63 protein-coding genes, 1 tRNA gene and 1 pseudogene (2 of these 65 only partly in view) are annotated in these 54,816 nt (G+C 55.2%); 47 read left to right on the top strand and 18 right to left on the bottom strand.

The features are described 5' to 3' along the window. Positions 1-1,416, bottom strand: the 5' portion of a protein-coding gene (locus tag ABJL60_RS10535; RefSeq protein WP_348404223.1) for a phosphoenolpyruvate carboxykinase. The gene continues 183 nt to the left of window position 1, outside the view; 1,416 of the gene's 1,599 nt are visible here — the first part of the coding sequence; its start codon is at positions 1,414-1,416; the stop codon falls past the left edge of the window. 320 nt (positions 1,417-1,736) lie between these two features. Between ABJL60_RS10535 and ABJL60_RS10530 the strand changes: the two genes are divergently transcribed. The 7 genes from ABJL60_RS10530 to ABJL60_RS10500 are packed head-to-tail and all read left to right on the top strand — an operon-like array spanning position 1,737 to position 7,151. After that, positions 1,737-2,438: a response regulator transcription factor gene (locus ABJL60_RS10530; RefSeq protein WP_348404224.1), complete on the top strand. Its 702-nt coding sequence runs from the start codon at positions 1,737-1,739 to the stop codon at positions 2,436-2,438. 41 nt (positions 2,439-2,479) lie between these two features. Beyond that, entirely contained in the window at positions 2,480-4,168 is a 1,689-nt protein-coding gene (locus ABJL60_RS10525; protein WP_348502162.1) for a sensor histidine kinase, read from the top strand. 3 nt (positions 4,169-4,171) lie between these two features. Then, complete coding sequence (locus ABJL60_RS10520) at positions 4,172-4,615, top strand: aldolase (protein WP_348502161.1); 444 nt, start codon at positions 4,172-4,174, stop codon at positions 4,613-4,615. Beyond that, positions 4,615-5,502, top strand: coding sequence for an RNase adapter RapZ (gene rapZ / locus ABJL60_RS10515; RefSeq protein ID WP_348404227.1), 888 nt, complete (start codon positions 4,615-4,617; stop codon positions 5,500-5,502). The genes ABJL60_RS10520 and rapZ overlap by 1 nt, the downstream gene beginning before the upstream one ends. Positions 5,503-5,507: 5 nt before the next feature. After that, positions 5,508-5,921: a PTS fructose transporter subunit IIA gene (locus ABJL60_RS10510; RefSeq protein ID WP_348404261.1), complete on the top strand. Its 414-nt coding sequence runs from the start codon at positions 5,508-5,510 to the stop codon at positions 5,919-5,921. Further along, the gene (locus ABJL60_RS10505; protein ID WP_348404228.1) at positions 5,918-6,187 is read left to right on the top strand and encodes an HPr family phosphocarrier protein; all 270 of its coding nucleotides are present in this window, start codon (positions 5,918-5,920) and stop codon (positions 6,185-6,187) included. Before ABJL60_RS10510 ends, ABJL60_RS10505 begins: the two co-directional genes overlap by 4 nt. 43 nt (positions 6,188-6,230) lie before the next feature. Next, the gene (locus ABJL60_RS10500; protein WP_348404229.1) at positions 6,231-7,151 is read left to right on the top strand and encodes a lysophospholipid acyltransferase family protein; all 921 of its coding nucleotides are present in this window, start codon (positions 6,231-6,233) and stop codon (positions 7,149-7,151) included. 7 nt (positions 7,152-7,158) lie between these two features. Here ABJL60_RS10500 and ABJL60_RS10495 read toward each other — a convergent pair whose 3' ends face one another. Further along, positions 7,159-7,545 carry a carboxymuconolactone decarboxylase family protein gene (locus tag ABJL60_RS10495; RefSeq protein ID WP_348404230.1) on the bottom strand — a complete coding sequence of 129 codons (387 nt, stop codon included), beginning with the start codon at positions 7,543-7,545 and terminating at the stop codon, positions 7,159-7,161. After that, on the bottom strand, positions 7,542-8,525 hold the full coding sequence (locus ABJL60_RS10490) for an aldo/keto reductase (protein ID WP_348404231.1): 984 nt from the start codon (positions 8,523-8,525) through the stop codon (positions 7,542-7,544). The genes ABJL60_RS10495 and ABJL60_RS10490 overlap by 4 nt, the downstream gene beginning before the upstream one ends. Before the next feature lie 101 nt (positions 8,526-8,626). Here ABJL60_RS10490 and ABJL60_RS10485 point away from each other — a divergent pair, with 101 nt between their 5' ends. From ABJL60_RS10485 to ABJL60_RS10340, 30 genes are all read left to right on the top strand, one after another. Then, complete coding sequence (locus ABJL60_RS10485) at positions 8,627-9,517, top strand: LysR family transcriptional regulator (protein WP_348404232.1); 891 nt, start codon at positions 8,627-8,629, stop codon at positions 9,515-9,517. 104 nt (positions 9,518-9,621) lie between these two features. Beyond that, positions 9,622-10,242, top strand: coding sequence for a TIGR02466 family protein (locus ABJL60_RS10480; RefSeq protein WP_348404233.1), 621 nt, complete (start codon positions 9,622-9,624; stop codon positions 10,240-10,242). Positions 10,243-10,506: 264 nt separating this feature from the next. Then, positions 10,507-10,713, top strand: coding sequence for a 50S ribosomal protein L29 (rpmC, locus tag ABJL60_RS10475; RefSeq protein WP_348404234.1), 207 nt, complete (start codon positions 10,507-10,509; stop codon positions 10,711-10,713). An 11-nt stretch (positions 10,714-10,724) separates the two neighbouring features. Beyond that, positions 10,725-10,964 carry a 30S ribosomal protein S17 gene (gene rpsQ / locus ABJL60_RS10470; protein WP_013963208.1) on the top strand — a complete coding sequence of 80 codons (240 nt, stop codon included), beginning with the start codon at positions 10,725-10,727 and terminating at the stop codon, positions 10,962-10,964. 69 nt (positions 10,965-11,033) lie between these two features. Beyond that, positions 11,034-11,402: a 50S ribosomal protein L14 gene (gene rplN, locus ABJL60_RS10465; RefSeq protein ID WP_007118848.1), complete on the top strand. Its 369-nt coding sequence runs from the start codon at positions 11,034-11,036 to the stop codon at positions 11,400-11,402. Positions 11,403-11,404: 2 nt separating this feature from the next. Continuing rightward, positions 11,405-11,710 carry a 50S ribosomal protein L24 gene (gene rplX / locus ABJL60_RS10460; protein ID WP_348404235.1) on the top strand — a complete coding sequence of 102 codons (306 nt, stop codon included), beginning with the start codon at positions 11,405-11,407 and terminating at the stop codon, positions 11,708-11,710. Continuing rightward, positions 11,710-12,273: a 50S ribosomal protein L5 gene (gene rplE / locus ABJL60_RS10455; protein WP_348404236.1), complete on the top strand. Its 564-nt coding sequence runs from the start codon at positions 11,710-11,712 to the stop codon at positions 12,271-12,273. The genes rplX and rplE overlap by 1 nt, the downstream gene beginning before the upstream one ends. Before the next feature lie 16 nt (positions 12,274-12,289). Further along, positions 12,290-12,595, top strand: coding sequence for a 30S ribosomal protein S14 (rpsN, locus tag ABJL60_RS10450; protein ID WP_348404237.1), 306 nt, complete (start codon positions 12,290-12,292; stop codon positions 12,593-12,595). A gap of 11 nt (positions 12,596-12,606) precedes the next feature. Next, complete coding sequence (gene rpsH, locus ABJL60_RS10445; RefSeq protein WP_348404238.1) at positions 12,607-12,999, top strand: 30S ribosomal protein S8; 393 nt, start codon at positions 12,607-12,609, stop codon at positions 12,997-12,999. A gap of 10 nt (positions 13,000-13,009) precedes the next feature. Further along, a complete protein-coding gene (gene rplF / locus ABJL60_RS10440; RefSeq protein WP_348404239.1) occupies positions 13,010-13,543 on the top strand; it encodes a 50S ribosomal protein L6 in 534 nt (177 codons plus the stop codon). 11 nt (positions 13,544-13,554) lie between these two features. After that, a complete protein-coding gene (gene rplR, locus ABJL60_RS10435) occupies positions 13,555-13,914 on the top strand; it encodes a 50S ribosomal protein L18 (RefSeq protein ID WP_348404240.1) in 360 nt (119 codons plus the stop codon). A 99-nt stretch (positions 13,915-14,013) separates the two neighbouring features. Beyond that, a complete protein-coding gene (gene rpsE / locus ABJL60_RS10430; RefSeq protein WP_348404241.1) occupies positions 14,014-14,580 on the top strand; it encodes a 30S ribosomal protein S5 in 567 nt (188 codons plus the stop codon). Between the two features lie 2 nt (positions 14,581-14,582). Beyond that, a complete protein-coding gene (gene rpmD, locus ABJL60_RS10425; protein WP_348404242.1) occupies positions 14,583-14,771 on the top strand; it encodes a 50S ribosomal protein L30 in 189 nt (62 codons plus the stop codon). 587 nt (positions 14,772-15,358) lie between these two features. Beyond that, positions 15,359-15,841 (top strand): 50S ribosomal protein L15, encoded by a 483-nt coding sequence (gene rplO / locus ABJL60_RS10420; RefSeq protein ID WP_348404243.1) that lies wholly within the window; start codon positions 15,359-15,361, stop codon positions 15,839-15,841. A gap of 122 nt (positions 15,842-15,963) precedes the next feature. Beyond that, entirely contained in the window at positions 15,964-17,331 is a 1,368-nt protein-coding gene (gene secY / locus ABJL60_RS10415; protein ID WP_348404244.1) for a preprotein translocase subunit SecY, read from the top strand. Further along, complete coding sequence (locus tag ABJL60_RS10410; protein WP_348404245.1) at positions 17,328-17,972, top strand: adenylate kinase; 645 nt, start codon at positions 17,328-17,330, stop codon at positions 17,970-17,972. Before secY ends, ABJL60_RS10410 begins: the two co-directional genes overlap by 4 nt. Positions 17,973-18,245: 273 nt before the next feature. After that, the gene (gene rpsM / locus ABJL60_RS10405; RefSeq protein ID WP_348404246.1) at positions 18,246-18,614 is read left to right on the top strand and encodes a 30S ribosomal protein S13; all 369 of its coding nucleotides are present in this window, start codon (positions 18,246-18,248) and stop codon (positions 18,612-18,614) included. A gap of 15 nt (positions 18,615-18,629) precedes the next feature. Beyond that, the gene (rpsK, locus tag ABJL60_RS10400) at positions 18,630-19,019 is read left to right on the top strand and encodes a 30S ribosomal protein S11 (protein WP_159974560.1); all 390 of its coding nucleotides are present in this window, start codon (positions 18,630-18,632) and stop codon (positions 19,017-19,019) included. 113 nt (positions 19,020-19,132) lie between these two features. Continuing rightward, positions 19,133-20,149: a DNA-directed RNA polymerase subunit alpha gene (locus tag ABJL60_RS10395; protein ID WP_348502160.1), complete on the top strand. Its 1,017-nt coding sequence runs from the start codon at positions 19,133-19,135 to the stop codon at positions 20,147-20,149. Positions 20,150-20,351: 202 nt separating this feature from the next. Further along, positions 20,352-20,771 carry a 50S ribosomal protein L17 gene (gene rplQ / locus ABJL60_RS10390; protein ID WP_348288672.1) on the top strand — a complete coding sequence of 140 codons (420 nt, stop codon included), beginning with the start codon at positions 20,352-20,354 and terminating at the stop codon, positions 20,769-20,771. 126 nt (positions 20,772-20,897) lie between these two features. Beyond that, positions 20,898-22,277 (top strand): trypsin-like peptidase domain-containing protein, encoded by a 1,380-nt coding sequence (locus tag ABJL60_RS10385; protein WP_348376243.1) that lies wholly within the window; start codon positions 20,898-20,900, stop codon positions 22,275-22,277. Continuing rightward, a complete protein-coding gene (locus ABJL60_RS10380) occupies positions 22,277-23,584 on the top strand; it encodes a replication-associated recombination protein A (RefSeq protein WP_348288675.1) in 1,308 nt (435 codons plus the stop codon). The genes ABJL60_RS10385 and ABJL60_RS10380 overlap by 1 nt, the downstream gene beginning before the upstream one ends. 37 nt (positions 23,585-23,621) lie before the next feature. After that, entirely contained in the window at positions 23,622-23,978 is a 357-nt protein-coding gene (gene crcB, locus ABJL60_RS10375; RefSeq protein WP_348288677.1) for a fluoride efflux transporter CrcB, read from the top strand. After that, entirely contained in the window at positions 23,975-25,015 is a 1,041-nt protein-coding gene (locus ABJL60_RS10370; RefSeq protein ID WP_348288679.1) for an RluA family pseudouridine synthase, read from the top strand. The genes crcB and ABJL60_RS10370 overlap by 4 nt, the downstream gene beginning before the upstream one ends. Next, positions 25,015-25,698, top strand: coding sequence for an HAD-IA family hydrolase (locus ABJL60_RS10365; protein ID WP_348376242.1), 684 nt, complete (start codon positions 25,015-25,017; stop codon positions 25,696-25,698). Before ABJL60_RS10370 ends, ABJL60_RS10365 begins: the two co-directional genes overlap by 1 nt. Then, on the top strand, positions 25,695-26,408 hold the full coding sequence (locus ABJL60_RS10360; RefSeq protein WP_348376241.1) for an ATP12 family protein: 714 nt from the start codon (positions 25,695-25,697) through the stop codon (positions 26,406-26,408). The genes ABJL60_RS10365 and ABJL60_RS10360 overlap by 4 nt, the downstream gene beginning before the upstream one ends. A 195-nt stretch (positions 26,409-26,603) precedes the next feature. Then, positions 26,604-27,620, top strand: coding sequence for an amino acid ABC transporter substrate-binding protein (locus tag ABJL60_RS10355; protein WP_348288685.1), 1,017 nt, complete (start codon positions 26,604-26,606; stop codon positions 27,618-27,620). A 151-nt stretch (positions 27,621-27,771) separates the two neighbouring features. Continuing rightward, the gene (locus ABJL60_RS10350; RefSeq protein ID WP_348376240.1) at positions 27,772-28,998 is read left to right on the top strand and encodes an ABC transporter permease subunit; all 1,227 of its coding nucleotides are present in this window, start codon (positions 27,772-27,774) and stop codon (positions 28,996-28,998) included. A 1-nt stretch (position 28,999) separates the two neighbouring features. Further along, positions 29,000-30,298 (top strand): amino acid ABC transporter permease, encoded by a 1,299-nt coding sequence (locus tag ABJL60_RS10345; protein WP_348376239.1) that lies wholly within the window; start codon positions 29,000-29,002, stop codon positions 30,296-30,298. Between the two features lie 11 nt (positions 30,299-30,309). Continuing rightward, positions 30,310-31,080: an amino acid ABC transporter ATP-binding protein gene (locus tag ABJL60_RS10340; protein WP_348288690.1), complete on the top strand. Its 771-nt coding sequence runs from the start codon at positions 30,310-30,312 to the stop codon at positions 31,078-31,080. Between the two features lie 31 nt (positions 31,081-31,111). On the opposite strand, the gene ABJL60_RS10335 is transcribed toward ABJL60_RS10340, so the two are convergent. The 8 genes from ABJL60_RS10335 to ttcA all read right to left on the bottom strand — a co-directional run bounded on the left by ABJL60_RS10335 (position 31,112) and on the right by ttcA (position 39,402). Next, the gene (locus tag ABJL60_RS10335) at positions 31,112-31,690 is read right to left on the bottom strand and encodes a ferredoxin (RefSeq protein ID WP_348376238.1); all 579 of its coding nucleotides are present in this window, start codon (positions 31,688-31,690) and stop codon (positions 31,112-31,114) included. A gap of 47 nt (positions 31,691-31,737) precedes the next feature. After that, a complete protein-coding gene (locus ABJL60_RS10330; protein WP_348376237.1) occupies positions 31,738-32,532 on the bottom strand; it encodes a sterol desaturase family protein in 795 nt (264 codons plus the stop codon). A 57-nt stretch (positions 32,533-32,589) separates the two neighbouring features. Continuing rightward, on the bottom strand, positions 32,590-33,450 hold the full coding sequence (gene argB, locus ABJL60_RS10325) for an acetylglutamate kinase (RefSeq protein WP_348376236.1): 861 nt from the start codon (positions 33,448-33,450) through the stop codon (positions 32,590-32,592). Between the two features lie 101 nt (positions 33,451-33,551). Next, positions 33,552-34,202, bottom strand: a complete 651-nt coding sequence (yihA, locus tag ABJL60_RS10320; protein WP_348288697.1) for a ribosome biogenesis GTP-binding protein YihA/YsxC — start codon at positions 34,200-34,202, stop codon at positions 33,552-33,554. After that, entirely contained in the window at positions 34,202-34,942 is a 741-nt protein-coding gene (locus ABJL60_RS10315; RefSeq protein WP_348376235.1) for an MOSC N-terminal beta barrel domain-containing protein, read from the bottom strand. The genes yihA and ABJL60_RS10315 overlap by 1 nt, the downstream gene beginning before the upstream one ends. Next, positions 34,942-36,753 carry a membrane protein insertase YidC gene (gene yidC, locus ABJL60_RS10310; RefSeq protein ID WP_348376234.1) on the bottom strand — a complete coding sequence of 604 codons (1,812 nt, stop codon included), beginning with the start codon at positions 36,751-36,753 and terminating at the stop codon, positions 34,942-34,944. The genes ABJL60_RS10315 and yidC overlap by 1 nt, the downstream gene beginning before the upstream one ends. Before the next feature lie 137 nt (positions 36,754-36,890). Next, the gene (locus ABJL60_RS10305; RefSeq protein WP_348376267.1) at positions 36,891-38,435 is read right to left on the bottom strand and encodes a bifunctional diguanylate cyclase/phosphodiesterase; all 1,545 of its coding nucleotides are present in this window, start codon (positions 38,433-38,435) and stop codon (positions 36,891-36,893) included. 79 nt (positions 38,436-38,514) lie between these two features. Then, positions 38,515-39,402, bottom strand: coding sequence for a tRNA 2-thiocytidine(32) synthetase TtcA (gene ttcA, locus ABJL60_RS10300; protein WP_348288703.1), 888 nt, complete (start codon positions 39,400-39,402; stop codon positions 38,515-38,517). 96 nt (positions 39,403-39,498) lie between these two features. Here ttcA and ABJL60_RS10295 point away from each other — a divergent pair, with 96 nt between their 5' ends. Beyond that, a complete protein-coding gene (locus ABJL60_RS10295; protein ID WP_348376233.1) occupies positions 39,499-40,041 on the top strand; it encodes a DUF3833 domain-containing protein in 543 nt (180 codons plus the stop codon). Here the strand turns inward: ABJL60_RS10295 and yidD are convergent. The 3 genes from yidD to rpmH are packed head-to-tail and all read right to left on the bottom strand — an operon-like array spanning position 40,038 to position 40,840. Next, positions 40,038-40,286 carry a membrane protein insertion efficiency factor YidD gene (gene yidD, locus ABJL60_RS10290; protein ID WP_348376232.1) on the bottom strand — a complete coding sequence of 83 codons (249 nt, stop codon included), beginning with the start codon at positions 40,284-40,286 and terminating at the stop codon, positions 40,038-40,040. The genes ABJL60_RS10295 and yidD overlap by 4 nt on opposite strands. Next, positions 40,283-40,678 carry a ribonuclease P protein component gene (rnpA, locus tag ABJL60_RS10285; protein WP_348288706.1) on the bottom strand — a complete coding sequence of 132 codons (396 nt, stop codon included), beginning with the start codon at positions 40,676-40,678 and terminating at the stop codon, positions 40,283-40,285. Before rnpA ends, yidD begins: the two co-directional genes overlap by 4 nt. Positions 40,679-40,705: 27 nt before the next feature. After that, positions 40,706-40,840, bottom strand: a complete 135-nt coding sequence (gene rpmH / locus ABJL60_RS10280; protein WP_108829405.1) for a 50S ribosomal protein L34 — start codon at positions 40,838-40,840, stop codon at positions 40,706-40,708. Between the two features lie 294 nt (positions 40,841-41,134). Here rpmH and ABJL60_RS10275 point away from each other — a divergent pair, with 294 nt between their 5' ends. The 4 genes from ABJL60_RS10275 to ABJL60_RS10260 all read left to right on the top strand — a co-directional run bounded on the left by ABJL60_RS10275 (position 41,135) and on the right by ABJL60_RS10260 (position 44,848). Further along, positions 41,135-41,878: a TVP38/TMEM64 family protein gene (locus ABJL60_RS10275; protein ID WP_348288709.1), complete on the top strand. Its 744-nt coding sequence runs from the start codon at positions 41,135-41,137 to the stop codon at positions 41,876-41,878. 4 nt (positions 41,879-41,882) lie between these two features. Beyond that, on the top strand, positions 41,883-43,301 hold the full coding sequence (locus ABJL60_RS10270; RefSeq protein WP_348376231.1) for an FAD-dependent oxidoreductase: 1,419 nt from the start codon (positions 41,883-41,885) through the stop codon (positions 43,299-43,301). 13 nt (positions 43,302-43,314) lie between these two features. Next, positions 43,315-44,703 carry a HAMP domain-containing sensor histidine kinase gene (locus tag ABJL60_RS10265; RefSeq protein ID WP_348288713.1) on the top strand — a complete coding sequence of 463 codons (1,389 nt, stop codon included), beginning with the start codon at positions 43,315-43,317 and terminating at the stop codon, positions 44,701-44,703. Positions 44,704-44,771: 68 nt separating this feature from the next. After that, positions 44,772-44,848, top strand: a tRNA-Arg gene (locus ABJL60_RS10260). A gap of 103 nt (positions 44,849-44,951) precedes the next feature. Here ABJL60_RS10260 and ABJL60_RS10255 read toward each other — a convergent pair. The 4 genes and pseudogenes from ABJL60_RS10255 to ABJL60_RS10240 all read right to left on the bottom strand — a co-directional run. Further along, positions 44,952-45,977: a tyrosine-type recombinase/integrase gene (locus tag ABJL60_RS10255; protein ID WP_348376230.1), complete on the bottom strand. Its 1,026-nt coding sequence runs from the start codon at positions 45,975-45,977 to the stop codon at positions 44,952-44,954. A gap of 669 nt (positions 45,978-46,646) precedes the next feature. Next, positions 46,647-46,847 carry a helix-turn-helix domain-containing protein gene (locus tag ABJL60_RS10250; protein ID WP_348376229.1) on the bottom strand — a complete coding sequence of 67 codons (201 nt, stop codon included), beginning with the start codon at positions 46,845-46,847 and terminating at the stop codon, positions 46,647-46,649. A 13-nt stretch (positions 46,848-46,860) separates the two neighbouring features. Continuing rightward, the gene (locus ABJL60_RS10245; protein ID WP_348376228.1) at positions 46,861-48,825 is read right to left on the bottom strand and encodes a hypothetical protein; all 1,965 of its coding nucleotides are present in this window, start codon (positions 48,823-48,825) and stop codon (positions 46,861-46,863) included. 266 nt (positions 48,826-49,091) lie between these two features. Continuing rightward, positions 49,092-49,424, bottom strand: a pseudogene (locus ABJL60_RS10240) (IS3 family transposase); the annotation flags it as partial. A gap of 371 nt (positions 49,425-49,795) precedes the next feature. Between ABJL60_RS10240 and ABJL60_RS10235 the strand changes: the two are divergent. From ABJL60_RS10235 to phnD, 5 genes are all read left to right on the top strand, one after another. Next, positions 49,796-50,635, top strand: a complete 840-nt coding sequence (locus tag ABJL60_RS10235; RefSeq protein WP_348288720.1) for an ArsR family transcriptional regulator — start codon at positions 49,796-49,798, stop codon at positions 50,633-50,635. Between the two features lie 4 nt (positions 50,636-50,639). Further along, positions 50,640-51,638, top strand: coding sequence for an ArsJ-associated glyceraldehyde-3-phosphate dehydrogenase (locus ABJL60_RS10230; protein ID WP_348288722.1), 999 nt, complete (start codon positions 50,640-50,642; stop codon positions 51,636-51,638). Next, a complete protein-coding gene (arsJ, locus tag ABJL60_RS10225; RefSeq protein ID WP_348376227.1) occupies positions 51,635-52,900 on the top strand; it encodes an organoarsenical effux MFS transporter ArsJ in 1,266 nt (421 codons plus the stop codon). The genes ABJL60_RS10230 and arsJ overlap by 4 nt, the downstream gene beginning before the upstream one ends. A gap of 360 nt (positions 52,901-53,260) precedes the next feature. Then, entirely contained in the window at positions 53,261-54,076 is an 816-nt protein-coding gene (gene phnC, locus ABJL60_RS10220) for a phosphonate ABC transporter ATP-binding protein (protein WP_348288726.1), read from the top strand. A gap of 49 nt (positions 54,077-54,125) precedes the next feature. Beyond that, positions 54,126-54,816 carry the 5' portion of a phosphonate ABC transporter substrate-binding protein gene (gene phnD, locus ABJL60_RS10215; RefSeq protein ID WP_348288728.1) on the top strand. 221 nt of this gene lie beyond the right edge of the window, so only the first 691 of its 912 coding nucleotides appear in the window; its start codon is at positions 54,126-54,128; the stop codon falls past the right edge of the window.

Genomic DNA, 54,816 nt, shown 5'->3' with positions numbered 1-54,816 from the left:
AAAGTTGGGGTCTTTGCGAAAGAGGACGTCCGCGAGTGACCCGTCCAAAGCAGCCGTCAGCAACCCGCGTGTCGCCTTGATCGGCATTCTGCTGCCGGTGCCATAGGCGCCCCCCGTCCAGCCGGTGTTGACCAACCAACAGGTCGCGCCATGGGTGGCGATTTTGTCACGCAGCAGGTTGCCATAGACCTCGGGACGACGCGGCATGAAGGGCGCGCCAAAGCAGGTCGAAAACGTGGGCTCGGGTTCGGTCACGCCCCGTTCGGTGCCCGCCACTTTAGAGGTAAAGCCCGATAGGAAATGATACATTGCCTGCGCCGGGGTCAGGCGCGAAATGGGCGGCAAAACGCCAAAGGCATCGCAGGTCAACATGATGATGTTCTTGGGGTGCCCGCCCCGCGCGGCAGCTGACGCATTCGAGATATAGTGCAGCGGATAGGCACAGCGCATATTTGCCGTCAGACTGTCATCTTCAAAATCGAGATCTTTGGTGTCTTGGTCGTAGACCATGTTTTCGATCACGGTGCCGAATTTTTCCGTTGTCGCGTAGATCTCGGGTTCGGCGTCTGGGCTCAGGCTGATTGTTTTGGCGTAGCAGCCACCTTCGAAGTTGAACGTGCCGGTGTCGGACCAGCCGTGTTCGTCATCGCCGATCAGGGTGCGGGTTGGTTCCGCAGAAAGCGTCGTTTTGCCGGTGCCAGACAGCCCGAAGAACACGGCCGTGTCGACAGGGTTGCCTGTCGCGTGGTTGGCCGAGCAGTGCATGGGCATGACGCCCTTTTCCGGCAGCAGGTAGTTGAGCAACGTAAATACGGATTTTTTGTTTTCACCGGCGTATTCGGTGCCGCCGATCAGGATGAGCTTTTTGGTGAAATTCATCGCGATGACGGTTTCAGACCGGCAGTTGTGTTTGGCCGGGTCCGCTTGAAAGCTGGGGCAGTTGATGACAGTGAAATCGGCCAGAAAGTGATCGAGGTCTTCGCGATCGGGGCGGCGCAGCATGTGGCGAATGAACAGCCCGTGCCAGGCCAGTTCGGCGATCATGCGGACGTTGATGGCGTGTTTTGGGTCGGCGCCACCTGTTAGATCTTGTACAAAATAATCGCGCCCTTCCATGTGTTTAAGCATGTCAGCGTGCAGCGCATCAAACCCCTCTGGGGACATGGCGGCGTTGTTTTCCCACCAAATGGTGTCGGCCACGTCGGCGGTTTTGACGACATGTTTGTCTTTTGGGGACCGCCCGGTGAATTTCCCCGTGGTCACCAGAAAGGCGCCGCCCTTGCCCAGATTGCCTTCGCCGCGGGCCAGAGCATGTTCGATCAAATCGGGTTCGATCAGGTTATAATAGATGGTTCCCGCCCCTTTGATCCCTTGATCTTCGAGCGTGAAGTCGGGGTTTACCCGTCCATGTGTCATCTGTCGTTCTCCTGTTTTCGAACCTGAAATTCGGCGCCATTGGGTCTTAACATGGGGTTTTTATTGTTGAACAGACGGCGTCGGAGACGTTAGCGCCACCATTTGCAACTTTGTTTGATCTGGCGGTTTTGCCGCGGTTCAGAGGGGGCGACTGTGGCGATGATCGTCCAATATTATGCCGAAATTCAGTCATTCGTAATGAAATTGTGGCGGTATTCCTAAGTGCGCTGCACTGATTCGCAGTCACCACTGGTCTAGACCGCAGACTTTACGCGCCGGGTATAACGAACAAAGAAACGAGCGGGACAAGGAACGAGCTGATGTCTAAAATCGCTTTGGTGGATGATGACAGGAACATTTTAACATCGGTTTCAATGACCCTTGAGGCAGAGGGTTTTGAGGTTGAAACCTACAATGACGGGCAGGCCGCATTGGATGCCTTCAACAAGAAACTGCCTGACATGGCGGTGTTGGATATCAAGATGCCGCGCATGGATGGTATGGATCTGTTGCAACGGTTGCGTCAGAAAACGGCGATGCCGGTGATTTTCCTTACGTCCAAAGACGACGAGATTGACGAGGTCCTTGGCCTTCGGATGGGCGCGGATGATTACGTCAAAAAGCCCTTTTCGCAACGTTTGCTAGTAGAGCGGATCCGTGCGCTTTTGCGGCGTCAGGATGCGGTATCTGGGGATGTTGCCGCGGATAGCGAAGAGACTAAAGTCATGGAGCGCGGTGAATTGCGCATGGATCCATTGCGCCACGCGGTCAGCTGGAAGGGCCGGGACGTGTCTTTGACGGTAACCGAATTTCTGTTGCTTCAGGCGTTGGCGCAAAGGCCCGGTTTCGTGAAGTCGCGCGATCAATTGATGGATGTAGCCTATGATGATCAAGTCTACGTTGATGATCGCACCATCGACAGCCACATCAAGCGTCTGAGAAAGAAGATGCGCACGGCAGACGAAGAATTCTCAGCAATTGAGACCCTTTATGGTATCGGATACCGATACAACGAAGACTGATTGAGCAGATGGCCTTGGCCGAGAGGACCTTCGTGCGTGACATGACCCCTCCTCCCCACGAGGACAGCACAGGTGTGCAAAATGACGGGAGCGTGGCGTCAGATAGCTTCGGGGAGGCCGAAGCGTCTGGTGTGAGAGAAAAGCGTGGGCGCATGTCTTTACGCACCTCGCCGCTGACCCGCAAGATCGTGACGTTCAACCTTGTTGCGTTGTGCGTTCTTGTCATAGGCATACTGAACTTGAATTCATCTCGCGACAGCCTTGCCTTGCAACGTGCGGCCTCGCTGGTGTCTGAGGCCGAATTGATTGCGGATGTGATCGAAGCGCAACTGCCAAAAGAGGCACCTGTTAATCTGGCAACAGGCGACGGGATTAACGTTGCGGATGCGCTGAGCGGGTTAGATCTGCGCAATGGTGTCGATGTTTTCGTGTTCGACCGCACCGAAATGTTGATCACGACCGTGGAAGGTCAGTTGGTGACGCGAAAATCCGCAAATGAACTTGGCGGGAATACATATTTAACCGATGGTCTTGATTGGCTGTGGTCGGCAGTCGTTGCCACGTTCTCCCCCCCCGGCGAGACGGTTCAGACGCCGCTAAGCGAACGGCTCAAGTCGCTGATCGGGCGTAGCCTTGAAGATGGCACCCAAATTCGAAACGAACTGGATCTCGCTGGCGGCAAGCTATTTACCGCTGCGACCCCAATTGTGCAGAATGGGCGCGCGGTTGGCGTTGTCGCTGTGACGACGGCAACCGGCGAAATTGACCACCTTGTCCGCATTGAGCGGGAACGCGTGCTACAGATGTTTGCCATTGCGATTCTGGTGTCTGTGGGGCTGAGCTTAGTGCTTGCCTCAACAATTGCGACACCCTTAGCCGAGCTATCGGCAGCCGCCGAACTTGGCCGCGATAAGAAAGCGCGTGAAATGAACCCGGGGCGTATTCGTATCCCCGATCTCACGGCCCGTCCTGATGAAATCGGGCGTCTGAGCGGTGCTCTGCGCGGCATGATTTCGGCACTCTATAATCGGATTGATGGAAACGAACAGTTCGCCGCAGATGTGGCCCACGAAATCAAGAACCCGCTGGCCTCGTTGCGGTCTGCAGTGGGGACCTTGCGGATGATCAAGCGCGATGATCAGCGTGAAAAACTGCTCGATGTCATTGACCACGATGTCCGGCGGTTGGATCGTTTGGTCAGTGATATTTCCAACGCGTCCCGGCTTGATAGCGAGCTGGTCAAAGAGGATGAGGAACCATTTGATGTCCTGACGACATTGCGCAACCTTGATCAATTTCTTGGTGAAGAGGCGCGGGCCGAAGGTATCGACTTTATTTCTGATCTGCCCGAACAGCCTGTCATTGTGCACGGTCTCGAGGCTCGACTGGCGCAGGTTTTTGTGAATTTAATCACAAACGCTATTTCATTCTGTGAAAGTGGCGATGCGATACGTGTTTGGGCGCGCAAAAAGGAAAACAGGGTTTTGATTGTGGTTGAAGATACAGGGCCCGGAATTCCCGATCAGGCGCTTTTGAAAATCTTCAAACGGTTCTATTCCCAACGTCCTGACGAGCATTTCGGGAATAACTCTGGTTTGGGCCTCGCGATTTCCAAACAAATTATCGAAGCCCATGGCGGTGTGGTGTGGGCTGAAAACATCCGCCCGACAGAAGCCGATATCACATCAGAACCGCTTGGCGCGCGGTTTGTTGTAGGGTTGCCGATCTGACATATGTCCGCACCTGGCCCCATAGAACCTCATGAAATGGTGCATGCCAGTTGCGTATCACTGGATAAGATCGGCGTCTTAATTACTGGCGCGTCGGGGCAGGGAAAGTCGGGGTTGGCGTTGCAGCTTATGGCATTCGGCTGTGACCTTGTTGCGGATGATCAAACACAAGTTCGACGCCGTGGATCGCAAGTATTGGCCAGCGCTCCGCTGCGGATTTCAGGGTTGATAGAGGCGCGCGGTGTCGGATTGCTGCACGCCGCCCATCAGCCCGAGACGCGTTTGCATTTGGTGATCGATATGGGGCAACGTGAAGCTGCGCGACTACCGGCCGAACACACAAGAGATCTGCTCGGCGTTGAATTGCCTTGTCTTCACAAAGTGGACAGCCCCTCTTTCCCTGCTGCCATTTTGCAATATCTCAAATGCGGGAGAGCACAAGTTTAATGTCGGATACGGAACCAACAGCGCGGCGCATTGTGTTTGTGACGGGGCCATCGGGTGCTGGCAGATCCAGTGCGCTGAATGTGCTGGAAGATGCGGGTTTCGAAGCGGTTGATAATTTGCCGCTGCGTTTGCTGTCTGCGTTGTTCGAAGGGGCAGACGGCAATCAGCCGCTGGCGCTGGGGATCGACCCACGCAATCGTGATTTCTCGACAACCGCAATTATTGACCTTTTGGGGCAGCTGACCGGGGTGCCCGGGCTCGCCCCGGAATTGTTATATTTGGACTGCCATACAGATGTGTTGCTGCGGCGGTTTTCCGAGACCCGGCGCCGCCACCCATTGGCGCCTGATGATCGCCCCTCGGATGGCATTATGCGCGAATTGGAAATTTTGGGCCCTTTGCGCGGGCGCGCGGACGTTTTGATCGATACCAGTGACCTAAATGTGCACCAACTGCGTGCGGAGGTTGAACATTGGTTCGCGCCGGGCGGCCAGCGCAGGCTTAGCGTGTCGGTGCAATCGTTTTCCTACAAACGCGGGCTGCCACGCAGCGTTGATATGGTCTATGATTGCCGGTTCCTGACAAACCCGTATTGGGTCCCGGATCTGCGGAAAATGACGGGTATGCAAGACGCCGTTGCCGCGCATGTTGCCAGTGATCCGCGATTTGCCGCCTTTGAGACTCAGGTGCGCGAACTTAGCTTGCTGTTGCTTCCGGCGTATCGCGAGGAGGGAAAGTCGTACCTGTCAATCGCCTTTGGGTGTACTGGAGGGCAGCATAGGTCTGTTGTCATGGCCGAAAGGCATGCTTTGCGGCTTGCGGAAGACGGTTGGCAAGTGTCAATAAGACACCGCGAATTGGACCTGCGTAAAAAGGAAGAGGCGTGAAGCCTGTGATTGGTATTGTAATCGTTGCACATGGCGGCTTGGCGCGGGAATATCTTGCCGCGGTCGAGCATGTCGTGGGTCGGCAACCGGGCATACACGCGATTTCCATCGCGGCTGATCATGACCGGCGCGCCAAGGAGCGCGAGATTTGCGAGGCGGCGGATGATGTCGATACCGGCGGTGGTGTGGTGTTGGTGACGGATTTGTACGGCGGGTCCCCGTCAAACCTGAGCCTGCTGGCCTGTCGCCCCTGTGACCGGCGCATTCTATATGGTGCAAACCTGCCGATGTTGATCAAATTGGCGAAAAGCCGTCACAAACCAGTATCGGATGCGGTGGATCTGGCCTTGGAGGCCGGGAAAAAATACATCGATAGTCAGAACGTAAGCCCAGAGCAGGAAGTTCGACCAACACCATGACCAAATGCACGCTTGAAATCGTTAACGAAAAAGGGCTCCACGCGCGGGCCTCTGCCAAATTGGTAGAGGTTGTCGAGGGGTTTGACGCCACGGCAGACGTGTCAAAGGACGGCCAATCGGCAACGGGCGACAGTATTATGGGACTTTTGATGTTGGCAGCGTCTAAGGGAAGCTTTATTGACATACGGACCTCGGGGCCAGATGCTGAGGCGTTGGCAGAGGCGCTCAAGGCTCTGGTGGCGGACAAATTTGGCGAAGGTCAGTAGAGAAACGAAGCACTCAGAGAGTTGCAGAACGGGAAAACAAGTCTTGGTAGAAAGCTCGCAAGACATCGACGTGTCCCAAGGCACAGCGGAGCCGGTCAATTTCAATCAATATGACCGCAGTAGCTTATCCTATGCCTCGACGTTCGAAGATCCTTGGAAATCTACGGTTATTCGGATCATGGAAGCCCTGACCGGCAAACTGACGATCCTGCGTTTGGTGCGCAAGTTCGAACAGGCCGGCGCGCCGCAGGGGCAGGCGTTTTGGCGCGCGGCGCTTGACGTCATGGGGATCGATCTTTTGACCCCCCAAGACCAGCTGGCGCGCATCCCCAAAACTGGGCCCGTCATTGTGGTGTCTAATCATCCACATGGGATGGTGGACGGTATGATTTTTGCGGATCTGATTGGCCGTGTACGGCCTGATTACCGGATTTTGACGCGCTCTTTGCTCACCGTGATCGACGAGGTGGCGGGGTCGTACATGATCCCGGTGCCGTTTCCACACGACCCGAATGCGCAACGCAAAGGCGTCGAAATGCGCGCCAAGGCGATGCAGTATCTCAAAGATGGTGGCGTGGTTGCGTTGTTTCCATCGGGTGGGGTCGCCGCGTCCGAGACGTTCTTTGGCCCCGCGATCGAGGCTGAATGGAACGTCTTTACCGCCAAATTGATCCGGCGTTCTGGTGCGACAGTCGTGCCGATCAAATTCCCCGGGCAGAATTCGCGCGCCTACCAGATCGCCAACAAATTATCTCCTATGTTGCGGCAGGGCCTGTTGCTGCACGAGATCGTTTATTCGTTGAATAAATCGCAAGCGCCGATTGTGGGCGAACCGCTGGATCAGGATGAACTGCGCAAATGGGATGATGATCCGCGCGGTTTCATGGCGTGGCTGCGGGCGCATACGCTGTCATTGACACCGGATGGGGCGACTGCCGAGATGCCCAAACCTGACGCCGAATGACCCGTTTTCAGGTGGCTGTTGCCGCCTGAAACGCGTTTTTTGCCGCCGAAATCGCATTTATGCAGGCAGGCACACCGGCATAAACTGACACTTGCAGCACAATTTCAACGATCTCGTCCCGTGTGACGCCGGTGTTTAACGCGGCCCCTATGTGGAATTCCAACTGTGCGGGCGCGGTGCCCATCGCGGATAACATCGCGACGGTGAGCATTTCGCGTGTGCGCAGGTCTATGCCGTCTCGCCCGATGATATCCGTGAAGGCATGGCCCAAGATCAACTCTGCCACGCCCGGCGCGAAACCGTCGAGATTGGCCGCTACTTTTGCCGCGGCACCGGGTTCGAGTGTTTCGAGCAAACTCAGCGCATCGGGGAGAGGTGTCGCGCTGCGGCTCATGCGTCGACCCCTTTCATACCTTCGGCGGTATAGCGATCCCCGAACACGGTTAGGTCTGCAAGCTCGCCTTCGATCTTGCGCAGATCGGCATTGGTCAGGGTGACGTCAACTGCGGCGGTATTGTCGCGCAAATATCCGATTTTCTTGGTGCCGGGGATGGGCACGATATCGTCGCCCTGCGCCAACAACCACGCCAAAGCCAGTTGCGCGGGGGTGCATCCGGCGCGGTGTGCAGCGCGGGCCACAAGGTTTGCGATGTTTTGGTTTGACGCCAGGGCATCTGATTGAAAGCGCGGCAGCAGGGGGCGAAAATCCCCGTCTTCGAAGGCAGCCGTATCCGCGAAACGCCCGGTCAGAAAGCCGCGCCCCAATGGTGAATATGGCACAAAGCCAACTCCCAGTTCGCGGCAAGTTGGCAGCACGTCGGCTTCAACACCACGTGTCCACAGGGAATATTCGGTTTGCACCGCCGTCACGGGGTGAACGGCATGGGCGCGGCGCAGGGTTTCGGGGCTGACCTCGCACAGACCGATCCGGTCGATTTTGCCCGCGTCCACCAACCGCGACAGGCCGCCCATCGTGTCTTCGATGTCTTGGTACGGGTTGATCCGGTGTACATAAAACAGATCAACACGGTCAACGCCGAGCCGTTTGAGCGACCCTTCGCAGGCGGTGCGGGCGTAGTCGGCGCTGTTGTTCAGGCTGCGGCTGTATTCACCGGGTTGGCGGACGATGCCAAATTTGGTCGCGACCTTGGGTTTGGCGCTCGATTGCGCCAGAAAACTGCCGATTAAGTCTTCGTTGTGATAGGGGCCGTACATATCTGCGGTGTCGAAAAAGTCGATACCAAGGTCGATGGCTTCGTGCAGTACGCGCATGGATATGTCGTCGTCTCGGGGGCCGTAGAATTCGCTCATACCCATGCAGCCCAGACCGATAGCCGAAACTTTGAAGCCTTGCCCGAGTGTTCGATAGTCCATGCGGATCTCCTTGCCTTGTGCGTTGACGTCAAAACTGGCATTTCCATTTCGAAAGGAAAACCGCAGCAAATGGCAATCAGGTTTCCAAAAATGGAAAGCGTATGAACACCGAAATCATTTGGGATGATATCCGCGCGTTCTTGGCCGTTGCCCGTGCTGGCACGTTGAGCGGTGCGGCCGCGGCGTTGGGTGTGGGGATCGCGACGGTTTCACGGCGTGTAGAACGGTTGGAACGGGCGATTGGCCAGCCGCTTTTTGCGCGGCATCATTCGGGGTACCGGTTGACCGAGGATGGATCGTCCCTGATTGAGCGGGCCGAAGAGATGGAGGCAAATGCCTTGGCGCTCGCGACTGGGTCGCGACATGAAGCAGCGGTGTCGGGCACCGTGCGGCTCGCGACGGCCGAAAACCTGGCGACGGGGTTGATTTTGCCAGCACTTGGGTCATTGAAAGCGCAATATCCACGGCTATCGTTAGAGATCATAACCGATATCGCGACGGCCAATCTGCACCGCCGCGACGCGGATATTGCGCTGCGGATGGTCAAACCTGACCGGGGGAACGTGTCGTTGCAAAGGTTGGGCGCGCTTGGCTACGGCTTGTACGGCGCGCCTGCCTATGTGTCTGCGCGGCGCAGGGTGCCGGATGCGGGCGCGCTGGACACCGATGATATCATTGCGTGGTCAGACAACTACGCGCATCTGCCAGCCGCACAATGGATCGAACGCGCCTTGCAGGGCCGTGCGCCTGTGCTGGTGACCACGTCATTGGCGGGGCAGTTGGTCGCGTGCGAACACGGTTTGGGTTTGGCGGTGGTGCCGCATTTTCTCGCGCGGGGACGCGATCTGGTGTGCTTGGATGCGGATCTTGGGGTCGATCAGCCGATCTGGCTCGTGACGCAATCTGATATGGTGCATTCACGTCGTGTGGGCGTGGTGGCGGACTTTCTGCGTGATCTGGTCAAGACGCACCGGGCTGCCCTTAGTGGGTGACACGTGCGTTTAGGCGTTGCGTCGTCGTGGCCAACCGGTGGGGGCATGCAAAAGATCGTGCCTGCCGGTCTCGCCACTGATCGCGGGCTCGGTTAATAGGGGGTATGAGCACCGTAGATTCCCTCTTTGTGACCCGCCTGTACCGCGCCGATCTCTCCGAGAAGACGCCCCCTATTGACGCCGCTGAACTGGAGGCCTCGTGTTGGTCTATCGCGCAGGATGACGAGGCGGGGCAGGATTGGTGCGACGAAAACGGCTTTCCCGGCTACACCAGTTATGCGTCGTTGACGGATCTGCCCTATCGGTTCCCGATTTTTAAAGATCTGGTCAAGACGCTCGACAAACACGTCAAAGCCTTTGCCAAGGAACTGGCGTTTGATCTGGGCGACCGGCCGTTAAAGCTTGAAGATCTGTGGATCAATATCCTGCCACCCGGCGGTATCCATACGGGACACATCCACCCGCATTCTGCGATCAGTGGCACCACCTACGTGGCCGTGCCCGATGGCGCCAGCGCGATCAAATTCGAAGACCCGCGGTTGGCGATGATGATGTCGGCGCCCCCACGGATGAAAGACGCCCCGCAAGATCTGCGGAGTTTTAACTATATTACACCCAAGGTCGGCGAAGTCCTTTTGTGGGAAAGCTGGCTGCGCCACGAAGTGCCGTTGAATATGGCCGAAGAAGAGCGGATTTCGGTCAGTTTTAACTACAGTTGGGCGTGATTTCGGACACCGCTGCGCCGGGCCGGCTGTGGCCTTGATGGTGTGGTGATGCGCTGCGGGCGTGATCGCGCCGGGGCGTAAAGGTCGGCGGGGTATCGCGGGGCGATATCGACGTTTGCGCAGGCCCCGAAGGGGGTTGCTATGTGCCCGCAACCCTCCTATACGGCCCCTTCATCATGAACTCCACGGGAATCAGGGTGACCAATTGCATTGGACAAAACGATGCGCATTGGGCCTGCCTGTGATGTTGAAAGGAATAAGGCGATGAACGCCAAGGAACTACACGATAAGACCCCTGACCAGCTGCGCGAAGAGCTGGCCAACCTGAAAAAAGAACAGTTTAACCTGCGCTTCCAACAGGCCACTGGCCAGCTGGAAAACGCATCGCAGCTGCGCACAGCGCGTCGCAATGCGGCCCGTGTGAAAACTGTGTTGAACCAAAAAGCGGCTTCGGCCGCAGCGTCTGAGTAAGGAGAGCACCCATGCCAAAGCGTATTCTGTCCGGCGTCGTGACCTCTGACGCGAACGCACAAACAGTAACCGTTTCCGTGGAGCGCCGCTTTACGCACCCGGTTCTGAAGAAAACCATCCGTAAGTCCAAAAAATACCGGGCGCACGATGAGAACAACACATTCAAAACGGGCGACGCTGTTCGCATCGTTGAATGTGCACCAAAGTCGAAGACCAAACGTTGGGAAGTGTTGCAAGCCGCTGAGGCCTGAAGCACCCCTGCTTAATCGAAACCCTAGGGATCAGGCACGCATCGCCCCCTACAGGTCGGGAGAAACCAAATGATCCAGATGCAGACCAACCTGGATGTTGCTGACAACAGCGGCGCGCGCCGTGTTCAGTGCATCAAGGTATTGGGTGGTTCCAAGCGTAAATACGCATCCGTCGGCGACATTATTGTCGTGTCGGTCAAGGAAGCCATCCCCCGCGGTCGTGTGAAGAAAGGTGACGTCCGGAAGGCCGTTGTTGTTCGCACCGCCAAGGAAGTTCGCCGCGACGACGGTACCGCGATCCGCTTTGATCGCAACGCTGCTGTCATCCTCAACAACAACAACGAGCCCGTAGGTACACGTATCTTTGGCCCAGTTGTGCGTGAGCTGCGTGCGAAAAACTTCATGAAAATCATCTCGCTCGCTCCGGAGGTGCTGTAATCATGGCTGCTAAGTTGAAAAAAGGTGACAAGGTCATCGTATTGGCTGGCAAGGACAAAGGCAAAACAGGGACGATCTCGTCCGTGGCGCCCAAGACCGGTAAGGCCATCGTGGACGGCGTGAATATCTCTATTCGCGCCACACGTCAGTCTCAGGAAAGCCAAGGCGGCCGCATCCCCAAAGCGATGCCGATCGACTTGAGCAACCTCGCCTATGTGGACGCCAACGGCAAAGCGACGCGCGTTGGGTTCAAGATGGACGGTGACAAAAAAGTGCGTTTCGCCAAGACAACAGGGGATGTGATCTAATGCTCGATACAGCGAATTATACCCCCCGTTTGAAGGCCGCGTACAAAGACACCGTTCGTGCGGCTATGAAAGAAGAGTTCGGTTACAAGAACGACATGCAGATCCCGCGTCTGGATAAAATCGTTCTGAACATCGGTTGCGGTGCAGCCGCCGTGCGCGACAGCAAAAAAGCCAAATCAGCCGTCGGCGATTTGACGTTGATTGCTGGTCAAAAAGCGCTGACCACAACGGCCAAGAAATCCATCGCGGGTTTCCGCGTACGTGAAGACATGCCAATGGGCGCGAAAGTGACCCTGCGTGGCGACCGTATGTATGAATTCCTCGACCGTTTGATCACCATTGCGATGCCACGCGTCCGCGACTTCCGCGGCGTTTCGGGCAAATCTTTTGATGGCCGTGGCAACTATGCCATGGGTTTGAAAGAGCATCTGGTGTTCCCTGAGATCGACTTCGATAAAATCGATGAGAACTGGGGAATGGACATCGTGATCGCCACAACGGCGGAAACCGACGCTGAAGCAAAGAGCCTGTTGAAAGCCTTCAACATGCCCTTCAACAGCTGATCGGGAGGGAATTGATATGGCTAAAAAATCAATGATTGCGCGCGAGAAAAAGCGCGAGCGTCTGGTGGCGAAATATGCCGCTAAACGTGCCGAGTTGAAGGCGATTGTGAGCGACCAAGAAAAGCCGATGGAAGAGCGTTTTCGTGCGTCTCTGAAACTGGCCAAACTGCCGCGCAACTCTTCGGCTGTGCGTTTGCACAACCGTTGCCAGCTGACCGGCCGTCCACACGCGTACTATCGTAAACTGAAAATTTCGCGGATCGCACTGCGGGACCTTGGCTCGAACGGCCAGATCCCCGGTATGGTCAAGTCGAGCTGGTAAGGAGAGTATAGATGAACGATCCTATCGCAGACATGCTTACTCGTATCCGGAACAGCCAGTTGCGCGGCAAGTCCACCGTTTCTACCCCAGCATCCAAGCTGCGGGCATGGGTGTTGGACGTGCTGGCGGACGAAGGCTATATCCGCGGCTATGAGAAAACGACTGGTATCGACGGCCATCCGGCCATCGAGATCAGCCTCAAGTACTATGAAGGCGAACCTGTTATTCGCGAACTGAAGCGGGTGTCTAAGCCCGGTCGTCGCGTTTACATGGGCGTCAATGACATTCCCGTTGTCCGTCAGGGCCTGGGCGTGTCGATTGTCTCCACCCCCAAGGGTGTGATGTCTGACCAAGCAGCACGCAGCGCCAACGTTGGTGGCGAAGTGCTTTGCACCGTCTTCTAAGGAGGGGCTGATGTCTCGTATTGGTAAAAAACCGGTCGATCTGCCCAGCGGCGTTTCCGCCTCCGTGAGCGGTCAGACCATCGAAGTAAAAGGCCCAAAGGGCACGCGGACTTTCAAGGCCACAGATGACGTGACCCTGAAAGTCGAAGACAATGTTGTCACCATCGAGCCACGCGGCAAATCCAAGCGCGCGCGGCAGCAGTGGGGCATGTCCCGCACGATGGTTGCGAACCTTGTCACCGGCGTGACCGAGGGCTTCAAAAAAGAGCTGGAAATCCAAGGTGTGGGTTACCGGGCCAACATTCAGGGCAAAACCCTGAAGTTGAACCTGGGCCTGTCTCACGACGTGGATTACGTAGCGCCCGAGGGTGTGACCGTAACAGCTCCGAAACAGACCGAGATTGTGGTAGAAGGCATTGACGAACAGCTTGTTGGTCAAGTCGCTGCGAACATCCGTCAGTGGCGTAAGCCCGAGCCCTACAAGGGCAAAGGTATCCGCTACAAAGGCGAGTTCATCTTCCGCAAAGAAGGCAAGAAGAAGTAAGGACCGCAAAAATGGCAAACAGCAAAAGAGATCTGTTCCTCAAGCGCCGTCTTCGCGTTCGGAACAAACTGCGCAAGGTAAACGTGGGGCGTGCGCGCCTTTCTGTGCACCGCTCCAACAAAAACATCAGCGTTCAGCTGATCGACGATGTCGCAGGCACAACGCTAGCGTCCGCATCGACGTTGGAAAAAGCGCTGGGTATGGTTGGCAAGAACAACATCGAAGCGGCCACAAAAGTGGGTGCGGCGATCGCGGAACGCGCCAAGAAAGCCGGTGTTTCCGAGGCGTATTTCGACCGTGGCGGCTTCCTGTTTCATGGGAAAGTCAAAGCCGTGGCCGAAGCGGCCCGCGAAGGCGGTTTGAAAATCTAATTGTGGTGGGCCTTCGGGCCCTCCCGATGATCCGGGGGCAATGTGCCCACCAGGATTGAGACAAACGGGCGCTTGCCCAGATAACAAAGGATGTTCTCAATGGCAGAACGTGAAAACCGTCGCGGCCGTGGCCGTGATCGTGACGAAACACCGGAATTTGCTGACCGTCTGGTCGCGATCAACCGCGTGTCCAAGACCGTTAAAGGTGGTAAGCGCTTTGGCTTCGCGGCCCTCGTGGTTGTTGGTGACCAAAAAGGCCGCGTTGGCTTTGGCAAAGGTAAAGCGAAAGAGGTCCCCGAGGCCATTCGCAAAGCCACCGAGCAAGCAAAACGTCAGATGATCCGTGTACAATTGCGCGAAGGTCGGACGTTGCACCACGACATGGAAGGCCGTCACGGTGCCGGTAAAGTGGTTATGCGCGCAGCCCCAGAGGGGACTGGTATCATCGCCGGTGGTCCAATGCGTGCTGTGTTCGAAATGTTGGGTGTGAAGGACGTTGTGTCCAAATCCATCGGTTCGCAGAACCCTTACAACATGATCCGCGCGACCATGGACGGGCTTCGTAAAGAGTCTAGCCCACGGTCTGTCGCACAACGTCGCGGTAAAAAAGTGGCGGACATTCTGCCCAAGCGCGAAGAAGCTGCACCCGCGGCTGAGGAGGCATAAGCATGGCCAAGACACTTGTGATCAAGCAGGTCGGTTCGCCGATCCGCCGCCCCGCCAAGCAACGCGCGACGCTGATTGGTTTGGGCCTCAATAAAATGAACAAAACCCGTGAACTGGAAGACACACCTTCCGTCCGCGGCATGATCAACTCGATCAGCCACATGGTCGAGATCGTCGAAGAAAAGGGCTAAAGTCTTACCCTAGGAAAACGAATAGATCTTGCGTTTGACTAGGGTGCGAATGACGCTCTTTTTAAGAATTCCGAAACCGCTCCACAGATGACTGTGGGGCGGTTTTTTGCGCCTTGAAGAAGGGCTCGACAACGGCAATGGAAACCTGAACGTACTGCGTCTTAGAGGGTTCAGCATGCGGTGAAACGGTAGAGTTTCTTAATCAATTATCTGTGTGGGATGTTTGCGCCGTGCTAATTATTTGAAGCGCGACACAGGATTTAGGATCGGATGCATGGGCTTTTTAAATTGGAAATAATATGACTTTGCTAAGAATAGCGCTTGTTTTTGTTGTTACGACGGGCGCCCCGCCAGTCGCTGCAAGCCCCATTTTCGGTTCTGGTACTGGGCGCGTGATTGCACACGGTGGCAAGAAGCCGTGTCACTTCCATTGACCCCAGATGTTAACTCGGGGGCACTGGGTACTTGATCCCGTGCCTGCGTCCGTCTATACGCCCACGATCATCCCAAGGGTGATATCGAATCGAAACGCCGCGTTTACCCGCTCCCGTCGCTGGGGGGTACATCCGGCAAAAGGAGAAGCGACAATGAAACTGAATGAACTGTCTGACAACGCAGGCGCCACCAAAAAACGCAAGCGCGTTGGCCGTGGTCCGGGTTCCGGCACCGGTAAAATGGGTGGCCGTGGTATCAAAGGTCAAAAATCCCGCTCGGGTGTGGCGATCAATGGATACGAAGGCGGCCAAATGCCCTTGTACCAACGTCTGCCAAAGCGTGGCTTTAACAAGCCGAACCGCAAAGAATTTGCCGTTGTGAACCTGGGCCTGATCCAGAAATTCATCGATGCTGGTAAAATCGACGCGAAAACTGCGATCACCGAAGACGTTTTGATCGAAAGCGGTTTGGTACGTCGCAAGCGCGACGGTATCCGTGTGCTCGCAAAGGGCGATGTCACGTCGAAATTGGACCTGTCTGTGACAGGTGCGTCCAAATCTGCGGTTGATGCAGTCGCAAAAGCAGGTGGGTCTTTGACCGTCACTGCGGCGGTCGCGGAAACGTCAGAAGCTTAAGACCTGACTTCAGGCTTGTGGGCGGCGTCCGCGCCGCTTACACAGTCACTTGAGTTTTCCCAGACGCCGCCCGCCGGAAAACGGCACGGGCGGCGTATTTGTATAAAAAGAGAGCCCCGTCCATGGTATCTGCCGTCGAAAATATGGCCGCCAACACCAGCTGGTCTGCGCTGGGTAAGGCGACGGACCTTCGTAACCGTATTCTTTTCACGCTTGGTCTGTTGATCGTCTACCGTCTGGGGACGTTTATCCCTGTGCCCGGTATTGACGGCGTCGCATTGCGCCAATTCATGGATCAGGCGGGGCAGGGGATCGGCGGCATGGTCAGCATGTTCACCGGTGGCGCGCTTGGGCGGATGGGTATTTTTGCCCTCGGCATCATGCCGTATATTTCCGCGTCGATCATCGTGCAGTTGTTGACCTCGATGGTGCCCAAATTTGAGCAGCTCAAGAAAGAGGGCGAACAAGGGCGCAAGAAGATCAACCAATACACACGGTACGGCACTGTGTTGTTGGCGACGTTGCAGGCCTATGGCTTGGCCGTCAGCCTAGAAGCAGGCGATATCGTCACGGATCCGGGCATGTTCTTCCGGGCGGCCTGCGTGATCACGCTGGTGGGCGGTACGATGTTCCTGATGTGGTTGGGTGAACAGATCACCGCACGCGGCATCGGCAACGGTATTTCGCTGATCATCTTTGTGGGCATCATCGCCGAACTGCCGGCCGCACTGGCGCAATTCCTCGCATCTGGTCGGTCGGGCGCGCTTAGCCCCGCTGTGATCATTGGCGTGATCTTGATGGTGATCGCGACCATTATGTTTGTGGTGTTCATGGAACGCGCGTTGCGTAAGATCCATATTCAGTATCCGCGCCGACAGGTTGGGATGAAGGTCTATGACGGCGGCTCCAGCCACTTGCCCGTCAAGGTCAACCCAGCCGGCGTTATCCCCGCGATCTTTGCATCGTCGCTGCTGTTGCTGCCTGTGACCATCAGCACGTTCTCGGGAAATTCGACCAATCCGATCATGTCGTGGTTGCTGGCAAACTTCGGTCCGGGACAGCCGCTTTACCTGTTGTTCTTTGTCGCGATGATCGTGTTTTTCGCATATTTCTACACGTTCAATGTCTCGTTCAAACCCGATGATGTTGCGGATAACCTGAAAAACCAAAACGGCTTTGTTCCCGGTATCCGGCCCGGTAAAAAGACCGCCGAATATCTGGAATACGTTGTGAACCGCATTCTGGTGTTGGGTGCTGCGTATTTGGCCGCTGTTTGTCTGTTGCCCGAGATCCTGCGCGGGCAGTTCGCTATCCCGTTTTACTTTGGTGGGACATCGGTATTGATCGTGGTTTCTGTGACCATGGATACCATCCAACAGGTGCAAAGCCATTTGTTGGCCCACCAATACGAAGGTCTGCTTGAAAAGTCGCAACTGCGCGGTAAAACTGGCGGAAAACCACGCAAAAAACGGAGCCCCGTCCGCCGATGAATATTATTTTGCTGGGGCCTCCCGGGGCTGGCAAAGGGACGCAAGCGCGTCACCTTGTTGAGACACGCGGCATGATGCAGCTAAGCACAGGCGACATGCTGCGCGATGCCAAAGACAGCGGCACGGAGATGGGCAAGGTTGTTGCCGATGTCATGGCGCGCGGCGCTTTGGTCACCGATGACATCGTTATTGGGCTCATTCGTGAAAAGCTTGCGGCGGAACAACCTTCTGGTTTTATCTTTGACGGTTTTCCACGGACGCTTGCGCAGGCGGATGCGTTGGGTGAGCTGCTGCAATACGAAGGTCAGACGTTGGATCACGTCATCGAAATGCGCGTCGATGACAGCGCGTTGGTCGCCCGTATTGTGGCCCGGTCAACCTGCGCCGGTTGTGGTGAAGTTTACAACGACAACACCAAACCGATCCCGTTGGATGGCAGATGCGCGAACTGCGGCCACACAGAATTCAAACGCCGTGCGGATGACAATGAGGAAAGCCTCAAGACGCGTCTGATGGAATACTACAAACAGACGTCACCGCTGATTGGCTACTATTACGCCAAAGAGAAACTGTCGCGGGTGAATGGTCTGGCCGCGATTGATGATGTGCAAAACCAGATTGCGGCGGTTTTGGACGCCTGAATTCACCGCCATGGGTTGTGGGTTTGCGGCGCGCGTCGTATCAAATGCGCACAGATGGTGGCGTGGTGAAGGCGGCTTTGGGAGATGGCTTGACGTTGTTCCCAAAAGCCCATAACACGCGCTATCTCTGACGAGAATCAAGATGCAAGGCGGGATATTCCTGCTGCGCACGATCACCTGATCAGCTGACGCCCGGTGCTGTCGATGCTCCGGGCTTATGTTGTGAAAAAAGGGTCTGGAACTACGGACCCGCAACGAAAAGGAATATGACACGTGGCACGTATCGCCGGCGTAAACATCCCGACTGCAAAGCGGGTCCCAATCGCCCTCACTTATATCACTGGTATCGGCAACACTTCTGCAAAAGCGATTTGCGAAGCTGTTGGTATCGCCGCGACCCGCCGGGTCAATGAATTGTCTGACGCCGAAGTTTTGGCCGTCCGCGAGCACATCGACGCGAATTACACCGTCGAAGGTGACCTGCGTCGTGACACGCAGATGAACATCAAGCGTCTGATGGACTTGGGCTGCTACCGTGGCCTGCGTCACCGTCGCAACTTGCCGGTCCGCGGTCAGCGTACCCACACCAACGCACGCACTCGCAAAGGCCCCGCAAAGGCCATTGCTGGTAAGAAGAAATAAGGGAGGGTCTGACCAATGGCACGTGATAGAGTACGCGTTAAGAAAAAGGCCAGCAAGAACATCGCCGCAGGTGTGGCGCATGTGAACAGCTCCTTTAACAACACAAAAATCCTGATTTCTGATGTGCAAGGCAATGCGATCTCATGGTCGTCTGCGGGCACCATGGGCTTTAAGGGCTCGCGGAAATCCACACCTTACGCGGCACAGATGGCTGCGGAAGATGCGGGCCGTAAGGCACAAGAGCACGGCGTAAAAACGCTCGAAGTTGAAGTGCAGGGCCCAGGGTCTGGCCGTGAAAGCGCATTGCGCGCGTTGGCGGCTGCCGGGTTCAACATCACGTCGATCCGTGACGTGACGCCAATGGCGCACAACGGCTGCCGCCCACCAAAGCGTCGCCGCGTTTAATTTGATTTTACGACTGGGGTTGCGGGTTTTCTCGCGGCCCCAACACGCTTTTTTGAAACCTCGAGAGTCTTCGCCTTTTGGGACATGGGGCTTGGACAAGAATGGAGGGACGCATGATCCATAAGAATTGGGCTGAATTGATCAAGCCACAACAGCTGGACGTTAAACCGGGCAACGATCCGGCACGTCAGGCGACAGTCACAGCCGAACCGCTGGAGCGCGGCTTTGGTTTGACGATGGGCAACGCGCTGCGCCGCGTTTTGATGTCGTCGTTGCAGGGGGCTGCGATCACATCCGTACAGATCGACAACGTTCTGCACGAATTTTCTTCTGTTGCTGGTGTGCGCGAAGACGTCACCGACATCATCTTGAACCTCAAAGGTGTGAGCATCCGCATGGAGGTCGAAGGGCCCAAGCGTGTGTCGATTTCTGCCAAGGGTCCAGGTGTGGTGACGGCTGGTGATATCGCCGAAAGTGCAGGCATTGAGGTATTGAATCGCGATCATGTGATTTGCCACTTGGATGACGGCGCCGACCTCTACATGGAACTGACCGTGAACCAGGGTAAAGGTTATGTTTCGGCTGAAAAGAACAAGCCGGAAGACGCGCCCATTGGTCTGATTCCAATTGATGCGATCTATTCGCCGGTCAAAAAGGTCAGCTATGACGTGCAACCGACCCGTGAAGGTCAAGTCTTGGATTACGACAAGCTGACCATGAAAGTGGACACAGACGGGTCGATCACACCGGATGACGCGGTCGCTTTTGCAGCGCGCATTTTGCAAGACCAGCTGGGCATCTTTGTGAACTTTGACGAGCCTGAATCCGCATCCCGTGCGGACGAAGACGACGGTCTTGAGTTCAACCCACTGCTGCTCAAGAAAGTGGACGAGCTGGAACTGTCTGTCCGGTCGGCGAACTGCCTGAAGAACGACAATATCGTATATATTGGCGATCTCATCCAGAAAACCGAAGCCGAAATGCTGCGCACGCCAAACTTTGGCCGCAAGTCTTTGAACGAAATCAAAGAAGTGCTGTCCGGTATGGGCTTGCACCTTGGCATGGACGTCGAAGACTGGCCGCCGGACAACATCGAAGATCTTGCGAAAAAGTTCGAAGATAACTTTTAAGACATAGGGGTGGGCGACACGCCCACCTTACCACAAAGACTGGGCCGAATGTGCCCTTTCATTGTCCGCCTCAGGGCGGACAATTATCGGGTTTCGCGCCTTCCTTTCGGAAGACACTGACCCCAAGGAGAGTCCGCAACACGCATTGTGGGCCAGACAAAGTAAAATCGCCCGTAGAGGGCACCAAATTGGAGACTAAGATATGCGTCACGCACGTGGATACCGCCGCCTGAATCGTACACATGAGCACCGCAAAGCGTTGTTCAGCAACATGGCAGGCTCACTCATTGAACATGAGCAAATCAAAACAACATTGCCTAAAGCAAAAGAACTGCGCCCTATCATTGAAAAAATGATCACTTTGGCGAAACGCGGCGACTTGCACGCCCGTCGTCAAGCCGCATCCAAGCTGAAAGAAGACCAGTACGTCACGAAATTGTTCGACATTCTGGGCCCACGCTACAAAGACCGCCAAGGTGGTTATGTTCGTGTTTTGAAAGCCGGTTTCCGTTATGGTGACATGGCGCCAATGGCTATCATCGAATTCGTGGACCGCGACCGCGACGCCAAAGGCGCCGCAGACAAAGCCCGCGTTGCCGCAGCCGAAGCTGCCGACGAATAAGACGCATCACTGCGTTTTAAGTTTGAAAGCCCTCGCCATATGGTGGGGGCTTTTTTCGTTTGTGGAGATCCGGGGAGTACGAAGCAGGGCTTGCATGCGGGCGCCCCTCTGCGCATATCTTTTGACATGAAACACATATTTGCCAGCCTTGCCCTTACACTTTTGACGCTGCCTGTTTTTGCGGACCAGCGGGTCCCGACCAGTCAGACCGAAGTTCAACTCAGCTTCGTGCCATTGGTCCAAAAGGCGACCCCGGCCGTTGTCAACATATACACCAAACGCGTCACCCAAGCGCGGCGCAACACCTTTATGGAAGATCCCTTTTTTGAACGCTTTTTCCAAAGCGGCCCGCGCGAGCCGCGCGTTCAAAACTCTCTCGGTTCCGGTGTGATTTTGACCTCAGATGGGATCGTTGTGTCCAACTACCATGTCGTTGGCATGGCCACCGATATTCGCGTGGTTCTGAACGATCGCCGGGAATACTCTGCGCGCGTTCTATTGGGGGATGAAGACAGTGATTTGGCGATTTTGCAGCTTGAGGATGCTTCGAACTTGCCCAGCCTTGATTTGCGCCCCAGCGACGAAGTGCAGGTTGGTGAACTGGTCTTGGCCATCGGCAACCCCTTTGGCGTAGGCCAAACTGTCAGCAGTGGAATCGTGTCCGGTCTGGCGCGATCCGGCGCATCAAATGGCAATGGGCGGGGGTATTTTATCCAAACAGATGCCCCTATTAACCCGGGCAATTCCGGTGGCGCTTTGATCGACATGTCGGGCCGCGTGATTGGCATCAATACGCGGATTCTGTCCCGCTCTGGTGGTTCCAACGGCATCGGCTTTGCGATTCCAGCGGATCTGGTGCGTGCGTTTGTCGAACAAGCCGATGCAGGCAATGATGTGTTTGCACGACCTTGGGCGGGGCTAAGTGGTCAAACCGTCGACGCGGATATGGCCGAAACCTTCGGTCTTGAGTTGCCCGGCGGTATCGTCATTTCCGGCATGCACCCCGTCAGCCCCTTTCAATCTGCAGGCTTTCAAGTGGGCGATGTGATTGTGGCCGTAGATGGGTTGGCGGTGAACACGCCATCCGAAATGGTATTCCGGATGAGTGTCGCGGGCCTTGGCAACACATCCCAAGTCACGCGGGTGCGCGAAGGGCAACAGGATACGGTTCCGGTGTCGCTGATTGCAGCCCCAGACACGCCGCCGCGCAATGCCACCATTTTGGGGCGTCGCGATGTGTTGGAAGGGCTGTCTTTGGCGCAGATCAATCCAGCGGTGATCAATGAATTGAACCTCCAACTGAATGCAAAAGGCGTCGTGGTCGTTGATCCGGGCCCCGTCGCTGTGCGCGTCGGTCTGCGCCGTGGTGATGTGGTCGCACGGGTCGACGACACAGATGTTTCCTCGCCGCAAGATGTGGCCCGCGCATTGCAAGACGCTGGCCGTTGGGTGCGTTTGGAAGTGATCCGCGGTGCATCGCGGGTGCAATTGCGGTTTCGCATCTGATGTCTGATCTTTTTGGCGACCAACCCAAGCCGGACATGCCACGCCCCTTGGCCGACCGTCTGCGGCCCAAAACCTTGCAAGAGGTCATTGGTCAATCGCAAGTGTTGGGGCCAGAGGGCCCGCTGTCGGTGATGTTGGGGGCAGGGGCGTTGACATCGTTGATTTTCTGGGGCCCGCCTGGGGTCGGAAAAACGACAATAGCGCGGTTGTTGGCCCATGAAACCGATCTGCATTTTGTGCAGATATCGGCCATTTTCACAGGGGTTCCGGACCTGCGAAAAGTGTTTGAAGCGGCCAAGATACGTCGACAGAACGGGCAGGGCACTTTGCTGTTTGTTGACGAGATCCACCGCTTTAACAAAGCGCAACAAGACGGATTTTTGCCGCATATGGAAGATGGCACCATTCTGCTTGTGGGAGCCACCACCGAAAACCCGTCTTTTGAACTGAACGCAGCCGTTATGTCGCGGGCGCAGGTCTTGGTACTGGATCGCCTTGACTTAGCGGACCTTGAGCGTTTGGCGCAAAGAGCAGAGCAAGAACTGGACCGCGCGTTGCCATTGGACGGGCACGCGCGTGAAGCCCTGCTTGAAATGGCCGATGGCGACGGGCGTGCGTTGCTTAATCTGGTCGAACAGGTTGCGGCATGGACCGTTGAAGGCAAGCTTGATCCGCAGGCGTTGGGCAATCGCCTGATGCGCCGCGCGGCCCAATACGACAAAGGCGGCGATGCACATTACAACTTGATCAGTGCGTTACATAAATCTGTGCGCGGGTCAGACCCTGATGCAGCGCTGTACTGGTTTGCACGTATGTTGGAAGGGGGCGAAGATCCGCGTTTTCTGGCACGGCGCATCACGCGAATGGCTGTTGAAGACATCGGACTTGCGGATCCACAGGCGCAGGCAGTGTGTCTGCAGTCATGGGAAACGTATGAACGCCTTGGCAGCCCGGAAGGTGAACTGGCGCTGGCGCAGGCTGTGACCTATGTGGCCCTAGCCCCCAAATCCAACGCAACTTACGTCGCTTATAAATCTGCGCGACGTGCTGCCAAGGAAACCGGATCCAAATTGCCCCCGAAACATATCCTCAATGCCCCCACATCTTTGATGAAGGACCAAGGGTACGGCGACGGCTATGCCTACGATCATGATGCGGAAGACGGGTTTTCGGGGCAGAACTATTTCCCTGACGGCATGGGGCGGCCGGTTCTTTACGATCCGGTGGAGCGGGGCTTTGAGCGCGAATTGAAAAAGCGCGTCGACTATTTTGCGAAGCTACGCGCCAAGCGCGAAACCCGAGGCTGAACTTGACTCTGGGGCTGCGACACGCAACAGACGCCCCATGATGAAAACGATGATCTTTGTGGCGTTGGGCGGGGCGTTGGGCGCGTCTTTACGCTATCTCTTGGGAATGGCGTTTGCCTTTCCGTTGGGTACGCTTGCCATCAACGTGTGTGGATCATTTGTGATCGGCGTGGTTTGGGTTGTGGCGATGGACAAATCGCCAGCTTTACTGCCCTTCCTGATGACGGGTGTCTTGGGCGGCTTCACGACGTTTTCGACGTTTTCTCTTGATACCATGCGCCTCGTTCAGGATGGACGGTTGGCGACGGCGGGTACATATGTTCTGGCCTCGGTGATTTTGTCGCTGTTGGCTTGTTTTGCGGGCCTTTGGCTTGCCAAAGGAGGTGCGGCATGAGCCGTGTTCAAATATTAACAGTGGGCAAAGATGAAGGCGAACAGCGTCTTGATCGGTGGTTCAAAAAGATGTTTCCGCATATCCCGCAAGGGCGTGTTGAAAAGATGTGTCGCAAAGGGGATTTGCGTGTGGACGGGGGGCGTGTAAAGGCATCGACCCGTCTTGAAGTTGGCCAATCCATTCGGATTCCACCCCTACCGGACAATCAGGCCCCGGAACCTGAGCACAAGCGCAAGGTTTCTGACGCAGATGCCAAGATGATCCGTGCTTGCGTGATTTACAAAGACGATCACGTCATTGCCATCAACAAACCCGCAGGCCTCCCCACCCAAGGCGGGTCGGGTCAGACGCGACATGTGGATGGGCTATGTGAAGCCTTGATGTTCGACTACGACGAAAAACCGCGCCTTGTGCACCGACTGGACAAAGACACATCGGGTGTGTTGTTGCTGGCACGCACACGCATGGCAGCGAAATCGCTGACCGAAGCATTGCGCCACAAGCAAACGCGCAAAATCTATTGGGCCTTGGTGGCAGGCGTGCCGACGCCGTATCTGGGCGAAATCCGCTTTGGTGTGGTGAAGGCGGGCGGGCATGGCCGCTCTGGTGAAGGCGAAAAGATGGTCGCTTTGCACCCGCGTGATGTGGACAACACCCCCGGCGCCAAGCGCGCGCATACTTTGTATGCAACGCTGTACCGCGTGGCGTCGCGTGCCGCGTGGGTCGCGATGGAACCGCTTACGGGCCGCACACACCAATTGCGCGTCCATATGTCTGAAATTGGCCATCCGATCATTGGTGATGGCAAATATGGCGGGTCAGGCCAAGAAAACATGGGTGACGGATGGGGCGCACAGTTGGGCGGCACGATTTCCAAAAAGTTGCATTTGCACGCCCGTATGATGCGCTTTGAGCATCCCGAAACGCGCAAACCCATTACTGTGACGGCTGAGCTGCCTGATCATATGGTGCATGCGTGGGACACCTTCGGATGGACCGAAGATCTGGCTGCAGAAGATCCGTTCGAGGCGCTGTAATGGACGCGCCTTTGCGTTTGGTCATTTTCGATGTCGATGGCACATTGATCGACAGCCAGGCCGTCATTGTGGCGTGTATGAAAACGGCGTTTTCCGAAGTCGGATTGGCGGCCCCTGAACGGGCTGACATTTTGGGTGGCGTGGGGTTGTCTTTGCATATGTTGATGCCGCTTTTGGCCCCAAACGCTAGCGCGGCCGCCCATGAGGCACTGTCCGCTGCCTATAAATCAGCCTTTATGGCGCACCGCGAAGAAACGGGTGTAGCTGCATCGTCGCCGCTGTATCCCGGTGCGCTGGAGTGTTTGAATGCGCTGCACGATGTGCCGGACGTTTTGCTGGGTGTAGCGACGGGTAAATCCAAACGGGGGCTCGACAAGTTGCTAGAGGCCTTCGATCTGGCGCCTAAATTTGTCACACAGCAGGTTGCAGATTTTCACCCATCCAAACCGCACCCCGCGATGATCCTGAGCGCTTTGCAAGAAACGGGCGTCGATGCGCAGCATGCGGTTATGGTGGGTGACACCAGCTTTGATATGGACATGGCGGCGAGTGCGGGCGTGCGATCTGTTGGGGTGACGTGGGGCTATCATGGGCGCGATCGCCTGGGGCGCGCTACACGGACGGTTGATAATTTTCAGGCATTGCCTGACGTTTTGAACGAGATGTGGGAAAACAAACAATGAGCGATTGGGCCCCGAAACGGTTTTGGACAAACGCGGATGTGCAGGAAGTGGACGGTGGTTTTGCCGTGGAGCTTGATGGTCGTCCAGTGAAGACGCCGGCCAAGGCCGCGTTACATGTACCGACGCAAGCCATGGCACAAGCGATTGCAGCGGAATGGGACGCACAATTGGAAAAGGTGGACCCAAACACGATGCCTTTCACCCGCAGCGCAAATGCCGCCATCGACAAGGTGCGCGTGCAACACGCCGAAGTGGCTGACATGCTGGCAGCTTATGGCGACAGTGATTTGCTGTGTTATCGGGCGCAATCGCCTGCGGAATTGGTGGCACGGCAAGCGGCGGCTTGGGATCCGGTTCTGAACTGGTCTGAAACCTTTTTGAATGCCAAACTTGAGCCACGCACTGGCGTCATTCACGTCCCGCAAGACCCCGCGTCGCTGGCCACGTTGAACGACAGAACACATGCATTAAACGCGTTCGAATTGGCGGGGTTTCACGACTTGGTTAGCATGTCGGGGTCACTGATTCTTGGTTTTGCAGCGGCCTACGATCAAATGCCCATCGAAGATATCTGGACCATGTCGCGATTGGATGAACTTTGGCAAGAAGAACAGTGGGGCGAAGATGATGAAGCGCAAGCGCTGATTGCGGTAAAACAGACTGCTTTTATGCACGCAAAGCGCTTTTTTGACGCTTCTCGTGCAGGCTGAAGCAAAGGCAAGCGTAATCGATGTCCAATCACGGATTTCTGTCTGGTAAAATGATCATCTCACCCTTGACCTTTTTGGACGTTTGCGACCACACTAAGCGCCACCAACGAGGCAATCTCGTGTGGTATCGCCTAAGGCACATAACGTGCCAAAGCATCTACCGTAAAAACGGTGGAAAATCAGGAAGAGGTTAAAATGAAAACATCCGTATTTTTTGGTGCGCTGACAGTAGCTGGCCTTGCGGCTGGCGCAGCAGCGGCCGGTACGCTTGACGACGTAAAAGCACGCGGCAAGCTGAACTGTGGCGTAACAACGGGTCTGGTTGGCTTTGCCGCACCAGACGCAAACGGTGAATGGAAAGGTTTCGACGTCGCAGTATGTCGCGCCGTTGCAGCCGCTGTTTTGGGTGACGGCAACGCCGTTGAATTCGTTCCAACAACAGGCAAAACACGCTTTACGGCGTTGGCGTCTGGCGAAATCGACATGCTGGCACGTAACACAACTTGGACATTCTCGCGCGACGTGGACCTGAAGTTCACATTCGTTGGCGTGAACTACTATGACGGCCAAGGCTTCATGGTTCCAAAAGCATTGGGCGTGTCCTCTGCTAAGGATCTGGACGGCGCGACTGTCTGCATCCAAACTGGTACAACAACAGAGCTGAACTTGGCGGACTTCTTCCGTTCCAACAACATCTCCTATGAGCCAGTGCCTATTGAAACAAACGCCGAAGGCCAGCAGCAGTATCTTGCGGGCGCATGCGACACGTACACAACAGACGCATCCGGTCTGGCTGCGACACGTGCCACATTCGAAAACCCAGGTGACCACGTTCTGTTGCCAGAAATCATCTCCAAAGAGCCACTCGGCCCACTTGTTCGCCACGGCGACAACGAATGGGGCGACGTTGTTCGCTGGACTTTGAACGCGATGATCTCTGCTGAAGAGCTGGGCGTGACATCTGCAAACATCACCGAGATGTCTGCCGGTACAAACAACCCAGAGATCAACCGTCTCTTGGGCGCCGAAGGCGAATTGGGCAAAATGCTGGGTCTGGAAGCAGACTGGGCGATGAAAGCTCTGTCCGTTGGTGGCAACTACGGTGAAGTGTTCGAAAAGAACATCGGCGAATCCACTCCAATCGGTCTGGCTCGTGGCCTGAACGCACAGTGGACAGACGGCGGCTTGCTTTACAGCCCCCCCTTCCGCTAAGTTTAAAGTTGAAAGGCGCAGGGTCAGACCTGCGCCTTTTTTCGCGCCTCTAGGGGTGCAAAGAACGATCTTACATAAGACGACCTAGACAAATTCTGGCCAAGCCGCGCGTAGACGCATTCTGAGCAGGCCAGACAACGGGGATAATCCAATGACGATAATGACCGACCCTCCCAGAGGGGAGTTCCGTCTATCTATGCTTCTGAGCGATACGCGCTACCGCTCCCTTACATTGCAAGCGATTGCAGCCTTGGTTTTGGCGCTGTCGATATTCCTTCTGGCCAGAAACGTTGCGACCAACCTTGCTGCACAGGGTTTGGACATCAGCTTTGATTTTCTTGGCACACCAGCGGGTTACGATATTAACCAGCGACTGATTGAATACACCAGCCAGTCCTCTAACCTACGCGCCGCAATTGTTGGCATCCTGAACACGCTGCTTGTGGCGTTTCTGGCCTGCGTCACGGCCACGGTTTTTGGGGTTTTGGCCGGGGTTTTGCGCCTGTCGAACAACTGGCTCGTGTCCAAATTGATGGCATTTTATGTTGAGATTTTCCGCAACATTCCCGTGCTGATCTGGATCCTCATCATTTTTACTATCATGACGGCTGTGCTGCCGGGGCCACGCGCCTTTCGAGGGGACGAGCCCGAAGCCAGCATGTTGTTCAACGCGTTTGCCTTCACCAATCGCGGCATCTACACGCCCTTGCCCTTCTTCCAGCGCGGCTTTGGTGGCGGATTGGATTTCCTGCTGGTGCTGATGTTGCTGGTGGGCTCCTTCTTTGGGGCGCGCGCTGTCACGGCCCGTGCGACCCGCATTCAGGAAGCCACAGGTGAGCGTCCCGCAACCTTGCTGACCAACCTTGCGATCTGGTTTGGCCCTCTGATTGCGGTTTCACTGATCCTCGGCTTGTCGTTTGAACTGCCAGAACTCAAAGGCTTTAACTTCAAAGGCGGCATTACGATCCGTGGGTCGTTGATCGCGCTTTGGTTTGCCTTGTCGATCTACACAGGGGCCTTTATCGCGGAAAACGTGCGTGCAGGCATCCAAGCGGTTTCCAAAGGCCAAACAGAGGCAGCCGCCGCATTGGGCCTGCGCCCGGGCCGCACCATGAGCCTTGTTGTGTTGCCTCAAGCCTTGCGGATCATCATTCCACCGCTGATTTCCAACTACCTGAACATCACCAAGAACTCGTCGCTTGCGATTGCGGTGGGATATATGGATGTGACGGGCACGTTGGGCGGTGTGACGCTGAACCAAACGGGCCGCGCCATCGAATGCGTGCTCTTGCTGATGTTGTTCTACCTCGTCATCTCGCTCAGCATTTCCGCTGGAATGAACGTCTATAACAACACCATGAAACTGAAGGAGCGCTGATATGTCTGATCAATCAACCAATTCAGTCGCCTTCGTGCGCACAGAAGAAGTGGCCGCAAAGCCCCCCCCCAACACAGCGGCTGGTCCGGTCAAGTGGGTGAAGGACAACTTGTTTGCGACCCCCGCAAACAGCATTTTGACTATAATTGCGCTTTATGTTGTTTTTCTTGTGCTCAGCGGCGCGCTGCCGTGGATCATGAACGGGATCTGGGAATCACCTAGCCTGAAGGCGTGCCGCGAGATTTTGGACGGTGAATCAGGGGCCTGTTTCGCGGTTCTGACGGAACGCTGGAACCAGCTGATCTTTGGGTTCAAATACCCCACTGATTTATATTGGCGTCCGGGCTTGGCCTTTGTCCTGTTGTTCTTTGCTGCAGCACCCGTGCTGTTCTTTGATCTGCCGCGCAAGTTGTTGATCATTACAGCATTGTTCCCGTTTGTGGCCTATTGGCTGATCTGGGGGGGGGCAATCTGGGCCCCCGTGACAGCGCTTTTGGGGATCGTCGCAGCCTATGTGTTCTATTCGCGCTTTGTGGCGCAGAATTTTGCGCTTGGGTTCTTTGGCGGGATTGCGACGGCATTTGTCGTCTGGATCCTTTGTGGATACATCTTCCCCAGCAGCGAAATCACTGAAGGTGCGATGCGGTCTGTGCCGTCGCGTGACCTTGGGGGCTTCATGTTCAACATGATGCTGGGTGTGACCTGTGTGTCATTGTCCATCCCAATCGGGATCGCTTTGGCATTGGGCCGTCAGTCCAGCATGCCTTTGATCAAGTGGATATGCGTGGTTTTCATTGAATTCGTTCGTGGCGTTCCGCTGATCACCTTGCTGTTCGTGGCAAGTGTGATGTTGGCCTATCTGTTTCCTCCGGGATCAAATCCTGACTTGTTCATTCGGGTTGTGATCATGATTACGCTGTTCTCCTCGGCCTATATTGCCGAGGTGATTAGGGGTGGTCTGGCCGCTTTGCCAAAAGGGCAATATGAGGCCGCAGACAGCCTTGGTTTGGATTACCCGCAAGCGATGCGGCTGATCATTCTGCCACAAGCGCTCAAGATTTCCATTCCTGGGATCGTGAACGTGGCGGTGGGTCTGTTCAAAGACACCACACTGGTGTCGGTCATTTCGATGTTCGATATTGTCGGTATGATCCGTGGTCCAATCCTAGCCTCTACCGAATGGAACGGAGTCTATTGGGAGCTGTTTGGCTTTGCATCGGTTCTGTTCTTTGTCGTGTGTTACGGCATTTCACAATATTCGCAGTGGCTGGAACGCCGCCTTGCAACAGATCATAAGTAGGAGGTCGCGACATGGCTGACCAAGCAACAAAACTGGCCGTCTCTGACGAGATCGCAATCACCATTCAGAACATGAACAAGTGGTACGGCGCGTTCCACGTTCTGAAGGATATCGACCTGACGGTGAACCGCGGCGAACGCATCGTGATTTGTGGGCCGTCCGGTTCTGGCAAATCCACGTTGATCCGCTGCATCAACGCTTTGGAAGAACACCAGCAGGGGTCCATTGAGGTGGATGGCACATTGCTGTCGTCTGACCTTAAGAACATCGACAAGATCCGGTCGGAAGTGGGCATGTGTTTCCAGCACTTCAACCTGTTTCCGCATTTGTCGATTTTGGACAACCTGACTTTGGCGCCGATCTGGGTCCGTAAAACACCCAAGAAGGAAGCCGAAGAAGTGGCAATGCACTACCTTGAGAAGGTGAAAATTCCCGATCAGGCCAACAAGTTCCCCGGTCAGTTGTCCGGTGGCCAACAACAGCGTGTGGCGATTGCGCGATCCCTGTGCATGAAACCGCGCATCATGTTGTTTGACGAACCGACGTCAGCTTTGGACCCTGAAATGATCAAAGAGGTGCTCGATACCATGATCGAGCTGGCCGAGGAAGGCATGACCATGTTGTGTGTGACCCATGAGATGGGCTTTGCACGTCAGGTCGCCAACCGCGTGATCTTTATGGATGCGGGTCAGATTGTGGAACAGAATGAACCGGAAGAGTTCTTCAACAACCCACAAAGTCCACGAACACAGCTGTTCCTGAGCCAGATTTTGGGTCACTAAATCATCAAGCAAAGGCGGGCCAAGGCCCGCCTTACTTATTAGGGTTGAAGGCTTTCATGTGAAACGCCGATTGTGCGTCGGGTCTGTTGAAGGTTTGACTGACAGGGCAAGCGCACCGCGCCATACATCCACGATCCATGCAATCGCCACCTGCTGGCGTATCAAGATACGCCTTACATTTGGGCACATCGTAAAAGCTAACTGCATTCAACGCACCAACAGGACACGCGGTGACGCAGGGCCGTGTTTCGCAGCTGTCACAGGGCGAGGTTTTAGGTGCGTGTGATGCAGCAATGGTTTGGGGCAAGCGGATCGCGCCACGGATCGAAATCATCAACCCAGCGGTATCATGCACCATCATCCCCGTCGGGCTTTGCCAAAATCGCCCGCTTTTCAATGCCCAAGCGATGAACGGATCGTAGGGGGGACCGTCAGACGGGAAGTGGGTCACAGCACCGTCGGCCATGCCCTCGATCACTCTTTTGGAATAGCGATCAATCGGGTTCTTCATACCATCTTTGAATTCGGCGTTTTGTGTGAAGGCATCCCAAAAACCGGCATCGGCACCAATCAGAACCAATGTGTTTTCATCGTCTGATAGATGCCCCATCACGAACAAACCGTGCGCCGCGCAGGCGGTTTTGAGGGTGCCCAAGTTCATTTCTTAAAGAATGGTAGCCTTAACGACCATCCCAATTTGCTGGGACGCGCGTCCTGCCACTGCAACCCGATGGCCATTTTGTCGTGACCTTGGGCGGGTTGGGCGATGTATGTGCCAAACATGCGATCCCAAATGGACAAGGCAAACCCGTAGTTGCTGTCGTGTTCGTGGCGGTGCACTGAATGGTGTACGCGGTGCATGTCGGGCGTCACGAGAACGCAGCGTACAAAGGCGTCTACGGCCAAAGGCAGTTTGATGTTGGCATGGTTGAACATGGCGGTGCCGTTTAACAGGATCTCGAATAGAATAACCGCAATGGCAGCGGGACCAAGCAGGTAAACAAGTCCGATTTTCAACACCATAGATAGGGCGATTTCAACAGGATGAAACCGGATGGCAGTGCTGACGTCTATGTCCACATCAGCATGGTGCACACGGTGCAGACGCCACAAAAGCGGGACCCTGTGTGTGATAAGGTGTTGCAGCCAGATTGCAAAATCCAAGATCAGTATGGCCAAGACAACTTCGATCCAGACCGGCAGATCAATCACATTGAACAAGCCCCAACCATTGAGCTGGGCATCAGTGGCCGCGCCGACAGCGAGAAGGGGCAAAAACACGGCCATAGCACGTAGGGTCGCCGTGTTCACCAACGTCATACCCCAATTGGTGGACCACCGCGCTGTGCGGGTTTGGCGGCGCTTGCGTCGTGGTGCTGCGGCTTCGATTGCGGCCAGGATCGCGAACAAGCCTAAAAAGATGCCGAAACGTATGAAGACTTCGTGTTCCATGCCACAGGTGTAGATGCCGATGGCACCCGTGCCAAGCGCTGGTTGGACACAGGCTTGTTACGTACGGATCAAGCTGCCTGCGCCGTGGTCGGTAAACAGCTCAAGCAGGCAGGCGTTGGGCACTTGTCCGTCCAGAATGACAACGGCCCGAACACCTTCTTCGATCGCTTTCAAGGCGGTTTCGGTTTTCGGAATCATACCACCCGCAATGGTGCCATCAGCCGTCATTTCATGGATTTGGGCGGCTGAGATTTCAGTCAGCACATCGCCGGATTTGTCTTTGACACCGGGCACGTCGGTCAGAAGCAACAAACGATCCGCTTTCAAAGCGCCCGCAATTGCGCCCGCCGCTGTGTCGCCATTGATGTTGAAGCTTTCACCGTTTTCTCCTGCGCCCAACGGGGCAATGACAGGGATGGTGTTGCCATCAAACAGGTTGCGCAAAATGCCGGGGTCTACGGTTGTGGGGGTGCCGACAAAACCCAAATCCGGGTTCGTTTGGGTGCATGTGATCAAATGGGCATCTTTCCCCGACAATCCAACAGCACGCCCGCCTTCAGCACCGATGGCCTGCACGATACGCTTGTTGACTAGGCCGGACAGTACCATTTCAACCACTTCCATAGTGGCGGCATCTGTGACGCGTTTGCCGTTGATAAAGTCCGACGTGATGTTCAACCGTTCCAGCATCGCGTTGATCATGGGGCCACCGCCGTGGACAATGACAGGGTTCATGCCGACTTGACGCATCAAAACAACATCGCGGGCAAAGCTGGCCATCCCTGCATCACTGCCCATGGCATGACCGCCCAGCTTGATAACAACAGTGGCCCCCGCATAGCGCTGCATATAGGGCAGGGCGCTGCTTAGGGTTTCTGCGGTGGCGATCCAATCGCGATTCATATCTTGTCTTCTCATCCCTGACCCTTTGTGTACGGTTATGGGAAATGCAATGCGGGGGTGCAAGCCATTGTGTGGCCTAACCCTTGGCAGTGCCGCGCAAAAAGCCGTAAGGGGCGTTATTCCAAGGTGGCAATGATGCTACGCAATGTGGGGATACCGTCGCCTTTTTCGGAGGAGGTCAACAAGATCTCTGGATAGGCGGCGGGGTGTTTTGCAAGTGCGGCACGGGTCACATCAAGAACCTTTTGCCGGTCTTTTTCTTTCACCTTGTCCGCTTTCGTCAGCACACATTGAAAGGTGACGGCCGCGCTGTCTAACAGGGACATGATTTCTTCATCGACCTGTTTGACGCCGTGGCGCCCGTCAATCAGCACAAAGGCACGGCGCAGGGTTTGGCGGCCTGACAAATATTGCTTCAAAAGGCGTTGCCACTTTTCGACAACAGATAAAGGGGCGTTTGCGTAGCCGTAGCCCGGAAGGTCGACAAGATATAGGTCGTCTCCCGCAGTAAAATAGTTGATTTCTTGTGTACGGCCCGGGGTGTTCGAGGCCCGTGCCAACCCTTTGCGACCCGTCAATGCGTTGATTAATGTGGATTTCCCGACATTGGATCGCCCTGCAAAACAGACTTCCATGCGGTCCGCTTCCGGCAGGCCTGACATGGCAACGACGCCTTTCACAAACTCTGTTTCGCCAGCAAACAACAGACGCCCGCGCTCTTTCGTTTGCGCGTCGGGTTCTTCGGCGATGGGAAATGGCATTTGCATCAAAGCACCTCGACAGTGTCGCCAACGGCGACAGGACCTGTTTCTATGACTTCAGCAAGCATACTGAATTCTTGATGCCCAAAGTGATCGAGCGCACCCAATGTATCGGCATCCCGCACCCCGGTGTCAGGGTTCGAAGCCGTCGACATGCAGCGTGTCGCAAGTTCACGGGCTTTGAACACGCAGCCACCAATTCGGATGATTTTGCCGCCCCATGACATTTCTTCCCATGGCGCAAGCCCATCAATCCAAACGTTTCCACGCCACCGGTGAATAGACAGCCCGGTGCCCAAATGGGTCTCTACAGCTTTATGAGACGCCATATTGCACAATGAGACAGACGCAAACGGGCTGTCGGTATATCCGCGCCCGTCCAGCCGCATAATGTGGCTTGGCACCGCGCGATCTTTAGAAACCAGCGAAGCAGTCCAGTCGATTAAGGCGTTTGGAGTTTCATCCGGTTTGAACGTCAGATCAGGCAAGTCTGGATGCGACAAGGTGATCGTCTCGGACGTCTCGTCCAAGGCGGCTGTGACCGCCATCAAAGCTGGTGCTTTTGCAGCACGACCAAAGTTACCGCATTTGGCCCATTCGCCCGGTTCCGCTTTGGAAGCTTCATGTGCGACAGCCCAAACTCGGTCCCAAGGCATGGATTGCCCAGCTGCAAAGATCACTTTGTCTATCGCTTCGCGACCATATCCTTTTATGGGATGACGCCAAAGACTGGCCACATGTGACATTACTTGCTGTCCGTTTCAGTTTTGCGGCGGAAACTTTTCATGATGTTTCCAAAGACATCAGGTTTGTAGCCCTGGCTGCGCATGATCAGGTACTGCTGCGTAAACGTGATGGTGTTGTTTGCAATCCAGTAGACAACGAGACCACTGGCGAAACCACCCAACATGAACATGAATACCCAAGGCATCCAAGCGAAGATCATTTGCTGCGTGGGGTCTGTGGGGGCCGGGTTAAGTTTTTGCTGCAACCACATGGAGATACCCAAAAGCAGGGGCAAGATACCGATGAAGACCAAAGCCATGATCGAACCGGGTTCTGGTGCGCTGTTGGGCAACAGACCGAACAGGTTTAGCAAGGATGTCGGATCTGGTGCTGACAGATCCTGAAACGGCCCAAGCCAAGGGGCGTGGCGCAGTTCGATTGTGACAAAGATCACTTTGTACAATGAAAAGAAGATGGGAATTTGAAGCAGAATAGGCAGACATCCCGCAGCGGGGTTTACCTTTTCTTTCTTGTACAGCTCCATCATGCCTTGTTGCATTTTTTGACGGTCGTCGCCTGCCGCTTCCTTCAGCTTTTCCATCTGTGGCTGAAGTTCTTTCATTTTCGCCATCGAGACGTAAGATTTGTAAGCCAGCGGGAATAGAACGGCCTTGATGATCAAAGTCAGCCCGATGATGGACCACCCCATGTTGCCGATCAGCTTGTTCAGTTCGTGCAACAGCCAGAAGATAGGTTTGGTCAGGAAAAAGAACCAACCCCAGTCGATGCTATCGATAAAGCTTGTCACGCCTTCGGATTGGTATTCGCGGATGGTTTCCCATTCCTTGGCACCGGCAAACACGCGCAATGTGTTTGTGGCACTGGCACCCGGTGCGATGGTCACTTTCGGCATCACGGTTTCGGTCTGATAGATATCCGTCCGCGGGTAGTACTTGGCCGTCAGACGCGCATTTGTGTCTGCCGGTGGGATCAGGGTTGTCATCCAGTAGTGGTCGGTAATGCCAATCCAGCCGTTTTGAATGTCTTCATTGCGTTCTGCAGGCACCCCTTCTTTGGGATGCACGTCAAAATCCGGAATGTTGTCCCAATCGGTTTCGGTCAGTTCGTCCGTCATCGTGACCAGGCCTTCGTGCAAAACGAAGAACCCTTTCAGATTGTCAGGCTCGCCATGGCGGGCAAGGATGCCGTAAGGCGCCATAGACGCGTCGGCAGAGCCGTTGTTTTGCACGCTTTGCGTAACGGTGAACATAAAATCGGCGTCGACTTCATATGTCCGGTTGAACACAAGGCCCGCGCCATTGTCCCAGCTGAGTGTAATGGGTGCATCGGGACGCAACACGTCGCCGTCGCTTAGCGTCCATTCCGTATCAGGTCCCGGGACCGCGTCCGGTGTAACGCCTGTGCTCGCCGCCCATCCAAACAATGCGTAATAGGGGTCTTCGCTGCCAACTGGGGCCAGAAGTGTAACAATGTCGGCGTCTGGTTCCGTGGTCTCGCGGTAGTCGTTCAGTTTCAGTTCATCAATACGTCCACCCAGAAGGCTTATAGAACCCGTTAGGCGTGGCGTTTCGATTGACGCACGTGGCGCTTCAGCCAGTGCTTTCGGAGCCTGCGTCGGAACCGCGACGGGCGCGTCTACTGAGGGGGTCGTTGCCACAGTTGTGTCGGCCGTTGACCCAGTCGTCTGAACGGCGCTGGTGCCGTCAATAGGCGTATCCGGTTCTGGTGGCGGGAAAAGCACAAACCATACGAGGATCACAGCAAAGCTGAGCGCAGTTGCAAGAATGAGGTTCTTGTTTTGATCGTCCATGGGGGACCGCCACCTGATGTCTTTGATATCTTGGTGGGTTCAACAGAGTGCGAGGCAAAAGGTCAAGCGGATTCGGCCTTTTGCCACCGTGACACAAAGGCAGTTTTCGTTTGTTTTTGTCATTTGGAGTGGACTGGCTACTTCGTTCGTCCTGGCAAGATTTCCGGAGCGTCCTGCAATTTTGCTTCGTGTGATGAAATCCAGTCCAGTGTTTCGTGAAATGGCATAGGCTTTCCGATGCCGAAACCCTGCACGTGGTCACACCCCAATTGTGCCAGAAGGGCGTGTTCGCCAACGGTCTCGACGCCTTCAGCCAGAGTTTCCAGATTCAGTCTTTCGGCCATGGTCAGAATTGCACTTATCATGCGCTGTTGTTCAGGGTCCCGATCGGCCTTGATAACGAAGGATCTGTCAATTTTGATGCGATTGACGGCGAACCTGCGGATGGATGAAATGGAAGCATGGCCCGTTCCAAAATCGTCTAGATCCACCCGACACCCCATGGCCACCAACCCGTTTATATTGCGGGTAATAACGTCATCGGGGGCGCCCGCGATCACAGTTTCCAGAATTTCGATAGAAAGACGATCCGGTGTTAGATTGAAGCGATCGAGTTCCCATTTAACTTTTTCGATCAGACGGGGATTGTTAAGTTCGACGCCGCTGAAATTGACGCCAACTTGGGGTACGACCACCCCGGCAGCATCCCATGCCTTCAACGCTGTGAAAGTGTGGTACAGCATGGCTTCCGCCAGCCGCTCCATCAATCCTGCCGCTTCAATGGCTGGAAGAAATTCGTTGGGTGCAATCATACCCCGTTCCGGATGATGCCAACGTGCCAAAGCTTCAAATCCAGTCACTTTGCCTGTGTCTGTAGATATCTGTGGCTGGAACCAAGGTGTGACTTGGCCGGCCTCCAATCCATAAGTGATATCGTCGCGTAATTCTGCACGCGTTTCGCTGACCCGACGCATTTCCTCTGTGTATGCGCGGATGGCGGATGGGCCTCGTTTTTGGGCGGAACGTAGCGCTGTTGACGCGGCAGTTGACCAATCAACAGCGGATTTTCCGGGGGCCCGTCCACTTAGGCAGAAGCCGATGGCCGCAGTCATGTAAACGGAGACACCATCAACCGAAATGGGTTCTTCAATGATGTTTTGTATGCGTCCGGAAAGTTGGATGCAGACTTCTAGGTCGATAAACCGTGTCGCACCCATGCAAATTGCAAAGCGGCAATCACCAAGACGTGCCACATTATCCATATCCCGCAAAGTCGATACAATTCGGTCACCTGTTCGCTGGATCACTGCGTCACCTGCAGCTTCACCATGCCGTTCTACCAATTGTGCGAAATCATCGAGTTCGATGTGAAAGACTGCAGAGGATTGAGTGCCATCCGCTGTTTTCTCGTAAGTGTGTTCTACAAGGTCATCGAAGCCGTCGCGCTGAAGCAGTCCCGTGAAAGAATCACGTGCAAGACGCATGCGGCGACTGTCCGGGGATAGACCACCTGCCAGTAAAAACAGCGCAGGGACGACCAATGTTGCGCCAAGCAGGGCAACTTCGCCGCCTATCCAATAGCTGGCAAGGCTGAGCGCGGGCAGAAACGCCAACGCCTGTGGACCAATCATGGCTGTGCACAACCGTTCGCGCAGTTGCGAAAAGTTGCGTTGAAAATTCATACGCATGGTCGGTCCTTTGTGCAAATGGGTGCTGCCTGCATTTGAACAAAAGGAGTACTTGCCTTTGGTAATCAGCCCCTTAACGAAGCTTGGGAACTTCACCTGCTTTTAGGTCAAGTTTTATCGGTTCGTCATTTGCACCTGCGTTGCGCACCAGATTCGCAAAGTCAAAAAGGTTCGTATCCAGCAGATGTGAGGGCCGTGCATTGGTTAACGCACGGAACATAACCTGACGCCGTCCCGGACTGTTGGCTTCCCAGCCATCCAGAATTTGCTTAACTTGTTGGCGCTGCAACCCATCCTGACTTCCGCATAGATCGCAAGGAATTATGGGATAATTCATAGCTTGGGCAAACTTTTCGCAATCCGTTTCCGCGACATGTGCAAGTGGGCGGTAGACGAATAAATCCCCTTCTTCATTTACCAATTTTGGTGGCATGGTTGCCAAGCGCCCACCATGAAACAAATTCATGAAAAACGTTTCTAGTATGTCGTCTCTGTGATGTCCGAGAACCACAGCAGAGCAACCTTCTTCGCGCGCCACGCGATAAAGATGCCCGCGACGCAAACGCGAGCATAACGCACAAAACGTGCGTCCTGCGGGGATTTTGTCCACAACCACCGAATAGGTATCTTGGTATTCTATGCGGTGGGGGACGCCCATGTCTTCGAGGAATTTGGGCAACACAGTTGCGGGAAACCCCGGTTGTCCCTGATCCAGGTTACACGCCAGAATGTCGACGGGCAAAAGACCGCGCCATTGCAATTCGTGAAGCACAGCAAGCAATGTGTAACTGTCTTTGCCGCCCGACAAGCAGACAAGCCACCGCGCATCTTTTTCGATCATGCCGTATTGTTCGATCGCCTCACGGGTCATCCGAACAATACGTTTACGCAATTTCTTGAATTCGGTGGTGCGAGGGGCCCCGTGAAACAGGGCATGTATGTCGTCGAGTTCGTCTCGCATGGCGGGCCTCAAAGTTGTGTGGCGGTGTTATAGCAGATGTCGTGTGAACCAAAAGAGCTCCTGGCGCGTACCACATTCAAAGTTAAGGGAAACACCATGCGGCGTCTTGGGATAGCTATTTTGATGGTTTTGGGGCTTAGCGCCTGTACTGGAAAACCTGCATTGGAAGATGAAAAACTGTCCAAGGCAGAATTCAATCTGGAAGAATTTTTTGACGGCCATGTCACGGCCTATGGTCAATTTCAGGATGTGTTCGGCACTGTACGGCGACGTTTCGTTGTCGAAATCGACGGTAACTGGAATGGCAATACGTTGGTTCTGGACGAGAATTTCGTCTATGCCGATGGAACGGCGGAACAGCGGGTTTGGACGTTACGCAAAACAGGCGCCCAGGCCGGCGCCCAGACTTGGGCTGGCACGGCGCCCGGCGTGATTGGCAGCGCGACGGGGGAAGAGCGGGGCGACACATTCAATTGGACTTACCAAATTGATCTGCCGGTTCCAGACGGCACACTGCGCGTGAACTTTGATGATTGGATGTGGCAGTTAAGCGAAACGCGTGTGCTGAACAAAGCATATATGAAACGCTTCGGCGTCGACATAGGTGAGGTAACGATAACCTTCGAGAAACAAAGCTAACGACGTTCTGTGTGGTCTGGGACACGGTCCGGGACGGGATCGTAACCTGTTCCGCCAAACGGGTGACATCGCCCTATACGTCTGGCTGCAAGGTAGCTGCCTTTAAAGGCGCCGTGTTTTTCCAAAGCTTCCATGGCGTAAGCGGAACAAGTGGGCTGGTAGCGGCAGTTGAAGCCGACCCACGGGCTAAACACCAAGCGATAGGCGCGGACAGGCAAGGAAACGATATAGGCGAAAGGCGTCATTCGGCAGCGGCCAAGGCGCGACGCAAATCATCCAGCAAATCGGTGAAAGGGCGCTGGGCCGTGCGTTCAAACCGTCCGATCAACACATAATCAGTACCATGTTTGCCGTGGTGGGGCAGAATGGCTTGGGCGATCTCACGCAGGCGGCGTTTGGCGCGATTGCGCGCCACAGCGTTTCCGACTTTTTTGGAACAGGTGAACCCAACACGCATAGGGGCATCGTCGCCGCGTGCGCGATATTGCAGAACAAATCCCTTCGTGGGGATGTGTTTGGCACGCGCTGCCCGTAAAAAGTCAGCACGTTTTTTCAATACATCTAAACGTGACGAACCCGCCGCAGGCATGTCCGCGGCAACATCTGCGTTGCTCGTGGAGGCCTCCGGCGGGGTCATGTCAGGCAATCCTGCGCTGGCGCTAGATTAAGCGCTTAGTTCTTTGCGGCCCTTGGCACGACGTGCGTTCAGGATTTTACGGCCTGCTTTTGTCGCCATGCGCGAACGGAAGCCGTGGCGCCGCTTGCGCACAAGATTGGAAGGTTGGTAGGTGCGTTTCATCGCTCCGTCTCCATTTTATGGTCCACCTTGTAGATTCGGCGCACCAAGTGTCATTCGAAGCCCGTCCTCTAAAGGCGATAGGGGGGCAAGTCAAACCCTGTGGACGTTAAAACGTATAGTTTTGCAACAAATATCCGGCGTGAACTTGGGGAATTGTTTCAAACGCCTAAACTTGACGCAAGAAACCCTCGATTCCCTTCACTCAATATCAAGCACCCGTGATCTAGGTGTTTCACGGTGGCACGTATGCACAGGTTCAGTGCATTGAAGTGGACAACCAAAAAGACCAAACTGATGAGTGATATGACCCAAACCAATGAACCTTCCCCCAAATCCGGCCTGATGCGGCGGTTGCCGTTGATTGCAATCGCAGTGGTGGCCGCCATCGGGTTTTTCACTTTGCGCGATTACCTCAGCTTTGACACGTTGCGCGACAACCGTGAAGCGTTGGTGGCGTTTCGTGACAGCAACTATGTTTTGACAGCGCTGCTGTTTGTCTTGGCCTACGTTCTGATTGTCGGGTTCTCTTTGCCGGGGGCCACCATTGCCACGCTGACGGGGGGCTTCTTGTTTGGCACAGTCTTTGGCACGGTCTTTAACGTTACGGGTGCAACCCTTGGGGCGACAGTTATCTTTTTGGCAGCACGTTACGGGTTTGGTGAAACGCTTGGTGCAAAGATGGAGGCGTCGACGGGTCCCATCAAAAAGTTGAAAGACGGGATCGATGAAAATCAATGGTCCATGCTGTTCATCATGCGCCTCGTGCCGGTTGTTCCGTTTTTCGTGGCGAACCTGGTGCCGTCCTTTATGCAGGTGCCGCTGCACCGCTTTGTGATTTCTACGTTCTTGGGCATTATTCCCGGCGGGTTGGTTTTCAGTTCTGTGGGTGCGGGCCTGGGTGAAGTTTTTGAAGCGGGCGAGACGCCGGATCTTGGCATCATTTTCGCGCCCCATGTTTTGTTGCCAATTCTTGGGCTTGCGGCATTATCCTTGTTGCCTGTTTTGATGAAAGCCGTGACTGGCAAGAAAGGTCTGTAAGACAATGAAGCGTATTAAGACGGATGTTTTGGTGATTGGTGCAGGGTCCGGCGGGCTGTCTGTGGCTGCAGGGGCCAGTCAGATGGGGGCATCTGTGACCTTGCTGGAAGGTCACAAGATGGGTGGCGATTGCCTGAACTTCGGGTGCGTCCCATCCAAGGCGCTGATCGCCAGCGCCAAAGCCGCTTACGGTCAGGCACATGCGTCGCCCTACGGCGTGGCGGACACAGACCCGCAAGTGGACTATGCCGCCGCCAAGGATCATGTGGCGGATGTCATCGCGACCATTGCACCTGTGGACAGCCAAGAGCGGTTTGAAGGCTTTGGCGTCAACGTGATCCGCGAATATGGCCACTTCATTTCACCCACGGAAGTGCAAGCAGGCGATACAGTGATCAAAGCCCGCCGCGTAGTTATTTCAACGGGCTCATCGCCATTGGTGCCGCCCATTCCCGGTCTTGGCGATGTGCCCTACGAGACAAATGAGACATTGTTCGACCTGCGTGAACAACCTGAGCATTTGTTGATCATCGGGGGCGGTCCCATCGGGATGGAAATGGCGCAGGCCCACATCCGTTTGGGATCAAAAGTAACTGTGATTGAGGGCGCAAAGGCGCTGGGCAAAGACGATCCCGAACTGGCCAAGGTCGTGCTGGATACGCTGAAAGATGAAGGCGTAGAGATTGCTGAAGACGCAATGGCCGCTGAAATTCGAGGGCAAGCCGGTGCTATCGAAGTCGAGGTCAAAGACGGTCGCGTTTTCAAAGGCTCGCACCTGTTGATGGCCGTTGGCCGCAAATCCAATACCGACAAGCTGAATTTGGATGCCGCGGGCATCAAGACCACACGCACAGGCATCGAAGTCGACGCGGCCATGCGTACCAGCAACCGCAAAGTCTATGCCATCGGTGATGTGGCGGGCGGGCTGCAATTCACCCATGTGGCGGGCTACCACGCGGGCGTTATCATCCGATCCATGCTGTTTGGGCTGCCGTCCAAGGCCAAGACGTCGCATATCCCTTGGGCAACCTATACTGACCCAGAATTGTCCCAAGTCGGCTTGACCGAAGCGCAGGCGAGGGACGCCCACGGCGACAAATTGGAAGTGATCCGCTTTGACTACCACCACAATGACCGCGCGATTGCGGAACGTAAAACCAAAGGCTTCATCAAGCTGATGGTGGTCAAGGGCCGCCCGGTCGGTGCGTCAATCGTAGGCTACCAAGCGGGCGAATTGATCAACCTGTGGGCGCTGGTTCTGGCCAACAACATGAAGATGAGTCAGGTCGCCGCCATGGTTGCGCCATATCCGACGATTGGCGAAGTCAACAAACGCGCGGCCGGTGCCTATTACACGCCTCGATTGTTTGATAACCCTACGGTGAAACGGGTGGTGGGCTTTGTCCAACGCTTCATTCCTTGAGTTCTGAGGCAGCATGCTGAATTCGCTTTCTGGACGCTTCCTGATCCTGACCACAGTCTTCGTCATGTTGGCTGAGATTTTGATCTTTGTGCCGTCGATTGCACGGTACCGGGAAAACTACCTGTTGGATCACCTTGAGCGGGCGCAGATCGCGTCACTGGCGCTGTTGGCCGATGACATGTTGGACAGCGAACTGGAACAGGAACTGCTGGAAAACGCAGGCGTGTTTAACGTGGTGTTGCGCCGCGACGAGGTGCGCCAACTGATGTTGGCAACCCCGATGCCGCAACCCATCGCGGAAACATTCGATTTGCGCGATGGCACAGCACTGGTGTTGATCCGCGACGCCATGATGCGGTTGACCAAGTCTGAGAATGAAGTGATCCGCGTGATCGGTGCGCCCTTGCGCGAAGCAGGGCTGTTGATCGAAATCACCATGGAAACCGGGCCTTTGCGAACCGCGATGATAGACTATGGCGTGCGGATTTTGATCTTGTCCGCTGTGATTTCGGTCTTCACGGCCGTGTTGCTGTTTCTGGCGGTGCGTTCGCTTTTGGTCAAACCGATCAAGGGTGTTGTTGATCACATGCAACGCTATGCCGAAGCGCCGGAAGATGCGCGACGCATCATTGAACCTGGTGCGGGCGTGACGGAACTGCGTGAAGCCGAAGAGGCGCTGAAATCCATGCAAACGGAACTGACAAGCGCATTGCGTCAGAAAGAGCGCTTGGCGCAGCTTGGCAGTGCCGTTAGCAAAATCAGCCATGATTTGCGCAATATCCTGACTTCGGCACAGTTGTTTACTGACCGCATCGAGTCCAGCGAAGACCCGTTGGTCGCACGGATGGCACCGAAATTGGTGAACTCGATCACACGGGCTGTGCATCTGTGTGAAAGCACCTTGGCCTTTGGCAAAGCAGAAGAACCCAGCCCCACTTTGACCGTGGCGATGCTGTCGCCGATCGTGGAAGATGTCATAGACAGTGAAAGGTTGGCCGCCGGAGACTATGATCTAAGTCTGTCCGACGATATTCCAGTGTCCATGCAAATCCGCGCTGATGCGGAACAAGTGTTTCGTGTCATTGCAAATCTGGTCCGCAACGCGCGTCAGGCGATTATCGCGAGCGGCAAACCCGGCGAGATCAATGTATCTGCCAGTGAAGACAGCAGCGCATGGTTCATCGACATTCGCGATACCGGGCCCGGTTTGCCCCCCAAAGCCCAGGAACATTTGTTCACGCCGTTTCAGGGCGGCGTTACAAAAGGCGGGTCTGGATTGGGGCTGGCAATTTCTGCGGAATTGGTCCGGGGGCATGGCGGTTCCCTCGAACTGAGCAACACCGGAACCGATGGAACCGCCTTTCGGATCAGGTTGCCGAAAGGCGATGTGACGCTGGTTTGATTTTCTTCGCAAATTGATGAAACGAGGGCTTGCATCTATCGCGCGGCAAGACTAAACCGCGCCGTAGTGGACCGATAGCTCAGCTGGATAGAGTACCTGACTACGAATCAGGGGGTCGGGGGTTCGAATCCTCCTCGGTCCGCCACTAATCTTGTTTAAATTGTTGATTTTATTAATTTTTGCCTCTTTGCGCGAAATTCGTTCCCACACCTGTTCCCACAGTTTGCTCTTGTTTGATTTACGTTTGTTCATACATCTGTCTTGCCCGTAACTAACTTGCGTTGATCTTCGCGGCTGATTTGTCCGTAGCTGCGCAAGGTGGTCAGAACATCAGTGTGTCCAAGGTTTTGAGACGTCGCCACCAATTCTGCAACCGAAGTACAGTTCTTTGCAATGTGGCGGGCCAGCATGTGACGAAAGGAGTGGGGGCCGTAGTTTGGAACTCCTGCAGCTTCAAAGGCGATACGGACGATCTTGCGGACGGGTTCGGTGCTTTTCCAGTAACCGCGTGTAAAGCCATCTGCTTCAAAGCCTGAATTTGACTTGGCAGTTATTGCAGTTGCTGGGAACAGTGGGTCATCGGGGCCGTATAACGCCACTTCGTCGCAATGGGTTATCCATTCGGCAAGGGCGGTTTCGGCTTCTTCAAACCCTTTGGCAAAGAATGTGTCGATGACCTTGCCAAACTTTGTCGCCACTTCGCGCGGGTTCTGTGTGACAGATTGTTCCTGCAGATCGATGTGTTTGATCTTGAGCGATACCAGAGCAGCGACACGAACGCCCGTTAGGTACAGCAATGCAAAGATGGCCTTGTCGCGCAATTGTTGTGGTGTGGTGCTTGGCATAAGGGCAAGTGCGCGTTTGGCTTGGTTGATGCTGGGCGCAGGGCGGGGTGGGGCCGCGCGTGCCTCTGCTTCGTCACGCCGGGACAAATTGAAGTAATCCGCATCTGCCGCCTTGATACGACTGCGGAACCCATCTTGCTGGGAAAGCCACAGGATAAATTCACGCAAAGTGGCCAAGACAGATCGCATGGTCGATTTGCCCAAGGGCTTTCCGGTCTTTGTCTTGCTTTGTTCCAAGTGGGTGCGAAACCCCATGGCCTGCTTAATATGAAAGCGTGCAAAGTCCTTGCGCCCATTCCAGACGTCAAAGCGTTCAAGGGCTGCGATTTCTCGATCCAGCGTTTTTTCGGAAAGCTGGCGGGCGAATTTGCGATATTCCAGAAAGCTGCGTTTTAGGTGCTCGTTCTTGTCATTGGGTCGTTTGGTCATGGGTAGGGTCCTATGGGTTGGCCGCGAATTGGTAAGGATTTTTTGCTGGGGAAATGGACGCATTCAGCAACGTAAACCCCAGATTTTGGAAATTGAGGAATGCCAGCCCCTCGCGCAATGTCCTCGCGATAGGCAGGGGGTTGGATGGAAGGTTCAAATCGGCGCTGGGCAGGTGGTTTTGTGGGCGGTTGCGCGGCAGTGTCCCAGATGGAAATACACGGGGGGATATGTCCACCATTATAATGCCGCTTCTGGCTGTGTTATTGTGAGGTCCAGTTTGCAGCGGACCTCTGGCAGGTCGCTCAACGATATTGGCTTGCAAACGATACCTTCGCAGACGCCACAAAGGGCTGTTAGCATGACTTTGTTGCCGTCAATTTTGCAGTCAGCCATGCCACCTGCTGGCAGGTGGGATTTCCTACACGGCAGGCAATAGAGTTCGCACAGACCTGTCTTGACCTTGCGGCCTTCGCGCTGGGCGACGATGTGATTGCGCAAGTCATCCCCGCGAATAAGTGGCGGGTGGCATGCATCCAACAGGGGCAGGCAATCTTTGGTCCAATTGCTGACAGTGCGGGTGGAAACGCCGACAAGTGCCGCCGCCTCCGCCTTTGTATAACAACGGTAAGATTTGATCCCGTTTATACGGGCTTGTTTGGGCACGGCGATTTACTCCGTATCCGTTTGATTTGATGCAAGCCATTTATGGATGGCTTCGACCTTGATCAAGCGGCGTGTGCCGATCTTGATGCTTTTCAGATCACCTTTGGCCAAGGCGGCGTAAAGGCTTGTTCGTCCAATGCCTGCAAGGCGTGCAGCCTCATCTGGTGATACGGCAATCGGTGCGGTTTGGTGTGTTGTGTTTGTCATCGTTCGTTCTCCATCATTTGGTGACAGATGGACGGTGACGGATGGAAGGTGGACCAAAACAGATCGTCAGTTTTGATCCACTTCTAGCGTTAGTTACATATTTCTTGATTATCGATAACGAGGGGCATTTGGTGTTTGGAAATTGCGCCTTGAATTCAGCTTGCAAAGCCTTTGCTTCAGCGTTGCGGCCTTCCAATGCCAGACCTTGATTTTCACGCATTGCGATAAGCTCATTCAGTGGTGTTTTGTAGTCACTAGGTCGCCCGCCAGTGCGTATTTCAGGAACACCTGCGATAGTCATTAGATCAGCGACAACAGTGAGTTCCGCCGCCTCCATGCTCAACACATCCTGCAAGGAAACCGTAGCGTAGGGCGGTAAGTGCAAACCCCCATTGGCGGTTAAAACAATCCCAAAAGAGGATTTAATCTCGCCCGCCAATGCCGCCCCAAAGTCATGCACGTCCTGCGCATCCTGCATTGTCGGTTTTAAGTATAAGACGACGTCCCCTGCCGGAGTATCAATCGCGCCGATTCGCCAAATGTCGTTCGTAAGGGGCGTTGATTTGCGCCGCTTACAATTCAGGTGGTTCGCAAGTTGCGCGACGGCTGCGCCAAGGTTTACTTGCGCGGCGATCAACTCTGGACGAGCTATGGGCATGAAGTCCAAATCAGGACAGTGATAGCCGTATTGTGAAGCCTCATAGATAACTGCGGTGTCATGGGGTTGGTTGCATTCATCGCAAAGAACTGAGGGAACCACGCCTGATTCTTCAATCAAACCCGCTTCGAATAGCTGGGCATAGGCAGGTAGCGCCGAATACTGGCTGGCCGCAACCCGTCCGCGCTGGACGAGTAGCGTGGCAAAGAGGTCCACCGCATTCAATTGTGCAGCCTCTGTCACATCGAAGGGTTCTGGGGGCGGGGCAAGCAGCTTCCAGCGTTCAAGCAGGGTTATCACAAACTGGCGTTCCGCTTCGGTCTTGTTCGGAATGGTCGTTGTGTTGGGGCTGCGCAATGTCACTGTCAGCGTTTTGGCACGCTTGCCGTCTTGGGCGTCTTGCGCAATCCGAATGGTCGCGCCAATGATCGTCCAACCGGCTGCATGTATAGGGGACCTTGCACCGAACTGGCGTTCAAGGAACTGGTAAATCGTTTCATCATCTCCGCGACGTTCATAGCGGGCAAAGCCGCCGCCTGCGGAATAGAAGTCCAGTGAGGACACTTCGACCTTGGCAATGCCGTCGGCAGGTTCAATTGGAAAGCTGGGGTTTGAAAGCAGGTTGGCTAGCAGAACGTCCCTGCACGGAGTTTCAATAGGGGGCTGGGACTTTGGTGCAAAATGCTTGGAAAAAGACGCCGCATATTCATCGCGCATTTTCTTGCCGCCACGGGCGCAAATTTCCACGATCCGTTCTTTGGCGTTACAGGCAATCCCGACTTCCAAGACCCTTTGGACCACTTGCCGTTCCAACCCGTCCGACGGTCCAAAGGTCAACTCACTTTCTGCGCTGGCCTCGACATAGATTGTCGCCTGCAGGATTTCGGTCTCTTCGCCCGTGACAGGATGAACGCGGATAGAGCTGTACCAATCGGCCTCGCGCTTACGGCGTTCGGGCAATTCGAGAATAGCGATTGCGTCCGCGACAAAGCCTGCACGGGCAGTGTCATCGTCCAGCGCCCAAGGCTTTCCGTCATCCTCAAATTGGAAGGTGGACCAATTCTTGCCGCCCGTGCGCTGCATCAAAGAAGCCTGTACCGCCACACGTTCCAATGTCTGGGGATGATCTAGCGCCAGCATAAGCAAGACGTCCTGAATGCCCTGCAAGCCCTCCAAATCAATGCGCTGGGCGCTGCAAATCTGTTCGGCTGCGGTCATGGTTTGGGGCGTGGCTAAGCTGGCAAGGTGACCTAATTCGGCTTTGACTTGATCTTGACGCAGTTCCGGCAATTCAGCGATCAAATCAGTAATCTCATTCACCAGCGCTGTTCCGCGTCCTTCGCTTTCGCGCAGAGCGCAGCGACGTTTTGAGCCCAGCGTAACTGACGCTGACTTGAATGCTACAAATGGTTAACCTAGGTCTGCTGACGATAATATGGTTTGGAGCGAGCAGTGCTGGAATCTCGGGAAGCTGCTTTCAACTTGCCCGAACGTTAAGGTGCACCACGACGATTGGACCTGTCACGGTTTCTTACCGCCCCCGGTGCTGTTTCAAGCCACCCTCCGTTCGAAGGCGACAGGGCTTTTCCAGCCCATTTCTGGTTTGACTGATCTGCTGAGAAGTTACGATCCAGAAGGTTCGGGGCGATGTTGAACATGTGATTACTGTCCGTTGTCGCCTTGTGTTTGCGGGTTCGAACGACAGATATCCCGTTCTGGCGCATCAATCTGCCTACACGGTGATGCCCCACATTCAGGCCAATCTCTTTCAGCATCACATCCGTGTCTCGGTGTGCTGTGATCCATTTGTTCAGCGTCGACATGCCAACACCCAGATCATCAGCCACCTGCGTGCGCATCAGCCCGCTGGTCAGTGCGATCCGCACTGCATCAGCGCGAAACTCGTCCGTCCGTTTCAGTCCCCTCTCGGGATCATGCTTCGCATAACCCTGCCGGGCGGGGCATAGTTCATCTGCTTTGTTGCGGTAAATGTTATCAAAGGGGCGGCATCAAACCGCAACAGGTCCATTATTTGCGCCGCCCGAGCGACCACGTTTGTAGTTGTTTGTCGTTGAAGCCTGCGAAAGTTGCGCTGCATCCCGGATCAATATGGGTCTGCCACCAGCCCCTTCCTTTCCCAGATGCCGCTGGTACGCGGGCCCATGGCACGCAAGTCTTTGGTGATGCTTGTACCCAAGGCTGTTCACAAAAGTAATTTCAGAACAACGCTGGTTGCAATGTTACAAAAACTTCACTTTGTATCGGCCTATAATTCAATTATTCATGAATTATGGATACATTGATCCCCGACCGACTTTCAACGCTTGGCCATCCGCAACGGCTTGCCGTGTTCCGGCTGCTTATGCGTCGCTACCCTAATCGGGTTCCCGCGACGGAACTTGCGCTTGCTCTGGATCTAAAGCCCAATACGCTTTCCGGTTATGTGTCCTCGTTGTTGCATGCTGGTCTGATCTCGCAAGAGCGGGTCGGGACATCGCTGCGCTATGCGGTGGATATGGACGCGACGCAGGCGACGATTGGGTTCCTTCTTCATGACTGTTGTCGGGGGCGCCCCGAAATTTGTTTGCCTTTCGCCAATGATGCCGCGCACAAGTTTCCTGAAATGGCGGATCAAAAGTTCAATGTCTTGTTCATCTGTACCGGTAATTCCGCCCGGTCGATCTTTGCGGAGGCCATCTTGCGTGATCTCTCGCCGGATCGCTTTAACGTCTATTCCGCAGGCACCCAGCCGAACTCTGATCTCAACCGGTTCGCCTTGGAGGTGTTAACGCAAAACGGCCATGACGTGTCGGTTTTGCGGGCCAAGACCATCGGAGAGTTTCAGACCAACGATGCTTTGGCCCTTGATTTTGTGTTCACCGTTTGTGACCAGGCCGCCAATGAAGAATGCCCCGCATGGCGGGATCAGACCATCAGCGCCCACTGGGGGCTGCCTGATCCGGTCAAGGTGCAGGGCACAGACGCAGAAAAAAGCCTCGCGTTCCGTCAGACCTACGGTGCGTTGCGCAATCGGATGACCGGATTTACCGCGCTGCCGATTGCGTCGCTTGACCGTATTTCCCTTCAAAAGGCCGTGGATGACATCGGCCAAATTAAAGACAAAGGATAACCCCATGACAGTCTATGCTCTGAACGGCCTTGGCCGGATTGGCAAGCTCGCGCTCAAACCCTTGTTGGCGCGTGGGGCCGAAATCGCTTGGATAAACGACGCTGTGGGTGATCCTCAGATGCACGCGCATCTGCTGGAATTTGATACTGTGCATGGTCGTTGGGATGCAGAGTTTACCTATGACAGCGAAAGCGTCACGATTGACGGAACTCGTCTGCCCTTTGTCGGCACGCATGACATTGATGATTTGCCGTTGGACGGTGTCGATGTGGTTATCGACTGCACTGGCGTATTCAAAACCGAAGCCAAGCTGGCCCCGTTTTTTGAGGCAGGTGTAAAAAAGGTAGTTGTTTCCGCGCCTGTCAAAGATGGCGATGCAGCCAATATCGTCTTTGGCGTCAATCATGATATTTACGATGCGGCGCACCATAATATTGTGACAGCGGCCAGTTGCACAACCAATTGCCTTGCCCCTGTTGTGAAGGTGATCCATGAGAATCTGCAGATCAAACACGGGTCGATCACGACCATTCACGACGTGACGAACACGCAGACTATCGTAGACCGTCCCGCCAAGGATTTGCGCCGTGCGCGATCTGCGCTCAACTCCCTGATCCCGACGACAACTGGCAGTGCGACGGCAATCACGCTGATCTATCCCGAGCTGAAGGGGCGCTTGAACGGTCACGCGGTGCGGGTGCCGCTGCTGAATGCCTCGTTGACCGATTGCGTCTTTGAGGTGGAACGCGCAACGACAGCGCAAGAGGTAAACGCCCTGTTCAAAGCAGCATCAGCGGGCGCATTGAGTGGTATTCTTGGATACGAAGAACGCCCGTTGGTGTCGACGGATTATACCAACGACGAACGATCCAGCATTGTGGATGCGCTATCGACTATGGTCATCAATGGCACACAAGTCAAAATCTATGCGTGGTATGACAACGAAATGGGCTACGCGCATCGTTTGGTGGATGTGGCGTTTATGGTCGGAGACAGTTTGTGACCACAGCCCGCCCCGAAGGACTGTCTGCGTATGTCGCCGTCACGGCCGCTTACTGGGCGTTCATGCTGACCGACGGGGCCTTGCGGATGCTGGTGCTTTTGCATTTTCACACGCTGGGGTTTTCGCCTGTGCAGCTGGCCTATCTGTTTGTGCTTTACGAAATCGCGGGCATGGCAACGAACCTGTGCGCAGGCTGGCTTGCGGCGCGGTTCGGGTTGACGTCCACCCTTTATGCGGGCCTTGGGTTGCAGGTTGCAGCCCTTTTGGCGCTGGCGCAACTTGATCCAAGCTGGGCGATGGGCGTGTCCGTGGTGTTTGTGATGCTGGTTCAAGGGGCCAGCGGGGTGGCGAAAGATCTCGCCAAGATGTCATCCAAATCTGCGGTCAAATTGCTGGCGCCTGCGGGAGATGCGGGATTGTTCCGTTGGGTCGCCCTTCTGACGGGGTCCAAAAACATGGTCAAAGGGGTGGGGTTTTTACTGGGTGCGGCCCTGCTTGCTGCGGTGGGATTTGTCGGTGCGGTACTGGGAATGGCGGCGGTATTGGCGGTGATCCTGATCGCGGTGTTGATGTTCATGCCAGCGGGTCTTCCCAAAGGCCGCAAGGACGCGAAGTTCACCGAAGTCTTGTCCAAATCGCCCAATGTCAATTGGCTAAGTGCTGCCCGCGTGGTCCTGTTCGGGGCGCGGGATGTGTGGTTTGTCGTCGGGATTCCGATCTATTTCTACGCGGTCTTGTCGGATGGAACACCACAAGGCAATCGCACTGCGTTCTTTCTGATCGGAACGTTTATGGCCGTTTGGATCATATTATATGGGCTCGTGCAGGCGAACGCCCCACGCATCCTACACGCCAAATCGCGCCCCACCTCTGAGCTGATCGCAGCGGCACGCGGTTGGGCTTTGGCGCTTGCGGTGGTGCCTGCGATTTTGGTCGTTGCCGCTTTGGTTGCGAACGGTCCCCAAAATTGGCTAACACTTTGCGTGGTCGCGGGCCTGTTGGTGTTCGGGGCATTGTTTGCGGTGAACTCAGCGCTTCATTCCTTTCTGATCCTGTCATTCACCAAGGCAGAACGCGTCACACTGGATGTGGGGTTCTATTATATGGCAAACGCTGCGGGGCGTTTGATCGGGACGCTCGCATCGGGGTTAAGCTATCAGGTGGGGGGGCTGCCCCTGGTGCTTGGGATCGCTTCGGGTATGGTTGCACTGTCCGTCGTTGCAGTAAGTTTTCTGACACCCCAAGAGGGGCACACGGCATGACGCATCTTGATACAAAAGCGGCGCGTCCGAATTCCTGGTAAGGCAGCACATCAAGGTTGATCGCGACGGTATTTGCATGCCGAACAGGGTCGCTTGAACCTGCTGTATCTGTGCCATGACGGGAAAGACCATAACGCCCGTCAAGAAAGGGAAAATACAGGCGTGTCATGAACACACGGGAACTGCAGATGCGTGAATGTAGCCAGTGTGTGACGGGCTTATCCGATGAAACCGTGAACCTTGCTGCGGCCCGCTGACTGTCACGTAAGCTTCAAGAAACCATCATCAATCTGATTCAAAACTGTCACCTGAGTGTTGAATTGCAGGCCTATCCATCTCTCAAATTCATCGGGGGATGGCATGCTGAGCATCAACGGACTGACAAAAAGATTTGGCGACAAAATCGCCGTGGATACTGCGAATATCCAAATCAATGAACCCGCGATGATTGGCATTATCGGACGATCGGGTGCCGGCAAGTCGACCCTTTTGCGGATGCTCAACCGGTTGAGCGATGCGTCAGATGGTGAAATATTGTTTGAAGACGAAGATGTGACGGCGATGCGTGGTGCCGCGCGGCGTCAGTGGCAATCACGTTGCGCGATGATTTTTCAACAATTCAATCTGGTGCCGCGGATGGATGTTGTGTCGAATGTGTTGCACGGCACGCTGAATCGTCGCTCGACACTGGCGACGATGTTCAACCTATATCCCCGGTCCGATATCCACAAAGCCATCGATATTCTGGATCGGCTTGGCATCGCTGAACAGGCGCCCAAACGTGCCGAAGCCCTGTCAGGCGGGCAACAACAGCGTGTCGCGATTGCGCGGGCACTGATGCAGGACCCCGCGATCATTCTGGCCGATGAACCCATCGCATCGCTTGATCCGATGAATGCGCAGGTCGTCATGCAATCCTTGCGCGACATACACGAAGAAGATGGCCGCATGGTCATCGCCAACTTGCACACATTGGATACCGCGCGCCGTTACTGTGACCGCGTGATCGGGATGCGCGATGGGCGTATCGTGTTTGATGGCACGCCAGCACAACTGACCACAGGCGTCGCGCGCGACATCTATGGGGCAGGATCGGATTTTTCCGAAGCCGCCACATCAACCGAAATCGAAACGCTGGACAGAACCGACGCGCCCAAAATCGAGGCCGTCGCCTGAGCCAGATAACCTGCGCCAACACGCGCTTAATTCCTCCATGGAGAGACTGATGAAAACTGTTATAGCCGCCGCTTTGGCCACAACCGCCTTAGCTGCCCCTGCCTTCGCCCAAGACGCAAAAATCACCGAATTCCGCATCGGAATCCTGGGCGGTGAAAACGCACAGGACCGCATGAACAACTATGTCTGCATGCAGAATTACACCACCGAAGCCCTTGGCGTTGAAACAAAGCTGTTCGCGCCTGCCGACTACAACGGCGTTATTCAAGGTCTGCTGGGTGGCACAATCGACATGGCATGGCTTGGTGCGTCCTCTTATGCTGCAACATACCTGCAAGACCCCGAAGCTGTTGAACCCGTTTTGATCAAGCAGAACCTCGACGGTTCCATCGGGTATCATTCGATCGGGTTCGCGCGTGTGGACAGCGGCATCGAAGCTTTGAAAGATGTTGAGGGCAAGGTTTTTGGTTTTGGTGATCCCAACTCCACATCTGGCTACCTGATCCCGTCTATCGAAATCCCAAAGACGACTGGCGCCACGATGGAATCCGGCGACTATTTTGGTGAAGTTAAATTCACTGGCGGCCATGAGCAGACGATCATTGCCGTGGCAAACGGTGACATCGACGCCGGCGTCACCTGGGCCGACGCTCAGGGCGAATGGGAAGACGGTTACAACTCGGGTGCGTTGCGTCGTGCGGTTGATGCGGGACTTGTCGATATGAACGATCTTCAGCAGA

The sequence above is a fragment of the Ascidiaceihabitans sp. genome (assembly GCF_039986515.1).
Classification (GTDB): domain Bacteria; phylum Pseudomonadota; class Alphaproteobacteria; order Rhodobacterales; family Rhodobacteraceae; genus Ascidiaceihabitans.
The sequence above is the reverse complement of the archived record's forward strand: the minus strand, read 5'-3'. Positions and strand labels throughout refer to the sequence as shown.

Excerpts from the sequence above, each read along its gene's own strand:
- ABJL60_RS10530 (WP_348404224.1), top strand. The coding sequence starts at position 1,737 with ATGTCTAAAATCGCTTTGGTGGATGATGACAGGAACATTTTAACATCG.
- crcB (WP_348288677.1), top strand. The coding sequence starts at position 23,622 with ATGATGAAAACGATGATCTTTGTGGCGTTGGGCGGGGCGTTGGGCGCG.
- phnC (WP_348288726.1), top strand. The coding sequence starts at position 53,261 with ATGCTGAGCATCAACGGACTGACAAAAAGATTTGGCGACAAAATCGCC.
- ABJL60_RS10250 (WP_348376229.1), bottom strand. The coding sequence starts at position 46,847 with ATGACAAACACAACACACCAAACCGCACCGATTGCCGTATCACCAGAT.
- ABJL60_RS10520 (WP_348502161.1), top strand. The coding sequence starts at position 4,172 with ATGTCCGCACCTGGCCCCATAGAACCTCATGAAATGGTGCATGCCAGT.
- rplF (WP_348404239.1), top strand. The coding sequence starts at position 13,010 with ATGTCTCGTATTGGTAAAAAACCGGTCGATCTGCCCAGCGGCGTTTCC.
- ABJL60_RS10365 (WP_348376242.1), top strand. The coding sequence starts at position 25,015 with ATGGACGCGCCTTTGCGTTTGGTCATTTTCGATGTCGATGGCACATTG.
- ABJL60_RS10495 (WP_348404230.1), bottom strand. The coding sequence starts at position 7,545 with ATGAGCCGCAGCGCGACACCTCTCCCCGATGCGCTGAGTTTGCTCGAA.
- ABJL60_RS10265 (WP_348288713.1), top strand. The coding sequence starts at position 43,315 with ATGCTGAATTCGCTTTCTGGACGCTTCCTGATCCTGACCACAGTCTTC.
- ABJL60_RS10305 (WP_348376267.1), bottom strand. The coding sequence starts at position 38,435 with ATGAATTTTCAACGCAACTTTTCGCAACTGCGCGAACGGTTGTGCACA.
- rplQ (WP_348288672.1), top strand. The coding sequence starts at position 20,352 with ATGCGTCACGCACGTGGATACCGCCGCCTGAATCGTACACATGAGCAC.
- ABJL60_RS10330 (WP_348376237.1), bottom strand. The coding sequence starts at position 32,532 with ATGGAACACGAAGTCTTCATACGTTTCGGCATCTTTTTAGGCTTGTTC.
- ABJL60_RS10410 (WP_348404245.1), top strand. The coding sequence starts at position 17,328 with ATGAATATTATTTTGCTGGGGCCTCCCGGGGCTGGCAAAGGGACGCAA.
- ABJL60_RS10485 (WP_348404232.1), top strand. The coding sequence starts at position 8,627 with ATGAACACCGAAATCATTTGGGATGATATCCGCGCGTTCTTGGCCGTT.
- ABJL60_RS10380 (WP_348288675.1), top strand. The coding sequence starts at position 22,277 with ATGTCTGATCTTTTTGGCGACCAACCCAAGCCGGACATGCCACGCCCC.
- ABJL60_RS10345 (WP_348376239.1), top strand. The coding sequence starts at position 29,000 with ATGTCTGATCAATCAACCAATTCAGTCGCCTTCGTGCGCACAGAAGAA.
- rpsQ (WP_013963208.1), top strand. The coding sequence starts at position 10,725 with ATGCCAAAGCGTATTCTGTCCGGCGTCGTGACCTCTGACGCGAACGCA.
- ABJL60_RS10270 (WP_348376231.1), top strand. The coding sequence starts at position 41,883 with ATGAAGCGTATTAAGACGGATGTTTTGGTGATTGGTGCAGGGTCCGGC.
- ABJL60_RS10525 (WP_348502162.1), top strand. The coding sequence starts at position 2,480 with ATGACCCCTCCTCCCCACGAGGACAGCACAGGTGTGCAAAATGACGGG.
- rplX (WP_348404235.1), top strand. The coding sequence starts at position 11,405 with ATGGCTGCTAAGTTGAAAAAAGGTGACAAGGTCATCGTATTGGCTGGC.
- rpmC (WP_348404234.1), top strand. The coding sequence starts at position 10,507 with ATGAACGCCAAGGAACTACACGATAAGACCCCTGACCAGCTGCGCGAA.
- ABJL60_RS10370 (WP_348288679.1), top strand. The coding sequence starts at position 23,975 with ATGAGCCGTGTTCAAATATTAACAGTGGGCAAAGATGAAGGCGAACAG.
- ABJL60_RS10275 (WP_348288709.1), top strand. The coding sequence starts at position 41,135 with ATGAGTGATATGACCCAAACCAATGAACCTTCCCCCAAATCCGGCCTG.
- argB (WP_348376236.1), bottom strand. The coding sequence starts at position 33,450 with ATGAGAAGACAAGATATGAATCGCGATTGGATCGCCACCGCAGAAACC.
- rplR (WP_348404240.1), top strand. The coding sequence starts at position 13,555 with ATGGCAAACAGCAAAAGAGATCTGTTCCTCAAGCGCCGTCTTCGCGTT.
- rpmH (WP_108829405.1), bottom strand. The coding sequence starts at position 40,840 with ATGAAACGCACCTACCAACCTTCCAATCTTGTGCGCAAGCGGCGCCAC.
- ABJL60_RS10490 (WP_348404231.1), bottom strand. The coding sequence starts at position 8,525 with ATGGACTATCGAACACTCGGGCAAGGCTTCAAAGTTTCGGCTATCGGT.
- ABJL60_RS10295 (WP_348376233.1), top strand. The coding sequence starts at position 39,499 with ATGCGGCGTCTTGGGATAGCTATTTTGATGGTTTTGGGGCTTAGCGCC.
- ABJL60_RS10505 (WP_348404228.1), top strand. The coding sequence starts at position 5,918 with ATGACCAAATGCACGCTTGAAATCGTTAACGAAAAAGGGCTCCACGCG.
- rpsH (WP_348404238.1), top strand. The coding sequence starts at position 12,607 with ATGAACGATCCTATCGCAGACATGCTTACTCGTATCCGGAACAGCCAG.
- rapZ (WP_348404227.1), top strand. The coding sequence starts at position 4,615 with ATGTCGGATACGGAACCAACAGCGCGGCGCATTGTGTTTGTGACGGGG.
- ABJL60_RS10315 (WP_348376235.1), bottom strand. The coding sequence starts at position 34,942 with ATGTCACATGTGGCCAGTCTTTGGCGTCATCCCATAAAAGGATATGGT.
- ABJL60_RS10385 (WP_348376243.1), top strand. The coding sequence starts at position 20,898 with ATGAAACACATATTTGCCAGCCTTGCCCTTACACTTTTGACGCTGCCT.
- ABJL60_RS10355 (WP_348288685.1), top strand. The coding sequence starts at position 26,604 with ATGAAAACATCCGTATTTTTTGGTGCGCTGACAGTAGCTGGCCTTGCG.
- secY (WP_348404244.1), top strand. The coding sequence starts at position 15,964 with ATGGTATCTGCCGTCGAAAATATGGCCGCCAACACCAGCTGGTCTGCG.
- rpsK (WP_159974560.1), top strand. The coding sequence starts at position 18,630 with ATGGCACGTGATAGAGTACGCGTTAAGAAAAAGGCCAGCAAGAACATC.
- rplO (WP_348404243.1), top strand. The coding sequence starts at position 15,359 with ATGAAACTGAATGAACTGTCTGACAACGCAGGCGCCACCAAAAAACGC.
- ABJL60_RS10235 (WP_348288720.1), top strand. The coding sequence starts at position 49,796 with ATGGATACATTGATCCCCGACCGACTTTCAACGCTTGGCCATCCGCAA.
- rpsE (WP_348404241.1), top strand. The coding sequence starts at position 14,014 with ATGGCAGAACGTGAAAACCGTCGCGGCCGTGGCCGTGATCGTGACGAA.
- rpmD (WP_348404242.1), top strand. The coding sequence starts at position 14,583 with ATGGCCAAGACACTTGTGATCAAGCAGGTCGGTTCGCCGATCCGCCGC.
- ABJL60_RS10395 (WP_348502160.1), top strand. The coding sequence starts at position 19,133 with ATGATCCATAAGAATTGGGCTGAATTGATCAAGCCACAACAGCTGGAC.
- ttcA (WP_348288703.1), bottom strand. The coding sequence starts at position 39,402 with ATGCGAGACGAACTCGACGACATACATGCCCTGTTTCACGGGGCCCCT.
- yidC (WP_348376234.1), bottom strand. The coding sequence starts at position 36,753 with ATGGACGATCAAAACAAGAACCTCATTCTTGCAACTGCGCTCAGCTTT.
- rpsN (WP_348404237.1), top strand. The coding sequence starts at position 12,290 with ATGGCTAAAAAATCAATGATTGCGCGCGAGAAAAAGCGCGAGCGTCTG.
- yihA (WP_348288697.1), bottom strand. The coding sequence starts at position 34,202 with ATGCAAATGCCATTTCCCATCGCCGAAGAACCCGACGCGCAAACGAAA.
- rplN (WP_007118848.1), top strand. The coding sequence starts at position 11,034 with ATGATCCAGATGCAGACCAACCTGGATGTTGCTGACAACAGCGGCGCG.
- ABJL60_RS10360 (WP_348376241.1), top strand. The coding sequence starts at position 25,695 with ATGAGCGATTGGGCCCCGAAACGGTTTTGGACAAACGCGGATGTGCAG.
- rplE (WP_348404236.1), top strand. The coding sequence starts at position 11,710 with ATGCTCGATACAGCGAATTATACCCCCCGTTTGAAGGCCGCGTACAAA.
- ABJL60_RS10335 (WP_348376238.1), bottom strand. The coding sequence starts at position 31,690 with ATGGGGCATCTATCAGACGATGAAAACACATTGGTTCTGATTGGTGCC.
- ABJL60_RS10350 (WP_348376240.1), top strand. The coding sequence starts at position 27,772 with ATGACGATAATGACCGACCCTCCCAGAGGGGAGTTCCGTCTATCTATG.
- ABJL60_RS10255 (WP_348376230.1), bottom strand. The coding sequence starts at position 45,977 with ATGACCAAACGACCCAATGACAAGAACGAGCACCTAAAACGCAGCTTT.
- ABJL60_RS10230 (WP_348288722.1), top strand. The coding sequence starts at position 50,640 with ATGACAGTCTATGCTCTGAACGGCCTTGGCCGGATTGGCAAGCTCGCG.
- ABJL60_RS10480 (WP_348404233.1), top strand. The coding sequence starts at position 9,622 with ATGAGCACCGTAGATTCCCTCTTTGTGACCCGCCTGTACCGCGCCGAT.
- rnpA (WP_348288706.1), bottom strand. The coding sequence starts at position 40,678 with ATGACCCCGCCGGAGGCCTCCACGAGCAACGCAGATGTTGCCGCGGAC.
- ABJL60_RS10340 (WP_348288690.1), top strand. The coding sequence starts at position 30,310 with ATGGCTGACCAAGCAACAAAACTGGCCGTCTCTGACGAGATCGCAATC.
- yidD (WP_348376232.1), bottom strand. The coding sequence starts at position 40,286 with ATGACGCCTTTCGCCTATATCGTTTCCTTGCCTGTCCGCGCCTATCGC.